Annotated in this window: 51 protein-coding genes (1 of these 51 cut by a window edge); 30 read left to right on the plus strand and 21 right to left on the minus strand. The window is 73.5% G+C overall.

Going from position 1 to position 57313, the window contains the following annotated elements:
* Positions 1 to 227 precede the first annotated feature (227 nt).
* A complete protein-coding gene (locus ACXJKF_RS16145) occupies positions 228 to 479 on the plus strand; it encodes a PspC domain-containing protein (protein WP_456788729.1) in 252 nt (83 codons plus the stop codon).
* Positions 480 to 512: 33 nt separating this feature from the next.
* Here ACXJKF_RS16145 and ACXJKF_RS16150 read toward each other — a convergent pair whose 3' ends face one another.
* On the minus strand, positions 513 to 1589 hold the full coding sequence (locus ACXJKF_RS16150) for a hypothetical protein (protein ID WP_456788730.1): 1077 nt from the start codon (positions 1587 to 1589) through the stop codon (positions 513 to 515).
* 186 nt (positions 1590 to 1775) lie between these two features.
* Between ACXJKF_RS16150 and ACXJKF_RS16155 the strand changes: the two genes are divergently transcribed.
* Complete coding sequence (locus ACXJKF_RS16155; protein ID WP_456788731.1) at positions 1776 to 3101, plus strand: pyridoxal phosphate-dependent decarboxylase family protein; 1326 nt, start codon at positions 1776 to 1778, stop codon at positions 3099 to 3101.
* 6 nt (positions 3102 to 3107) lie between these two features.
* On the opposite strand, the gene ACXJKF_RS16160 is transcribed toward ACXJKF_RS16155, so the two are convergent.
* Positions 3108 to 4178, minus strand: coding sequence for a DUF4349 domain-containing protein (locus ACXJKF_RS16160; protein WP_456788732.1), 1071 nt, complete (start codon positions 4176 to 4178; stop codon positions 3108 to 3110).
* A 119-nt stretch (positions 4179 to 4297) separates the two neighbouring features.
* Positions 4298 to 5125: a DNA-3-methyladenine glycosylase family protein gene (locus ACXJKF_RS16165; RefSeq protein WP_456788733.1), complete on the minus strand. Its 828-nt coding sequence runs from the start codon at positions 5123 to 5125 to the stop codon at positions 4298 to 4300.
* A 297-nt stretch (positions 5126 to 5422) separates the two neighbouring features.
* On the opposite strand from ACXJKF_RS16165, the gene ACXJKF_RS16170 reads away from it, so the two are divergent.
* Both ACXJKF_RS16170 and ACXJKF_RS16175 read left to right on the plus strand, forming a co-directional pair.
* A complete protein-coding gene (locus ACXJKF_RS16170) occupies positions 5423 to 6742 on the plus strand; it encodes a mechanosensitive ion channel family protein (RefSeq protein ID WP_456788734.1) in 1320 nt (439 codons plus the stop codon).
* An 8-nt stretch (positions 6743 to 6750) separates the two neighbouring features.
* A complete protein-coding gene (locus tag ACXJKF_RS16175; protein WP_456788735.1) occupies positions 6751 to 7356 on the plus strand; it encodes a uridine kinase in 606 nt (201 codons plus the stop codon).
* Between the two features lie 61 nt (positions 7357 to 7417).
* Here the strand turns inward: ACXJKF_RS16175 and ACXJKF_RS16180 are convergent, their stop codons facing one another.
* Positions 7418 to 8374, minus strand: coding sequence for a helix-turn-helix transcriptional regulator (locus ACXJKF_RS16180; RefSeq protein WP_456788737.1), 957 nt, complete (start codon positions 8372 to 8374; stop codon positions 7418 to 7420).
* Between the two features lie 99 nt (positions 8375 to 8473).
* Between ACXJKF_RS16180 and ACXJKF_RS16185 the strand changes: the two genes are divergently transcribed.
* The 4 genes from ACXJKF_RS16185 to ACXJKF_RS16200 all read left to right on the plus strand — a co-directional run bounded on the left by ACXJKF_RS16185 (position 8474) and on the right by ACXJKF_RS16200 (position 12178).
* Positions 8474 to 9460, plus strand: a complete 987-nt coding sequence (locus ACXJKF_RS16185; protein WP_456788738.1) for an ATP-binding cassette domain-containing protein — start codon at positions 8474 to 8476, stop codon at positions 9458 to 9460.
* On the plus strand, positions 9457 to 10275 hold the full coding sequence (locus tag ACXJKF_RS16190) for an ABC transporter permease (protein WP_456788739.1): 819 nt from the start codon (positions 9457 to 9459) through the stop codon (positions 10273 to 10275). Before ACXJKF_RS16185 ends, ACXJKF_RS16190 begins: the two co-directional genes overlap by 4 nt.
* 91 nt (positions 10276 to 10366) lie before the next feature.
* A complete protein-coding gene (locus ACXJKF_RS16195; RefSeq protein ID WP_456788740.1) occupies positions 10367 to 10918 on the plus strand; it encodes a methylated-DNA--[protein]-cysteine S-methyltransferase in 552 nt (183 codons plus the stop codon).
* Positions 10919 to 11020: 102 nt separating this feature from the next.
* The gene (locus ACXJKF_RS16200) at positions 11021 to 12178 is read left to right on the plus strand and encodes a serine hydrolase domain-containing protein (RefSeq protein ID WP_456788741.1); all 1158 of its coding nucleotides are present in this window, start codon (positions 11021 to 11023) and stop codon (positions 12176 to 12178) included.
* Here the strand turns inward: ACXJKF_RS16200 and ACXJKF_RS16205 are convergent, their stop codons facing one another.
* From ACXJKF_RS16205 to ACXJKF_RS16220, 4 genes are read right to left on the minus strand one after another with little or no spacing between them, the layout of a single operon-like run.
* Complete coding sequence (locus ACXJKF_RS16205) at positions 12179 to 12550, minus strand: PRC-barrel domain-containing protein (RefSeq protein WP_456788742.1); 372 nt, start codon at positions 12548 to 12550, stop codon at positions 12179 to 12181. It lies immediately after the preceding gene.
* Positions 12537 to 12920 carry a hypothetical protein gene (locus ACXJKF_RS16210; RefSeq protein WP_456788743.1) on the minus strand — a complete coding sequence of 128 codons (384 nt, stop codon included), beginning with the start codon at positions 12918 to 12920 and terminating at the stop codon, positions 12537 to 12539. The genes ACXJKF_RS16205 and ACXJKF_RS16210 overlap by 14 nt, the downstream gene beginning before the upstream one ends.
* Complete coding sequence (locus ACXJKF_RS16215) at positions 12917 to 14146, minus strand: NRAMP family divalent metal transporter (RefSeq protein ID WP_456788744.1); 1230 nt, start codon at positions 14144 to 14146, stop codon at positions 12917 to 12919. Before ACXJKF_RS16215 ends, ACXJKF_RS16210 begins: the two co-directional genes overlap by 4 nt.
* Positions 14143 to 14601, minus strand: a complete 459-nt coding sequence (locus ACXJKF_RS16220) for a hypothetical protein (protein WP_456788746.1) — start codon at positions 14599 to 14601, stop codon at positions 14143 to 14145. Before ACXJKF_RS16220 ends, ACXJKF_RS16215 begins: the two co-directional genes overlap by 4 nt.
* Positions 14602 to 14682: 81 nt before the next feature.
* Here ACXJKF_RS16220 and ACXJKF_RS16225 point away from each other — a divergent pair, with 81 nt between their 5' ends.
* From ACXJKF_RS16225 to ACXJKF_RS16245, 5 genes are read left to right on the plus strand one after another with little or no spacing between them, the layout of a single operon-like run.
* Complete coding sequence (locus ACXJKF_RS16225; RefSeq protein ID WP_456788747.1) at positions 14683 to 15708, plus strand: NAD-dependent epimerase/dehydratase family protein; 1026 nt, start codon at positions 14683 to 14685, stop codon at positions 15706 to 15708.
* A 29-nt stretch (positions 15709 to 15737) separates the two neighbouring features.
* Positions 15738 to 16235 (plus strand): DsbA family protein, encoded by a 498-nt coding sequence (locus tag ACXJKF_RS16230; RefSeq protein WP_456788748.1) that lies wholly within the window; start codon positions 15738 to 15740, stop codon positions 16233 to 16235.
* The gene (locus ACXJKF_RS16235) at positions 16232 to 17017 is read left to right on the plus strand and encodes an SDR family NAD(P)-dependent oxidoreductase (protein ID WP_456788749.1); all 786 of its coding nucleotides are present in this window, start codon (positions 16232 to 16234) and stop codon (positions 17015 to 17017) included. The genes ACXJKF_RS16230 and ACXJKF_RS16235 overlap by 4 nt, the downstream gene beginning before the upstream one ends.
* Entirely contained in the window at positions 17017 to 17442 is a 426-nt protein-coding gene (locus tag ACXJKF_RS16240; protein ID WP_456788750.1) for an SRPBCC domain-containing protein, read from the plus strand. Before ACXJKF_RS16235 ends, ACXJKF_RS16240 begins: the two co-directional genes overlap by 1 nt.
* Positions 17439 to 19166, plus strand: coding sequence for a threonine/serine ThrE exporter family protein (locus tag ACXJKF_RS16245; RefSeq protein WP_456788751.1), 1728 nt, complete (start codon positions 17439 to 17441; stop codon positions 19164 to 19166). The genes ACXJKF_RS16240 and ACXJKF_RS16245 overlap by 4 nt, the downstream gene beginning before the upstream one ends.
* 22 nt (positions 19167 to 19188) lie before the next feature.
* On the opposite strand, the gene ACXJKF_RS16250 is transcribed toward ACXJKF_RS16245, so the two are convergent.
* The 3 genes from ACXJKF_RS16250 to ACXJKF_RS16260 all read right to left on the minus strand — a co-directional run bounded on the left by ACXJKF_RS16250 (position 19189) and on the right by ACXJKF_RS16260 (position 22380).
* Positions 19189 to 19470, minus strand: coding sequence for an isoamylase early set domain-containing protein (locus tag ACXJKF_RS16250; RefSeq protein WP_456788752.1), 282 nt, complete (start codon positions 19468 to 19470; stop codon positions 19189 to 19191).
* A gap of 106 nt (positions 19471 to 19576) precedes the next feature.
* On the minus strand, positions 19577 to 20923 hold the full coding sequence (locus ACXJKF_RS16255) for a M20/M25/M40 family metallo-hydrolase (protein WP_456788753.1): 1347 nt from the start codon (positions 20921 to 20923) through the stop codon (positions 19577 to 19579).
* 50 nt (positions 20924 to 20973) lie between these two features.
* Complete coding sequence (locus ACXJKF_RS16260; RefSeq protein ID WP_456788754.1) at positions 20974 to 22380, minus strand: anaerobic C4-dicarboxylate transporter family protein; 1407 nt, start codon at positions 22378 to 22380, stop codon at positions 20974 to 20976.
* Positions 22381 to 22572: 192 nt separating this feature from the next.
* Between ACXJKF_RS16260 and ACXJKF_RS16265 the strand changes: the two genes are divergently transcribed.
* Genes ACXJKF_RS16265 through ACXJKF_RS16280 form a run of 4 tightly spaced genes read left to right on the plus strand, consistent with a single transcriptional unit; the run spans position 22573 to position 26999 of the window.
* A complete protein-coding gene (locus ACXJKF_RS16265) occupies positions 22573 to 25212 on the plus strand; it encodes a LuxR C-terminal-related transcriptional regulator (RefSeq protein WP_456788755.1) in 2640 nt (879 codons plus the stop codon).
* A 59-nt stretch (positions 25213 to 25271) separates the two neighbouring features.
* Positions 25272 to 25457, plus strand: coding sequence for a hypothetical protein (locus ACXJKF_RS16270; RefSeq protein WP_456788756.1), 186 nt, complete (start codon positions 25272 to 25274; stop codon positions 25455 to 25457).
* On the plus strand, positions 25450 to 25842 hold the full coding sequence (locus tag ACXJKF_RS16275; RefSeq protein ID WP_456788757.1) for a DUF7144 family membrane protein: 393 nt from the start codon (positions 25450 to 25452) through the stop codon (positions 25840 to 25842). Before ACXJKF_RS16270 ends, ACXJKF_RS16275 begins: the two co-directional genes overlap by 8 nt.
* Complete coding sequence (locus ACXJKF_RS16280; RefSeq protein ID WP_456788758.1) at positions 25839 to 26999, plus strand: peptidoglycan-binding protein; 1161 nt, start codon at positions 25839 to 25841, stop codon at positions 26997 to 26999. Before ACXJKF_RS16275 ends, ACXJKF_RS16280 begins: the two co-directional genes overlap by 4 nt.
* Before the next feature lie 58 nt (positions 27000 to 27057).
* On the opposite strand, the gene nhaA is transcribed toward ACXJKF_RS16280, so the two are convergent.
* Positions 27058 to 28440, minus strand: coding sequence for a Na+/H+ antiporter NhaA (gene nhaA, locus ACXJKF_RS16285; protein ID WP_456788759.1), 1383 nt, complete (start codon positions 28438 to 28440; stop codon positions 27058 to 27060).
* 55 nt (positions 28441 to 28495) lie between these two features.
* Positions 28496 to 29338 (minus strand): polyphosphate kinase 2, encoded by an 843-nt coding sequence (ppk2, locus tag ACXJKF_RS16290; RefSeq protein WP_456788760.1) that lies wholly within the window; start codon positions 29336 to 29338, stop codon positions 28496 to 28498.
* Between the two features lie 186 nt (positions 29339 to 29524).
* Between ppk2 and ACXJKF_RS16295 the strand changes: the two genes are divergently transcribed.
* Positions 29525 to 30886, plus strand: a complete 1362-nt coding sequence (locus ACXJKF_RS16295; RefSeq protein WP_456788761.1) for an MFS transporter — start codon at positions 29525 to 29527, stop codon at positions 30884 to 30886.
* Between the two features lie 2 nt (positions 30887 to 30888).
* On the plus strand, positions 30889 to 35040 hold the full coding sequence (locus tag ACXJKF_RS16300) for a molybdopterin-dependent oxidoreductase (protein ID WP_456788762.1): 4152 nt from the start codon (positions 30889 to 30891) through the stop codon (positions 35038 to 35040).
* A 7-nt stretch (positions 35041 to 35047) separates the two neighbouring features.
* Here ACXJKF_RS16300 and ACXJKF_RS16305 read toward each other — a convergent pair whose 3' ends face one another.
* The 3 genes from ACXJKF_RS16305 to ACXJKF_RS16315 all read right to left on the minus strand — a co-directional run bounded on the left by ACXJKF_RS16305 (position 35048) and on the right by ACXJKF_RS16315 (position 37918).
* Positions 35048 to 36574: a molybdopterin-dependent oxidoreductase gene (locus tag ACXJKF_RS16305; protein ID WP_456788763.1), complete on the minus strand. Its 1527-nt coding sequence runs from the start codon at positions 36572 to 36574 to the stop codon at positions 35048 to 35050.
* A 349-nt stretch (positions 36575 to 36923) separates the two neighbouring features.
* Entirely contained in the window at positions 36924 to 37370 is a 447-nt protein-coding gene (locus ACXJKF_RS16310; RefSeq protein WP_456788764.1) for an HIT family protein, read from the minus strand.
* 14 nt (positions 37371 to 37384) lie between these two features.
* On the minus strand, positions 37385 to 37918 hold the full coding sequence (locus tag ACXJKF_RS16315) for a DUF1697 domain-containing protein (RefSeq protein ID WP_456788765.1): 534 nt from the start codon (positions 37916 to 37918) through the stop codon (positions 37385 to 37387).
* A gap of 135 nt (positions 37919 to 38053) precedes the next feature.
* On the opposite strand from ACXJKF_RS16315, the gene nirB reads away from it, so the two are divergent.
* The 6 genes from nirB to ACXJKF_RS16345 all read left to right on the plus strand — a co-directional run bounded on the left by nirB (position 38054) and on the right by ACXJKF_RS16345 (position 44956).
* Entirely contained in the window at positions 38054 to 40645 is a 2592-nt protein-coding gene (gene nirB / locus ACXJKF_RS16320) for a nitrite reductase large subunit NirB (RefSeq protein WP_456788766.1), read from the plus strand.
* Positions 40642 to 41016: a nitrite reductase small subunit NirD gene (gene nirD / locus ACXJKF_RS16325; protein WP_456788767.1), complete on the plus strand. Its 375-nt coding sequence runs from the start codon at positions 40642 to 40644 to the stop codon at positions 41014 to 41016. Before nirB ends, nirD begins: the two co-directional genes overlap by 4 nt.
* 5 nt (positions 41017 to 41021) lie before the next feature.
* Positions 41022 to 42284, plus strand: coding sequence for a uroporphyrinogen-III C-methyltransferase (cobA, locus tag ACXJKF_RS16330; protein WP_456788791.1), 1263 nt, complete (start codon positions 41022 to 41024; stop codon positions 42282 to 42284).
* Complete coding sequence (locus ACXJKF_RS16335) at positions 42281 to 43396, plus strand: uroporphyrinogen-III synthase (protein WP_456788768.1); 1116 nt, start codon at positions 42281 to 42283, stop codon at positions 43394 to 43396. Before cobA ends, ACXJKF_RS16335 begins: the two co-directional genes overlap by 4 nt.
* Entirely contained in the window at positions 43396 to 44136 is a 741-nt protein-coding gene (locus ACXJKF_RS16340; protein ID WP_456788769.1) for a sirohydrochlorin chelatase, read from the plus strand. The genes ACXJKF_RS16335 and ACXJKF_RS16340 overlap by 1 nt, the downstream gene beginning before the upstream one ends.
* 64 nt (positions 44137 to 44200) lie before the next feature.
* Complete coding sequence (locus ACXJKF_RS16345) at positions 44201 to 44956, plus strand: alpha/beta hydrolase (protein ID WP_456788770.1); 756 nt, start codon at positions 44201 to 44203, stop codon at positions 44954 to 44956.
* Positions 44957 to 45006: 50 nt separating this feature from the next.
* On the opposite strand, the gene ACXJKF_RS16350 is transcribed toward ACXJKF_RS16345, so the two are convergent.
* From ACXJKF_RS16350 to ACXJKF_RS16365, 4 genes are all read right to left on the minus strand, one after another.
* Positions 45007 to 47778 (minus strand): hypothetical protein, encoded by a 2772-nt coding sequence (locus tag ACXJKF_RS16350; protein WP_456788771.1) that lies wholly within the window; start codon positions 47776 to 47778, stop codon positions 45007 to 45009.
* Between the two features lies 1 nt (position 47779).
* A complete protein-coding gene (locus ACXJKF_RS16355) occupies positions 47780 to 48469 on the minus strand; it encodes a hypothetical protein (RefSeq protein ID WP_456788772.1) in 690 nt (229 codons plus the stop codon).
* A 264-nt stretch (positions 48470 to 48733) separates the two neighbouring features.
* Positions 48734 to 49309, minus strand: a complete 576-nt coding sequence (locus tag ACXJKF_RS16360) for an NYN domain-containing protein (protein WP_307491115.1) — start codon at positions 49307 to 49309, stop codon at positions 48734 to 48736.
* A 67-nt stretch (positions 49310 to 49376) separates the two neighbouring features.
* Positions 49377 to 50873, minus strand: coding sequence for an endo-1,4-beta-xylanase (locus ACXJKF_RS16365; RefSeq protein WP_456788773.1), 1497 nt, complete (start codon positions 50871 to 50873; stop codon positions 49377 to 49379).
* A 191-nt stretch (positions 50874 to 51064) separates the two neighbouring features.
* Between ACXJKF_RS16365 and ACXJKF_RS16370 the strand changes: the two genes are divergently transcribed.
* Complete coding sequence (locus ACXJKF_RS16370; protein ID WP_456788774.1) at positions 51065 to 51550, plus strand: MarR family winged helix-turn-helix transcriptional regulator; 486 nt, start codon at positions 51065 to 51067, stop codon at positions 51548 to 51550.
* Here the strand turns inward: ACXJKF_RS16370 and ACXJKF_RS16375 are convergent.
* A complete protein-coding gene (locus ACXJKF_RS16375) occupies positions 51539 to 52402 on the minus strand; it encodes a serine/threonine-protein kinase (RefSeq protein ID WP_456788775.1) in 864 nt (287 codons plus the stop codon). The two genes, ACXJKF_RS16370 and ACXJKF_RS16375, sit on opposite strands and share 12 nt — an antisense overlap.
* A gap of 168 nt (positions 52403 to 52570) precedes the next feature.
* Here ACXJKF_RS16375 and ACXJKF_RS16380 point away from each other — a divergent pair, with 168 nt between their 5' ends.
* The 4 genes from ACXJKF_RS16380 to ACXJKF_RS16395 form a co-directional block, all read left to right on the plus strand.
* Positions 52571 to 53599 (plus strand): LacI family DNA-binding transcriptional regulator, encoded by a 1029-nt coding sequence (locus ACXJKF_RS16380; protein ID WP_456788776.1) that lies wholly within the window; start codon positions 52571 to 52573, stop codon positions 53597 to 53599.
* A 253-nt stretch (positions 53600 to 53852) separates the two neighbouring features.
* Positions 53853 to 55478, plus strand: a complete 1626-nt coding sequence (locus tag ACXJKF_RS16385; RefSeq protein ID WP_456788777.1) for a glycoside hydrolase family 13 protein — start codon at positions 53853 to 53855, stop codon at positions 55476 to 55478.
* Positions 55479 to 55553: 75 nt separating this feature from the next.
* Positions 55554 to 56930: an ABC transporter substrate-binding protein gene (locus tag ACXJKF_RS16390; RefSeq protein WP_456788778.1), complete on the plus strand. Its 1377-nt coding sequence runs from the start codon at positions 55554 to 55556 to the stop codon at positions 56928 to 56930.
* 80 nt (positions 56931 to 57010) lie between these two features.
* Positions 57011 to 57313 carry the 5' portion of a carbohydrate ABC transporter permease gene (locus ACXJKF_RS16395; protein ID WP_456788779.1) on the plus strand. 624 nt of this gene lie beyond the right edge of the window, so only the first 303 of its 927 coding nucleotides appear in the window; the start codon lies at positions 57011 to 57013; its stop codon lies beyond the right edge, outside the window.

The raw sequence follows: 57313 nt of genomic DNA on the forward strand, positions 1-57313 counted from the left end.
GAGCAGGCCGCCGCCGAGCAGGCGGCGGCGGAGCAGGCCGCCGCCGAGCAGAAGGGGCAGCCGGGTCCGGCCAAGGAACCACCGGCCACCAAGGGCGGCCCGGGCAAGAAGGACAAGTAGGGGCTCTCAGGGTCCGCGTCCGGGCGATCACCGATGCGGGCACGGCACGCGTCGCGGCATGCTGGGGACGTCCGGCCGCCCCTGGCCGGCACGAGAGGAGCAGCACCATGGGCACCATCCACGACGGCATGGCTCGACAGGGCCTGGTCCGGCCGGTCGACGGCCGAGTGCTGGGCGGGGTGTGCGCGGGCCTCGGTCAGCGGTTCGGCATCGCGCCGTTCCACGCGCGACTCCTGTTCGTGCTGATCCTGTTCGTGCTGCCCGGCAGCCAGCTGCTCATCTACCCGCTGCTGTGGATCCTCATGCCCACCGAGCGCGTCGTGCAGGCACCCGCGACCACGGTCCCCGGACAGCTCTGAGGTCCACGGTGCGCGGCGGGCCGTGCCGGGGGATCAGGAGCGGCGGCCACCGCGCACCGACACGGCCGCGGGCCCACGCTCCGCGACGCCCGGTGGTCGCAGGTCGCTCGACGAGGTGAGGTGACGGGGCCGGCGTGGCACCGGGACGTCGCTGAGCAGCGGCGCCGGGAGAGCCTTGGACAGCTCGCCGACGAGAGCCCGCCAGGACTGCTCGGCGACGCGCAGGTGCGTCGCCACGTCCTCGGGAGCGACGTGTCCCACCGCCCCGGCGCCGTCCGCCGCGTCGAGCGCGTCGAGGCCCCGCTCGATCGAGGCCCGTGACGTCCGGTAGTTCGCAGTGTCCCGCGCCGCCGGAGGGGTCAGCACCTCCAGGACGGCGGCGGCGTCGTCGAACATCGAGCGCAGGAGCGCCACKGCGTGCGGGCGGTCGCCCATCGAGAGCCGGTCCGCGGAGTCCGTGACGGCCGCGACGATCGTCGAGTGCGCGAGCCGGTCGACGGTCGCCGACAGGGCGCCCGGCGAGATCTGGATCTGCAGCAGGAGCGCGACGGTCCGGCCGAGGACCCGCTCGGAACGCTCGCGGCGCACCCGCCGCCGCTCGGCCGCGCGTCGTGCCTCGTCCTCCGCACGCAGCTCCAGCGCCAGGGCCTCGCGCTCGAGGCGCTCGGCCTCCTGCCGGGCGGCGTTCGCCCGCCGGGACACCTGTTCCGTCGCCGCCCGCACGTGGTGCTCGGACTCGGTCTGGGCCCGGTGCACGAGCTCGACCGCGCACGGGTTGGCCGGGCTGGCGTAGCCGGTGTCGGTGTAGCCGAACAGGGCGATGTGGTGCTCCTCGGCCCACAGGACGGCGGTCTTGGTGAACCCGGAGCGGGAGTAGAAGACGGCGACGAACGAGCCCGCCGCCACGCGGAGGTCCTCGAGGTCGGTACGACCGACAGGGCTGCGGCGGTGCTCGACCCGCGCCGCGAAGTCGATGCCGACGAGGTCCAGCTCGATCGCGGATCCCGGGCCGGTGACGCGGACGTCGGTGCGGGCGAGGACGGTGCGGGCATGCCTCTCAGCGAAGCGCTCGGCGTCCCGCCACTGCGGGTCCTTGCCCGTCGTGCTCACGTCCACCTCCTCCACCGCGGCCCGGACGGTCAGACACCCCTTGACGGTAATGACCACCCACGTGGCCGGAGTCGACCGTCCGGGTGACCGGCCTGACGCAAACCGCCGGTCGGCACGACACGCCGGACGAATCGACCGGGTGAAACCGGGGCGCCGCCCGGGCGTGCCGGTGGCAGGGTGGACGCCATGACGGCACGGTGGCCGGCATTCGCGCCGGCGCTCGACCGCGCGACGCACCACGCGCGCGCCTGGCTGACGTCCCTGGCCGAGCGGCCCGTGCACCCGCGGGCCCGCCCCGACGACCTCGCGGCGGTCCTCGGCGGGCCTCTTCCCGACGGGCCGACCGCGCCCGAGGCGGTCGTCGACGAGCTCGCCGCCGGCATCGAGCCCGGGCTGATGGGGATGCCGTCCGGTCGGTTCTTCGGGTGGGTCATCGGGGGCACGCACCCGGCCGCGCTCGCGGCGGACTGGCTGACGGGCGCGTGGGACCAGAACGCCGCCATGCGGCACTCCACGCCCGGCGTCGTCGCGGTGGAGGACGCGGCCGCGGCGTGGGCGCTCGAGCTGCTCGGGCTCCCGCCCGGCGCCGACGTCGGGTTCGTCACCGGCGCCACCATGGCCAACTTCACCGGGCTCGCCGCGGCGCGCCAGCAGGTGCTCGCCGACGCGGGCTGGGACGTCGGCCGCGACGGGCTCGCGGGCGGTCCGCAGGTCCGGGTGCTCGTCGGCGCGGAACGCCACGAGACCCTCGACCTCGCGCTGCGCTACCTCGGGCTCGGGACACCGTCGGCCGTCGCCGTGGACAGCCAGGGCCGGCTCGTCGTCGACGACCTCGCGCGCGCGCTGGCCGACGGCGGTGGGCCGACGATCGTGTGCCTCCAGGCGGGCAACCTGCACTCCGGCGCGTTCGACCCGCTGGCCGACGCGATCGACCTCGCGCACCGGCACGGCGCCTGGGTCCACGTCGACGGTGCCTTCGGGCTCTGGGCGGCGGCGTCGCCGCGGCTGCGCGGGCTGGTGGCCGGCTACGAGCGGGCCGACTCGTGGGCCACCGACGCGCACAAGACGCTGAACGTGCCCTACGACTGCGGCCTGGCGATCGTCGCGCGACCCGAGCCGCTGCGCCGGGCCCTCGGCATGCAGGCCGAGTACTTCGCGACGTTCAGCGGGTCCGGCGACCCCCTGGAGAAGGTCCCGGAGCTGTCCCGGCGCGCCCGCGGCGTGCCGGTCTGGGCGGTCCTGCGGTCGCTGGGCCGCAGCGGGGTCGAGGACCTGGTCGACGGGCTGGTCGCGAACGCCCGGTCGATCGCCCGGGGGATCGCCGCGATCGACGGTGCCGAGATCCTCAACGACGTCGTGTTCACCCAGGTGTGCGTCGGGTTCGGCTCCGACGAGCGCACCCGTGCGGTCACCGCCCGTGTGCTGGCCGACGGGGTGACCTGGATGTCCGGGTCCCGGTGGCAGGGCCGCGACGTGCTGCGCGTGTCGGTCAGCAACTGGTCGACCGACTGAGCGGGGTCAGCGCGGCTGGTGCGGGTCGACGGGCGGTGCGGTCGGCGGGCCGGCGGGGGGTGCCGGCGGGTCGAACACGGTGCCCACCCCGGCCGCGAGCGGCTGCCCGGTCGACGGCCCCCGCCAGCGCCGGCTCCAGCGCACCGCGGCCACGACGAGCGCGGCGATCGCTCCGCCGAAGGCCAGCCAGGGCAGGAGCACCCCGACCACGATGGCGATGCTCGTGACCATCGCGACCAGGGCGTCCCAGCCCGTCGCGAGCCCCTCGACGAACGACTGCGGTCCGGTCGGCGGCTCGACGGGTGCGGGCGGGACGACGGCGGGCGGCAGGTCCGGGCCGACGATCGCGACGTGGATCGTGGACAGCGACACCTGCTCGGCGATCGCGGCGCGCTGCGACCGCAGCTGCTCCAGACCGGCCTCGCGCTCGGTGAGGGCGTTCTCCGCGACGATGATCTCGTCGTGCGTCGTCGCGGTGGCCAGCAGGTTGGTCATGCGGCCGACCGAGAGCTCCATCGCGTGGATGCGGGCGTCCAGGTCCTGCGCGGCACCGGTCACGTCCTTCGCGGACAGCTCCACGGCCTCGACGTCGCCGAGCTCACGCAGCGCGATCAGCGTCGGGGTCACCTCGGCCGCGGGGAGCCGGATGGTCAGTGCCGCGGTACCGACCTCCGTCTCGGTGGCGGCGTTCTCGGACCGGTCGTCGACGCGGCCGCGGGCGTCCTCGGTGATCCGCACGATCGCGTCGACGGTGGACTGCAGGTTCTCCACCTTCATCGCGACGTCGCCGCTCTGGATGACCTGGCGGCTGGCGTCGGGCGTGCTGGCCGCCGGTGCCACGGAGCCGTCCGCCGCGCCCTCCTGGGTGCCCGCGTCGGTGCCGCCCTCGTCGGCACCGACGGCGCCCTGGTCGGTCCCGCTCTCGTACTGGGTGTCGGCGGCGGTGTCGCCGCTGTCGGAGCTCCCACCGGCGCTGCAGGCGCTGAGTGTCGCGGTGAGGGCGATGACGCCGGCGACCACCAGGCGGGTGGTCCGGGCGCGGACGGTCGGTGCGGGGTGGCTCGTCGTCGGCTTCATGGCCGTGACCGTAGGACCGTGCGTGATGCTGCGGGTTGCCTGTGACTCAACTGTGACGGCAAACGGTGGAGGCGGGACCGAATCGTGACCGCGCCGACACCGGACCGCGTTCGTGCTGCTCAGAGCACGTACGCGGTCGAGGTCCAGAGGTGCACGGCCGCGAAGGCGCGCAGCGGGCGCCACTGTTCGGCCAGTCGGGTGACGTCCGCGACGGTCCCGGCGCCGAGCGCCCGGCGCAGCACGAGGTCGCCCACGGGCATCGCGTCACGGTCGCCGAGCACCCGCAGCGCGAGGTAGTCCGCGGTCCAGGGACCGATCCCGGGAAGGGCGAGGAGGTCGTCCCGGACGTCCGGCGACCCGAGGCTGAGCCCGTCGGCGCAGGCCCGCGCGAGCGCGTGCACGGTGCGGGCGCGGGCGTGGGTGACCCGCACCACGGACTGCAGCTCCCCGACGTCGACCGAGGCGAGCCGTGCCGGTGTCGGGTAGGTGGTCAGCCCACCGGGTCCGGGGTCGCCGTACGCGGCGGCGAGCCGTCCGCCGAACGTCCGGGCCGCGGCCAGGGACACCTGCTGGCCGAGGACGGTGGTGACCGCCGCCTCGAAGCCGTCCGGGTGCCCGAGGATCCGCAGCCGGGGGCGGGCGCGGACGAGCGGGCCGAGGACGGCGTCGTCCTCGAAGGCGTCGCGGACGGTGTCGAGGTCGTCGGCGAGGCCGAACCACGAGGTGGCGAGCGCCTCGAGCTCGGCCTGCGACCCGGCGGTGGAGCGGACCGCGATCTCGTCGGGGCCGAGGGTCACCTCGACCAGCGCCGGCTCGTCACCCACCCGCACGACCCGCCGCACGACGTCGCCGTCCACCGTCTCCACTCCGGGCACCGCGTGCGCGACCAGGGAGGCCAGCGCCGGGACGGGGTCGAACGGCCGGTGCAGGACGAGGGAGGCGCTCACGGGGTCGACGGTAACCCGCTGGACGCTTTACCAACTCAATGGATTGACATGGAAAGGATGCGCCCCACGCGTGGCAGTGCTAGAACTGTTCTAGCTGATCGCCCCGGGGCCTCCGGAGCGACCAGCCGGTCGCAAGTCGGGCCGCGTTGCCGAGGGTCACGGCGAGAGCCGGGCCGCCCGTGAGGGTTCAGGGAGTGCGCCAAGCCTCGTGCCGGCGAGACGCCTCTCCGTGGCGCCCCGTCCCCGAGAACAGGGGACGGGGCGCACCTACGTCCGGCACTGCCTACGCTGAGGGACGTGCGCCCCCACCTCCTGCCCGGGGCTGTCGACGAGTCCGTGGCCGACGGTGTCGAGGGCTTCGTCGTCCCGACGATCTCGCTGCTCGCCGCGGTCGTCGTCGCCTACCTCACCGCCACCCTCCTCGCCGTCCTCGTCCGACGCCTCGCGCGCCGGTCGGCCGTCGCCGCCGACCTGACCCGCCGCTCGCGCAAACCGATGCGTGCGGTCCTGCTGGTGGTCGCGGTCTGGATCGCGCTGCGCCTGAGCACCGACCCGGCGGACTGGACCCGGACCGTCGAGCACGTCCTGCTGATCGCGTTCATCATCACCATGGCGTGGCTGATCGGCAGCCTCGCCTTCGTGCTCGAGGACGCCGCCCTGCAGCGGTACCGGATCGACGTGGCCGACAACCGGCACGCCCGTCGCGTCCGCACCCAGGTGCAGGTGCTCCGCCGCATCACGGTCGCCGTCCTCGTGCTCTGCGCGATCGCGGCGATCCTGCTGACGTTCCCGTCGGCCCGGGCCCTCGGCGCGAGCCTCCTGGCGTCCGCGGGCCTCATCTCGATCGTCGCGGGCCTGGCCGCGCAGAGCTCCCTGGCCAACGTCTTCGCCGGGCTGCAGCTCGCGTTCACCGATGCGATCCGGGTGGACGACGTGGTCGTCGTCGCCGACGAGTGGGGCCGCATCGAGGAGATCACGCTGACGTACGTCGTCGTGCACGTCTGGGACGACCGTCGCCTGATCCTGCCTTCGACGTACTTCACGACGACGCCGTTMGAGAACTGGACCCGCCGCGCGGCCGACCTGCTGGGTACCGTCGAGCTCGACGTCGACTGGGAGGTCCCCGTCGAGGCGATGCGCACCGAGCTGACGCGGCTGCTCCAGGAGACCGACCTGTGGGACCGCCGCGTCGGCATCCTGCAGGTCACGGACGCCGTCGGCGGGATGGTCCGCGTCCGTGCGCTGGCCAGCGCGGTCGACGCCCCCACCCTCTTCGACCTGCGCTGCTACGTCCGCGAGGGGCTGGTCGGCTGGCTGCAGCGCGAGGCGCCGCAGAGCCTGCCGAAGACCCGGTGGGAGGGCACGCCCCCCGCGCCGCCGACGGGCCGTCGCGCCGCCGCACGTCCGGACTCCGCGCCCACGCCCGTCCTGCCGGTCCCGGGCGCGTGGTCCCCGGACGACACCCAGACCATCACCACCGGCGGGCACGACGCGCGGCTCTTCACGGGCAGCATCGAGGCGCTGGAGCGGTCGCGGCAGTTCTCGGGGCCGGGGCAGGACGTCATCGACGAGCGTGAGCAGGCCGCCGACGAGCACGGGGAGGGGCGGCAGCCCTGATCGAGCCCGTGACGCCGGAGCTGCTGGTCGACCGGCTGGTGCAGCTCGCGACCGCACGCGAGGGTCGGGTCCGCGTCCTCGTCGACGGCGCACCGCCGACGCGGCCCGGCGACCTCGCCGACGCCCTCGTGGAGCCACTGCGGGCGCTCGGCCGACCCGTGTTCCGGGTGCACGCCGACGACTTCCTGCGGCCCGCGTCCGTGCGGTTCGAGCACGGGCGGCAGGACCCGGACGCCTACCTGGAGGACCGGGTCGACGCGGCAGCGCTCGGGCGGGAGGTCCTCGACCCGTTCGCCGCCCGAGGCCGCTTCCTGCCGACGCTCTGGGACGCCGTCGCCGACCGGTCGACCCGTGCCGGGTACGTCGACGTGCCCGAGCGGGCCGTCCTCGTGCTCGACGGCAGCCTCCTGCTCGGGCGCTGGATCGACGCCGACCTCACCGTCCACCTGACCGTCCGCCCGTCGACCCTCGCGCGCCGGACGCCGCCGGAGGACCGCTGGACGCTCCCGGCGTTCGCCCGCTACGACGAGGAGACGGTGCCGACGCAGCTCGCGGACGTCGTGGTCCACGTCGACGACCCCCGCCATCCCGCCGTGGAGGCCAGCGGGCGGTGAACCCGACATGGGTGCCTCGATTGCGCCGGTGACGGCCCCCGTGTCGGGTTCGACGGCCGGTTCACACCGGGACGGCTGCCGTCAGTCGCGCCGCGAGGCGGTGCATCGCGTCGGCCAGCTCCGGGGGGCCGACCACGCGCAGCGGCACGCCGAACATCGCGAACCGTGCGGCGACCCCGTCCCAGGACCAGGCGCTCAGGACGGCGCGGCAGCGGTCGTCGCCGAGGGGCTCGACGAGCGCGTCCCGGCCGGCCCACTGGGCGACCTCGGAGGCGGCCATGTCGACCTCGGCCTCGCCGCGGCACGGCCACGGGTCGACGCCGCTGAACTGCTCGGCCACGAACGCGGCGACGTCGGTGGCGGGCAGCGGATGGGGCGCGAAGCGGGGTCCTGACCCGGTCTTCGGGGTCATCCGGTCGACGCGGTACGTGCGCCAGTCGGCCCGGTCGAGGTCGTAGCCGACCAGGTACCAGCGGCCGCCCCAGGTGACCAGGTGGTGCGCCTCGGCGCGGCGGGGGAGCCGGGTGTCGCTGCCGCCGGCGTAGTCGAACCGGAGCACCTCGTGCGCCCGCACGGCAGCGCCGACCGTCAGCAGGACCTGCTGGTCGACCTGCGGGCGCGTGCCGCCGCCGCGCGTGACGGCGGTGACCTGGAGCGCGTCGGCCGCGGCGCGCAGGCGGGCCGGCATGACCTGGCGGAGCGTCGCGAGCGCCCGCACGGCGGCCTCGTCGACCCCCGCGACCCCCGTGGAGGCGGTCTGCAGGGCGACGACGAGGGCGACGGCCTGCTCGTCGTCGAGCAGGAGCGGTGGCATCTGGGTCCCGGCGTCGAGCCGGTACCCGCCGTCGGGCCCCTTGCTCGCGTGCACGGGGTAGCCGAGCTCGCGCAGACGGTCGACGTCGCGGCGCACGGTCCGTGGGCTGACGCCGAGCCGGTCCGCGAGCGCCTCGCCCGGCCAGTCGCGGCGCGCCTGCAGCAGGGACAGGAGAGCGAGGAGTCGCGAGGACGGCGTGGACATAGGCCCAGGATGCCACGCAGTAGCGGACAGGACCTGACCGCTATGCCCGACAGGCTGGTGCCGTACCCACTCGACCACCCGTCCGACCCAGGAGAACCCATGATCCAGACCCGAGGACTCACCAAGGACTTCGTGGTGAGCAGCACCGAGACCGTGCACGCCGTGCGGGGCATCGACCTCGACATCGCCCCCGGGGAGCTCGTCGCGGTGCTCGGGCCGAACGGCGCCGGCAAGTCGACGACGATGCGCATGCTCACCACGCTGATCCGGCCGACCTCCGGCACGGCGACGGTCGCGGGGGTCGACGTCGTCGCGGACCCTGCGACCGTCCGCCGGCACATCGGCTACGTCGGGCAGGGCAACGGCGCCGGTCACCAGCAGCGCGCGGCCGACGAGCTGACGATGCAGGGCCAGGTCTACGGGCTCGACCGAGCGGCCGCGCGACGCCGCACGGGAGAGCTGCTCGACGCGCTCGACCTGACCGCGCTGGCGAGGCGCAAGGTGTCGGACCTGTCCGGCGGGCAGCGGCGTCGGCTCGACGTCGCGCTCGGCCTGGTGCACGCACCGCGGCTGCTCTTCCTGGACGAGCCGACCACCGGCCTCGACCCGCACAACCGCGCCAACCTGTGGGAGCACATCTCCCGGCTGCGCGCCGAGCACGACATGACGATCGTGCTCACCACGCACTACCTCGACGAGGCCGACACGATGGCCGAGCGCGTCGTGGTGGTCGACCACGGGCAGGTCATCGCCGACGACACCGCGGACGGGCTCAAGCGCACGCTCGCCGGAGACCGCGTGGTGCTCACGGTCGCGGTCGGGGGGACGGCGGCACGCGTGGCGTCGATCGTCGAGGCGCTGCCCGGCGCGCGGGACGTGACCGTCGCGGGTGACCGGGTGGAGGCCCGTGTGGCCGACGCCGGGGCGGCCGTGCCCGAGCTCGTCCTCGCCGCGTCCGCCGCCGGCGCGCCCCTGCTGGAGGCGCTCGCGGTGCGGCCGACGCTCGACGACGTCTTCCTGGCCCTCACAGGCCGCAGCCTGCGTGACAGCGCCGGCACCACCGCCCCTGAGGAGGCCGCAGCATGAGCACCACCACCGTCGACGCCCCGACCCGCACCCTGACCCCCGTCCGCCGGTCCTGGTTCTCCGACGTGTGGCTCGTCATGACCCGCGAGCTGCGCCCGGTGGTCCGCGAGCCGTTCTCCGTGGTGTTCGGCCTCATCCAGCCGCTGGTGTTCCTCGGGCTGTTCGGGCCGCTGCTCGCCGGCTCCGTCGGGGCGACGGGGGCGTTCTCCGGAGCCGACGTCTGGCAGTGGTTCGTGCCGTCGATCCTGGTGATGACCACGCTGTTCGGCACGTCCACCACGGGGTCCAACCTGCAGTTCGAGATGCAGACCGGGGCCCACGAGCGGCTGCTGGTCACGCCGCTGTCGCGGTCGTCGCAGCTGGTCGGTCGGTCCCTCAAGGAGATGGTGCCGCTGGTCGCGCAGGCGGTCATCCTCGTCCTGGTGATGCTGCCGTTCGGCTTCCGCGCCGACCCCGTCGGGGCCCCGATCGGTCTGGCGATGCTCGCGGTGCTGGGCGTCGGGCTCGGCTCGCTGAGCTACGCGCTGGCGATCGCGGTGCGCAAGCAGGAGTGGATGTTCTGGGCCGTGCAGCAGACCGTGCTGTTCCCGCTCCTGATCCTGTCCGGGATGCTCCTGCCCCTGGAGACCGGGCCGCAGTGGATGAAGGTCGCGTCCGCGTTCGACCCGCTGCGGTGGGTGGTCGAGGCCGAGCGGGCGCTCTTCGCCGGTGACCTGACCAGCAGCGCCGTCGCCGCGGGATGGCTCGCGGCGGTCGTGACGGCGGTCGTCGGGCTGGCCGTCGGTGTGCGGACCCTGCTGCGCAGCACCGACTGAACCCGCACCTCACACCGCCCGCCCGTCGCGTCTTCCTTCGAGAGGCGCGCGACGGGCGGGCATGTCAGTGGGTGGGGGAATGATGGCGACCATGACGGTCCAGGAGCTCGACGTCCTCGAGGGTGCCGGAGCGGATGTCCGCGTGGTGCACACCGTGGTGGCGTCGCCGCTGGGTCCCATCACGCTCGTCGCGCACGACGGAGGTCTGTCCGCGCTCCTGCTGCAGAGCTCGAAGTACGAGGCCGTGCAGGGCCCGTTCGGGGAGCGCGCCGACGACGAGTTCGACGACGTGCAGACGCAGCTGGACGAGTACTTCGCGGGGACGCGCACCGCGTTCGACCTGCCGCTGCACTTCGTCGGGACCACGTTCCAGTGCCGCGTGTGGGAAGGGCTCCTACGCATCCCGTACGGGCAGACACGCTCCTACGGCGAGCTCGCCGCAGAGATCGGGCTGGACCCGCGGACCTCGTCGCGGGCCGTCGGGGCCGCCAACGGGCGCAACCGGATCGCGATCGTCGTGCCGTGCCACCGCGTCATCGGGGCGGACGGGTCGCTGACCGGGTTCGCCGCCGGGCTGGACCGCAAGCGGTTCCTGCTCGGGCACGAGGCCAAGGGCCGGCCGCGCGAGCACCTGCTGTTCTGAGCGCACCGTGGGGTCTGCCCCACCACGGCTCGGGGGAGTGCTCCATGGTGGGCCGGGTGCGCGCGTCGAGAGGCTGGGATCACCCGAACACGAGGAGATCTCATGACAAGGCAGCAGAGCAAGGTCCGCATCGCGGTCACGGTCGCCGCCGCCTGCAGCGTCGCGGTCGGCGCCGTGATCAGCGGGACGCCCGCGTACTCCGAGGGCCGCGGCCCCCGCGACGTCGTCCAGCGCGAGCTCGACGGGCTCGTCGGTGACGCCGGCTTCCCCGCCGCGCTGGCCACCTACCAGGACCCGCGCGGGCGCAGCCGCGACTACACCGCGGGCGTCGGCGACCTCAAGACCGGCGCCCGGGTGCCGCTCGACGGCCAGGTCCGCATCGGCAGCAACAGCAAGACGTTCGTCGCGGTCGCGCTGCTGCAGCTGGTCGACGAGGGAAAGGTCGACCTCGACGCGCCCGTCGAGACGTACCTGCCCGGGCTGGTCCACGGGGACGGCGTCGACGGCACCCTCATCACCGTCCGGCAGGTCCTCCAGCACACCAGCGGCGTGCCCAACTACACCGCGGTGATGGACCTGGACTTCTTCGCGACGCGGCACCACTACGTGGAGCCGCGCGAGCTTCTGGACCTCGCGCTGACGCAGCCCGGCACGCCGCCGGGGGTGGGCTGGTCCTACAGCAACACCAACTACGTGATCGCCGGGCTCATCGTGCAGAAGGTCGCCGGCCGGCCGCTGGCCGAGGTCGTCACGGACCGGGTCATCGAGCCGCTGCACCTGCGCGACACGTACGTGCCCGACCGGGGCGAGGAGGAGCTCCGCGAGCGGCACCCGCTCGGGTACCACGCGGCGGAGCCGGGCGGGGAGCTGCGGGACATCACCGTGCTCGACCCGTCGTGGGCCTGGGCCGCGGGCGACATCGTCTCGACCCCGAGCGACCTCGACGCGTTCTTCGTCGCCCTGCTCGGCGGGGAGCTGCTGCCGCCCGAGCTCCTCGCCGAGATGCAGACGACCGTCGAGACCGCGCCGGAGCTGCACGGCATGCGGTACGGGCTGGCGCTCTTCAGCACCCCGCTGAGCTGCGGTGGCGTCGCCTGGGGGCACGGCGGCAGCATCCCCGGGTACGAGACCGGGGGCGGCGTGGGACCCGACGGGCGGTCGGTGACGGTCGCGGTGACCGCGTTGCCCGCGGCCACGGCCGACCCCGAGGCCGCGTGGGAGCGGATCAACCAGGCGGTCGACGCCGTGCTCTGCGCGTAGTCACGTGGCCCGGTGCAGGTCCGGGCGCTGCGACGGGCGGCCCGGCAGCTCGGGGGAGAGCTGCCGGTAGCCGTCCCGCAGCCGGACCGCACCGGGTGCGACGGTCTCGACGTCCGACCAGCGCACGAGGAACGTCCCGCGGTGCCGCCACCGCAGCCAGCGGGCCACGAGAGCGGGGGACCGCACCCCGGTCCGCTCGTAGCCGAGGAACGAGGTGCCGGTCCGCGGGCTGACCAGCAGCCCGTGCAGGCGCGGTGCGGCGAGAGTCCCGTCCAGCGGGCCGTCGAGCACGAACCGGACGTCCACCACGTAGCCGAGCGGCTCGTCGGCTGGCCCCCGGACCGGGGCGTCGAGCAGGTCACCCAGGATCATGGCGACCTCCCGGCAGGCGTCCGATCACGCGGTCACGGACCCAGCGCTCGGTCCACGTCACGTCGAGCGTGTCGCCGCGCACGCCGAGCGCCACCGTGGTGCCGACGTCGGCGACGTGGGTCCACCGGATGCGGTGCCACCGCGACGACGGCGGCCGCCCGCCGAAGACCCGCGTGGCCAGCACGGCGCCGGAGAGCAGCGACGTGACGACGGCGGTCGTCGTCCCGTCGGGCAGGTCGCTGCCGTGCACCTCGAGGTCGTCGACGGTGCACACCGGCACGCCGTCGACGTCCAGCACCTGCCGGTCGAGCAGGTGCAGCCGGGCGTCGAGGACGAGCCCGGGCGGGTGCTCGTCGGGCGGAAGGCTCATGAGCCCGCTCCCGTCGCGATCATCAGGGGGATCGCGGCGACGGACGCCGTCACGATGATGACCAGGTACACCAGCGCGAGGGCGTTGGTGACCCGACCGTTGACGTGCTCGCCCATGTACTCCGGGTCGTTGGCCACGAGCAGGATGGGCAGGTACGTCAGGGGCAGCGCGATCGCGGAGAACACGACCGAGAACTCCGTGATCTTGATGGGGTCGACGCTGGTCATGAGCACCGCCCCGGCCACCAGGATGCAGATGATCATCGTCAGGTGGAACCGGGCTGCCTGCGCCGGGCGACGGAACTTGCCCCACGACCAGCCCATGAACTGCGCGAGCGTGTAGCCGCTGGACAGGGAGGTCTCCAGGGCGGCCCCGAACGTCGCGGCGACGATGCCGACGATGACCACCGCGAGCGCGAGCTTGCCGCCGGCGAGCGCGACGGGCAGCACGATCTGGGACAGCGACGAGACCTCGATGCCCGCGGGCAGGAACACGATCGCGGCGCACGCGGCGATGGCGACGGACAGGATCCCGCCGAACGGGAAGCCGACCAGGACGTTGAGCCGCGACTGTGCCAGGTCCTTGACGGTCCACCTCTCCTCGACCGCCCCGGAGGAGAAGAAGAAGACCTCGTACGGCGTCATCGCGGCGCCGAACAGGGCGATCGCGTAGTACCAGTAGACGGCGTGGCCCTCGGCGGCGGGCACGGTGGGGGAGAACGCCTGGTCGGCGAGCTCGGACCAGTCGGGCCCCAGCAGGAACACCGCGACCGCGAACCCGACGAGCGTGAGCCCGACCAGGCCGGTGACGTTCTCCATCGTCGAGAACTTCGTCCGCCACACCACCAGCCACAGCGCCAGGGCCGCGACGGGGATCCACAGGCGCGGCTCGACGCTGCTGGCCAGCTGCAGGGCGAGCGCGATGCCGCCGACCTCCGCCGTCAGGGTCAGCAGGTTGATCAGGAACGACGCCGCCAGGTTGGCGCCGGCCGCGCGGGGCCCGAGGCGCTCGCGGATGATCTCGAACGTCGCCCGCCCGCTGACCGCGGCGACCCGCCCGGACATGCTGGCGAACAGGCAGATKCCGACCACGCCGACGACGACCACCCACGCGAGCGAGAGCCCGAACCGGCTGCCGACCACCGCGTTGGTGACCAGGTCCCCGATGTCGAGGAACCCGCCGATCGCGGTGAGGATGCCGAGCGCGACACCGAGGAGCCTCTTCACTCGCCGGTCACCTCGTCGAGCGCGGCGGTGAGGTCCTCGAGCGTGGCGGCGCTCGCGTCGAGCGCGGCGACGACGGCGGCCTCGTCGGAACCGGCGCCGACCGCCCACCCCCGTGCACCGGCGACCGCCACCTGTGCGTCGCGGACGGCCGTCAGCGCGTCGCCCTGCCACGCGGCTCCGGCCGCGTCGGCCGGCACGAGGGTGGCGACCGCGTCGGCGGCCTCCGCCAGCACGTGCACCTGGTCGAGCAGGGCGGTGTCCGTGACGGCGGCGCTGGTCCGGTCGTCGCCCAGGAGCTCGGTGGCGAGAGTCGCGGTGCCGACCGCCGACGACGCCTGCTCGAGCGGGGCGGTGAGCGCCCGCGCATCGTCGACGGCCGTCGCGGACGAGCCGACGGCGCACCCGGCGGCGACGGCGACCGCGACGAGCCCCGGGAGCACCCGAACGACCCGCATGGACGCATCGTGGCTCTCCGCGCGGCTGTTCGCGCGTCGAGCAGGGATGCGGGCTCGGGCAACTGGTGCGAGCGTGGGCCCATGAGGGTCGTCGTGGTCGGTGCCAGCGGCAACGTCGGCACGGCGGTGCTGCGGCGGTTCGTCGACGACGGCACGGTGACGTCGGTCGTGGCGGTGGCCCGCCGGGTCCCGAGCGGCACCCCTCCGCTCCCGTACGCCGTCGCGTCGTGGGTGGCGTGCGACGTCGCTGAGGCGGGTGCCACCGACACCCTGGCGGCGGCGTTCGCCGGGGCCGACGCGGTGGTCCACCTCGCGTGGGCGATCCAGCCGAGCCACGACCGCCGCGGGCTGCACGACGTGAACGTGGCCGGGACGCGCCGGGTCCTGGACGCCGCCCGTCGGGCGGGGGTCCCGCACGTGGTGGTGGCCTCGAGCGTGGGTGCGTACTCGCCGGCCCCCGACGACGTCCCCCGCGCTGAGGGCTGGGCGACCGACGGGGTGCGGTCGTCGTCGTACAGCGTCGACAAGGCCTCCGTCGAGCGGGTGCTCGACGAGGTCGAGGCTGCGTCCTCCGACCTCGTGATCGCCCGGCTGCGGCCCGCGCTGGTGTTCCAGCGAGCCGCCGGGCACGAGATCGCGCGCTACTTCCTGGGGCCGTGGGTACCGAAGCGGGCGCTCGACGGGTACCTCTCCACGCTGCCCTGGCCGGAGGGTCTGCGCCTGCAGGTCGTCCACGCGGACGACGTCGCCGCGGCGTTCCGGGAGGCCGTCGTGCGTCGGGCGCGCGGCCCGTTCAACGTCGCCGCCCCGGACGTGCTTCGGGGGCAGGACCTGGCGGACGTCGTGTCTCGCGGGCGGCTGACCGAGGTGCCGGTGGCGCAGGCCCGCGCGGCGGTCGCGATCGGCTGGCACGCGCGCGCGGTGCCGGTCGGGCCGGGCTGGCTGGACATGGCCCTGGCCGCGCCGCTGCTCGACACCTCGCGCGCGGAGCGGGAGCTCGACTGGCGACCCACCCGGTCGGGCATCGAGACCGTGCGGGAGCTCGTCGCCGGGATCGCGTCCGGCGCCGGGACGGCGAGCCCGCCGTTGCGGGCCCGCCGACAGTGATCGTCTGATGAACCTGGCATCCTCGACACATGACCGACGACCTCGCCGAGCGGCACGTCTACGGCCGCCCCGACGCCCCGATCACCGTGCTGGAGTACGGGGACCTCGAGTGCCCGTACTGCCGCGCGGCAGCGCCCGCCCTGCGCGAGCTGGTGGACACCTCGGACGGGCAGGTCCGGCTGGTCTGGCGGCACTTCCCGCTGTTCGAGGTGCACCCGTACGCGCTGTCCGCGGCCCTCGCGGCCGAGGCGGCCGGCGTCGAGGGCAGGTTCTGGGAGATGCAGGCCGAGCTCCTGAGCCACCAGGACCGGTTGACCGAACCCGACCTGCGGGCCGCCGCCGAGGTGCTCGGGCTGGACCCGTCCGCCGTGGCGGGCGACGCCGCTCAGGTGCATGCCGCCGCCGTCTCCGCCGACTACGCGGCGGGCATCGAGGCGGGCGTGCGGGGTACCCCGACGATCTTCGTGGACGGCACGCGGTTCCACGGGAAGGTGACGCTGGAGCGGCTCCGGGAGGCGATCGCGTGAGGACCGCTCTGGTCACCGGGGCGGGGCGGGGGATCGGGCGCGGGATCGCGCTCGGCCTGGCGCAGGCGGGCTACACCGTCGGTCTGGTCGGTCGGACGCGGGCGCACCTGGACGCCGTGGCCGAGGAGATCGGCGGCGACGTGTGCGTGGCGGCCGCCGACCTGATCGACGCCACGGCGGTGCTCGACGCCGTCGCCMGCGTGGAGGAGGAGCTCGGTGGGATCGGCCTCCTGGTGAACAACGCGGGGGTCATCGAGCGCGCCGAGGTGCCGTTCGTGGAGGACGACGTCGAGGACGCGTGGCGGGTCATCGAGGCGAACGTCCGCGGGCCCCTGCTGGTCACGCACGCGGTGCTGCCGGGGATGCTCGCGCGCGGCGACGGCCGGGTGCTGAACCTGAACTCCGGGGCCGGGCACCGCGCGATGACCGCGTACACCGGCTACGCCATCAGCAAGGGCGCGCTCGCACGGTTCACCACCCAGCTGGACGCGCAGTACCGCGACCAGGGGATCCGCGTGCTGGACCTGGCCCCGGGGCACGTCGAGACCGCGATGACCACCTCGATGGCGATGCACGAGGGCCGGACCGAGTGGACGCCCGTCGAGGCTGTCGCCGAGCTGGTCCGGGCGTTCGGCGACGGGGAGCTCGACGCGCTCTCGGGCAGGTTCGTGCGCGCGGGGACGGACACCGTCGAGTCCCTCCTGGCGGCCCTCCCGCAGATCCTCGCCACGGACGCGCGCACCCTGCGCCTCGGCACGTACGACGGGGACCCGGTCGCCTGATGGAACCGATACGCCACCAGCTCGTCGTCGCGTGCACCCCCGTCGAGGCGTTCGACGCCTGGGTCGACCACATCGGGCAGTGGTGGCACCCCGACTACTCGCCCGACGCCGCCGGCTTCCGCGGCGCGGGGATCGAGGCCCGTGTGGGCGGCCGCGTCTACCTGGTCGACGCCACGCGCGGTGAGGTCGAGTGGGGGCGCGTGCTGGCGATCGCCCGTGGTGCCCTCGTCGTGCACACGTCGACGCTGGGACAGGATCCCGGCCACCCGAGCCAGGTCTCGGTGCAGTTCGTGCCGCTCGACGAGGGCGGGACAAGGGTCGACTTCGAGCACGGCGGGTGGAACGAGGGGAACGCCTCCTTCCGGGACAAGTTCACCGAGTGGCCGCTGATCCTCGACCGGTACGCGGCGTTCGTCGCGCGATGACCGGGATCACGGTGGCGGCGGTCCCGGACCCGGGAGTGACCGGGGTCGAGGTGACCCCCGACCCCACCGAGACGACACCCCTGGAGCCGACCCCGACGCCGACGGACGCACCGACCACGCCGGCGCCCGACCCGACCGTCGCCCCGACGGAGACGACGACCGCGGAGCCGGTGCCGACCGTGACGGTGACGCAGGAGCCGGCGTCGCCCACGCCGGTGCCGACGCAGACGGTCGTGGTGGAGGTGCCGTGGACGCGCGAGCCCGCCGCCGCCAGCTCCACGATCCCGCTCGGTGCGGTCGTCACCGCCCTGCTCGTGCTGGTCGTCGCCACCACCGCCCTGGTGCTGGCGTTCCGGCGGAACCGCGGAGAGCGGCCGACGGGGGTGATCGCGGCGGCGGCGCTCGAGCCCGCCGCGTCCACGACGGAGATCGGCATCCTGGACGACGCGCACGCCCTCGCGATCCCTGGGGATCATCCCGGCGACACCGCTGGGGCCATCGAGACCGTCCGGTTCCTCATGGTGCTCGGCGAGGCGATGATCGACTCCAGCGCCCCGGTGGTCCAGGTGATCCGGACGCTCGAACGGGTCGCGGCGATCAACGGTGCCCCGGACGTCGAGGTCATCGCGCTGCCCACCGCCCTGCTCGTGTCGGTGCCCGGCCGCACCACCACGCAGACGGCCGCGTCGTCGGCGGGCTGGCGGCAGCTGCGTCTGCACCAGGTGCAGGACGTGCTCGGCGTCGCCGACGAGGCCGAGTCCGGACGGGTCGGTCCGGTCGAGGGAGCCGAGCGGATCGAGGCGGCCGTCGCGGCGCCCCCGCTGTACGACGGTCCGACCCGCGTCCTGGGGTACGTCGGCGTCTCGGCGGGCCTGGCCATGATCCTCGGCGGCGGCCTGGTCGACGTCCTGGTCGCCGCCGTGCTCGGCGCCGCGATCGCCTGCCTGCAGGTCGCCACCGTGCGGCTGCCCGCGGCCTACCAGGCGCTGGTGGTGCTGAGCTGCGCGTTCGCCGTGTCGACCGCGGTGTTCCTGCTGTCGCGCACCGGGATCGACGTCGGGCTGCTCGCCCCGCTGGTCGCCCCGCTCGTCACGTTCCTGCCGGGTGCGCTGCTCACCACGGCGGCGATCGACCTGGCCACCCGGCAGATGATCGCGGGGTCGGCGCGCCTGGCGGCGGGCGTCATGCAGCTCGTGCTGCTGGCGCTCGGCATCACCGGAGCGGCCGCGCTCGTCGGGGTCCCGGCGTCCGAGGTCGGCTCCGCGGCGTTCCAGCCGCTCGGCTGGGCGGGGCCGTGGGTGGGCGTGCTCGTGTACGGCACGGGGGTCGTGTTCCACCACTGCGCCCGGCGTCCCGCGCTGCCGTGGATCCTGCTCGTGCTCGTCGTCGCGTACGCCGGGCAGGTGGTGGGCGGGCTGTTCTTCGGCGGGGTGTTCTCCGCGTTCATCGGTGCGCTGCTGATGACCCCGGTCGCGATGTTCGCGGCCACCCGCCCGACGGGCCCGCCCGCGCTGGTCGGGTTCCTGCCGGGGTTCTGGCTGCTGGTGCCGGGGGCGCTCGGTCTGGTCGGCGTGACCTCGATCCTCGGCGACGGGGCGCAGGCGCTCAGCACGGTCGTCACCGCCGGGACCACGATGGTCGCGATCTCGCTCGGGGTCCTCGCGGGCATCGCGCTCGGCACCGCCGTCGGACGGCGCGCGGGGCTGGCGGTCGAACGCTTCTAGCCGGCCCCGCGCGACGGTCCGGTCAGGCGTGCACGACGCACCCGTCCGCGGTGATCTCGTCCGCGTCGACGTCGTCGAACCAGCGGCCGTTCTCGCCGAGGTAGCGGAACCGGACGGTCTCGCCCGCCGGCACGGTCACGGACGTGCTCGCCGTCCCGTTGGAGCGCTTGCGCAGGGGGTGCAGCCCCGGGGTCCAGCTGTTGAACGTGCCGACCACGCTGACCGGCCCGTCGAGCGCGGTCGTCGGCAGGAAGAAGGTGAGCGTGCAGGTGGCGGAGGCGGCGGAACGGGACTTCTTGAGCACGGGCGGGGCCACACTTTCCCTCGAACGGGTGAGTCAGGCGCATCGTGGCGCACCCATGTTCCGGGCGGGCTACGGCCGGGTGATCACGACGTGACGAACAGGCTCGTCACGCCCGCCCGGCCAGCGTCTGGAGCAGCAGGGCCTGGGCGACGACGAGCTTCTCGATCTCGCCGGGGTCCACGCTCTCGTCCGACGAGTGGATCCGGGAGGCCGCCAGGTCCTCCGGTCCCCACAGGATGAACTCCGCGCGCGGTGCGACGGTCTCGAGCGTGCGCAGCAGCGGGATGGAGCCGCCGCTGCCCGCCTCGCTCACCGGTCCGCCGAACGCCGCGGTCAGCGCGGCCCGCGCGGCGACGTAGGCCGGTCCGTCGGTCGCGCAGGCGAACGGCGGCGCGGTCTTCGTGCGCTGCACCTCCACCCGGGCGCCCCAGGGCACGTGGCTCTCCAGGTGCGCGACGAGCGCGTCGAGCTCCCGCTCGGGGTCGGACCCCGGCACGATCCGCATCGAGACCTTCGCGCTCGCCCGCGGGATCAGGACGTTCGACGACCCGGCGATGCTGGTCATGTCGAGACCGATCGCGTTGATCGACGGCTTCGCCCACAGCCGCGAGCCGATGGTGCCGGTCCCTGTCAGGTCGACGCCGTCCAGCATGTCGGCGTTGGAGCGGAAGTCGTCCGGGTGCAGGCCCTCGCCCTCCCACGTGCCCGACGTGACGCCCTCCACGGCCACGTCGCCCGCGTCGTCGTGCAGGGACGCGAGCAGCCGTGCGAGCGCCATCATCGCGTCGGGCGCGGGCCCGCCGAAGACCCCGGAGTGCAGGGGRTGCTCCAGCGTGCTGACCGTCACGACGCACGCCACGTCGCCGCGCAGCGCCGTGGTCAGGGTCGGCTCGCCGACCCGCAGGTTGCCCATGTCGCCGATGAGGAACACGTCGCAGTCGAACAGCTCCGGGTGGGCCAGCACGAAGGCCTCGAGGTTGCTCTCGGTCTCCTCCATCCCCTCGAGGACCAGCCTGACCGTGCAGGGCGGCTGCCCGTCGAAGACCCGCAGGGTGCCGAGGTGGGCCACCAGCCCGCCCTTGTCGTCGGCGGACCCCCGGCCGTAGACGCGTCCGTCGTCCTTGCGGGTGGCCGTCCAGGGGTCGCTGGTCCAGCCCTGCTCGGGCGGAGCGGGCTGCACGTCGTAGTGCGCGTACAGCACGACCACCGGCGATCCCGGCGGGCCGGCGATCTCCCCGTAGACCGGCGGGTACCCGGTCGGGACGTCCATGAGCCGCGCGTCCGTGAAGCCGGCCTCCTGGAACAGCCGGAGCGTCTCCTGACCCATCCGCTCCACCGGCTCGGCGGGGTACCCCGGGAACGCGATCGACGGGATCGCGACGAGCGCGCCCAGGTCGTCGAGCAGCCCGGGCATGAGGGCGGACGCCCGGGTCGCGATCTCCTGCGGATCCATCGTGTGCTCCGTTCGGTCCCGGTCGAGAGGCAGAGGGTCGAGAGGCAGAGTCAGAAGAAGACGGCGCCGATGACCGCACCGACGACGATGGTCGTCACCGACAGCACGAGCATCGGGACGAAGAAGCTGTGGTCGAGGAGCTTGGTGCCCAGCTTCGTCGTGCCCGTGAGGTCGAAGTTCGCGGCGGCGATCTGGGTGCCGTTGGCCGGGAGCGTGTAGACGCCGCCGAGGGCGCCCGCCCACATCCCGGTCACGACCCCGGGAGCGAGCCCGGCCGCGAGCCCGATCGGCACGATCGTCCGCGTCGCGGTCGACTGGCTCGTGGTGAGCGCGGCGACCATGAAGACCGCGAGGGCGAACAGGAACGTCCAGCTGGTCACCCAGGACCCGATGGTCTCCACGATGTAGGCCTCGTGGGCGGCGATGAAGGTGGCCGTGAGCCACGCGATGCCGAAGAGGGCGATCGCGGAGATCATGCCCGCCTTGAACACCGACATCTCCGGGACCTGCGACACGTCGGGCTTGCCGACGAAGAGGATGAGCACGCCCACCACGAACATGACCAGCACGATCGTGTTCGTCATGTCGAGGGCGACGGTCTCGTCGCCGACGGTGAACGACGGGCGCAGGTCGGGGAACAGGCCGAACAGCACGATCGCGATGACGCCCCCGAAGAACGCGAGTGCGGAGCGGCGTCCTGCCGGCGTGTAGGTGAGTGCGGCGGAGGCCGGTGCGGGGTCCGCGCCGTCGGAGGTGCCGGTCCCCGCGGTGGTGCGCGGCGGCCCCGCGGTGGCCGTCACGGGTGCGGGCGCGAGCAGCTCGCCCGAGGCGATCTTGGCCTGCACCTCGGGGTCGTCGTCGAGCTCCTTCCACATCCGGTTCACCACGAGCGACGTGACGATGATCCCGATCACGCACGCCGGCAGGGTGATGGCGAGGATCTGGGTGAGGCCCAGGTCGTACGGTGCGACGTCGGTCAGCGTGAGCATCGCCGCCATCGCGGCCGAGACCGGTGAGGCCGCCAGCGCGATGCCCGACTGCACGACCGTCACGGTGAGCGGTCGGGACGGGCGGATGTGGTTGCGGTAGGCGACGTCGTAGATCACCGGCATCAGCGGGTAGATGATGTTGCCGGTCCCGGCGCCCACGCAGAACGCGAACGCGGTCAGCGGTGCGATCAGGGTGATCTGCTTCGGCCGGCTCTCGATGACCTTCGCCGCGACGTACACCATCCAGTCGATGCCGCCCGCGGCCTGCATCAGCGCCGCGGTGGTGACGACGGCCAGGATGATCGCCACCGCTGCGGCGGGCGGGTCGCCCGGCGCCTCGCCGAACACGAACACCAGGACGAACGTGCCGAGGCCGCCCCACAGGCCGACGCCCACGCCACCCGCACGCGTGCCCATCACGATGCAGCCGAGCACGACCAGCGCCTCGAGCACGAAGCTGACGCTCATCCCGACCCCCCGTTGCTCGCTCGACGGCGCCCGCGGCGTCGATGCCTCTCGGCACCATCGCACCGGGCCGGGTGGGTGGTCCCCATCCCCGGCGGGGTGGTGAAGGGGTGTGGCGGTGCTGGTCCTGGGCCTGGTTGATCCGCAATGATCCTGGTCAGGGTGCTGTGCTCCGGTCGATCCAGGAGGGGCCGCGTGACGCAGAACGGACCAGAGGGAAGGGCGTCCCACGGCGGGTCGTCGTCGTTCTTCGCGTCGCGGCTGCGCGCGCCCGCCAACCCGGTCCACTACCTGCGACGGCCGCGCCTCCTGTCGCTCCTCGCGCGGACCACCTCGGTGCCGATCACGGTGGTCGTGGCTCCCGCCGGGTCCGGCAAGACCTCGTTGCTCGTCGACTGGCTGTCCCTCGCGTCGGTGCCGACGGCCTGGGTGTCGGTGGACGAGTCCGACCGGGACGGGGGCCAGTTCTGGTCGGCCGTGACGGCGGCACTGGGGGAGCTGGCCGACCTCGGGAAGGTCCCCTCGTCCCGGCGGCCGGCGACGCGTCCCGACGTCGTGCCGGGGATCGTCGCGCGGCTCGACCGCAGCGACCACCCGGCGTCGGCGGTGCTGGTCCTCGACGACGTCCACCTCCTCGACGACGACCCCGCCCTGGTCGACTCGCTCGCGCACTTCCTCGCCGCGCTGCCGGACTGGCTGCACGTGGTCCTGCTGACGCGCCGCACGCCCAAGCTCCCGGTCGACCGGCTGCGCGCCCGCGGCCAGCTCGTCGAGGTGCACTTCGCCGAGCTCCGGTTCTCGCCGGAGGAGTCCGAGGAGATGCTGGCCTGCCTGCAGGCGTCGCTCGGGCACGACGAGGTCACCGCGGCGGTCGACCGGGCCGGCGGCTGGGCGGCGGGACTGCAGCTCACCGCCCTCGCGTCGCGCTCGGACAGCGCGCAGCCGGTCTCCCTGCCCCGGGTCGACGCCCGGGGGCTGCTGTTCGCCGACTACGTCTGGCGGGAGGTGCTCGCCGCGGAGCGCCAGGAGGTCGTCGACGTGCTCCTGGACACCTCCGTCGTCGTCCGGACCAACGGACCGCTCGCCGCCGCCCTGTCCGGACGTCCCGACGCGGGCGACCTGCTCGCCGACGCCGAGGCCCGCGGGCTGTTCATCACCCGGCTGGGGCCGTCCGGCTGGTTCGAGGTGCACGCGGTGGTCCGCCAGGAGCTCCTCGCCGAGGTCGTCCGACGGACGCCGGAGCGTGTCGCCACCCTGCACGCGCGTGCCGCGAGGTGGTTCGAGGACGTCGGCGAGGTGACCAGCGCGCTCGAGCAGTGGCTCCTCGCCGGCCGACCGCGCGAGGCGCTGCGGCTGCTCGCCGGGAAGGTCGGTGAGCTGTACGACTCCGGCCGGACGGCGACCATCGAGCGGACCATCGCGCAGATCCCCCTCAACGTGGCGTCCGGGGACCTCGACGCGATGATCGAGTTCGCGTGGTGCCACCTGCTGGTGGACAAGCGCCGGTTCCTCGAGGCGGTCGACGCGGCGACGGTGAGCCGGGCGCGGCAGGCCGACAGGGGCCGCCCGCAGGACGGGCGGCTGATGATGCTGCAGTCGATCGCGGCGACGCTCACGGGGGACTGGCACTCGAGCAGCACGCTCGCCACGCAGGCCATCGCGCTGCTGGCCGACGACACCCAGGTCGACCTCGTGGGCCGGTTCGGCTGGAACATGATCGCGCGGGAGGTGGCGCTGTCCGAGCGGTGGGACGACGGGTCCGCCCAGCTCCAGGACGTCCGTCAGGAGCTCGGCTGGGACCCGGAGCGACGCCTCGGCTTCGAGGGGACGCGTGCCGTCGGCGAGGCGCTCGCCGGCCACCCGGTGGACGCGCTGCGGGTCGCCGCCGGCATCCGCGACGTCGACGTCGTGGCCTCCATGGCGATCCTGTGCGCCGAGCTGACCCTGGCGGAGGCCGTCGCCCACAGAGAGCTCGGGGACCGGGCGCGAGCGGTCACCGAGCTGGTCTCCGTGGCACCTCGCTGGCTCGAGCCGGTCGCGCACGCGGAGGCGCTGGCGCTGCTGCAGCTCACCGAGCTCCGCCTCGACGAGGGCGACCTGGACGCGGCGGACGCCTGCTTCGAGCGTGCCCACGCGTTCGTCCGCACCGAGTTCGCCGGCCCCGGGGGACTCATGTGGCTCGCGCGCACCGGGACGCTGGTCGCGCTCGCGGCCGGCCGCCCGGCGGAGGCCCGCCGGTGGGCCGAGCAGGTCGACGACCCGTTCTGGGGCGGTGTGTGCGTCGCGCGGGTCGACCTGCACGAGGGTCGTCGCACCGAGGCAGCCGTCCTCCTCGACGAGGTCGTGCCCCGGTGCCCGCGGCACGACGTGGTCCGCGACCTGCTCCGTGCACGGGCCGCGGCGACCCACCCGGACGCGCTGGCCCACGTGGCGCGCGCCGTCGCGACGGCGACCGGCGTCGGGCTCGTCCAGACGGTCGCCTCCGAGGGTGCGCAGGTGCTGGAGCTGGTCGAGGTGCAGGCCTTCCTCGCACCCGCCGCGTGGCTCGACCGGGTCCGGCGCGCAGCGTCACCGCTCGCCGCGGCGAGGACCACGGACCCGAGCGTGCCCGGCGAGCGCCTGACCGAGCGTGAGCTGGACGTGCTGCGGATGCTGCCCAGCCGGCTCACCCTGCGCGAGATCGCCGACGAGCTCTCCATCTCGGTGAACACGCTCAAGTTCCACCTCAAGGTCGTCTACCGCAAGCTGGCCGTCGGCTCCCGGGCCGAGGCGGCCGACCTCGCGCGCGACGTCGCCGAGCGGGCCCGCTCGGGCGGGGCCGCCGCGCGGAGCTGAGCCGGCTCACCCTGCGCAGGGTGGTGTGCGACCACCCGGTGCGTCGCGACGATGCCCCCATGCCCCCCGCGAGCCAGGGCCCCGACGAGGACCCGTTGATCGACTCGGCCGCCCAGCTGGCCGAGCTGACGGACCTGGTCGCGCGTGGGCTCGTGTCGCCGGAGGAGTTCGAGCTCCAGCGCAGGAAGGTCATCGGCGACGCCGAGGCCTCATCACCGTTCCGGAAGGAATCCCATCGTGACTGAACAACGCAGCAGCCTTGCCGTCGGCATGACCGTCTTCGCGGCGACGATGTTGATCGTCATCGGCGTCCTGCACGCCCTGCAGGGACTCGTGGCCGTCTTCAACGACACGTTCTACGTGGTCGGCGCCGAGTGGGTCTTCGAGCTCGACGTGACGACCTGGGGCTGGGTCCACATCCTCATCGGCCTGCTCGTCGCCGTCGCCGGGTTCTTCGTGCTCAGCGGCGCCGTGTGGGCACGGATCGTCGGTGTGCTCGTGGCCAGCCTGAGCCTCGTCCTGAACTTCGTCTGGCTGCCGTACTACCCGTTCTGGGCCATCGTCATCATCGCCCTCGACGTCTTCGTGATCTGGGCGCTGACCCTGCACGGTCGGGACATCGTCGAGTGATCGTCCGGCGGATCGGCGGTCCGCTCGTCGCCGGGACCGTGCTGCTGGCTCTGACCGCCTGCACCGCCGGCGGCCAGGGCGACGACGACGCCACGCCGGAGTCGGCGGTCAGCGTGGCGCAGGCCGACGTGGCCGCCAAGGAGGCTGCGCTGGCCGAGGCCGACGACGCCGCTGCGGCCGCCGCGACGGCGTTCTGCGACGCGAGCTCGACGTACATCACCGCGCTCGACCGCTACGGGGACGTGCTGAGCCAGACGGCCGTCACCGTCGGCGACGTCCAGACGGCCGGCGAGGACCTCACCTCGCCGGCGGCGGAGGCGACGGACGCGGGACAGGCTGCGGTCGACGCGCGGGATGCCRTGGTGGTCGCGCAGGAGGAGCTCGCCGAGGCCCAGCAGACGCTGGCCGAGGCCGAGGCGGCCGAGCAGGGTCTGGAACCGCCGGAGCCCACGGCCACCGAGCCGAGCCCCGTCGCGACCGTCCCGGCGGCATCGGTGACCCGCGTGCAGCAGGCCGAGGAGGACTTCGCGTCGACGCGGTCGGGGATCACGGACGAGACACCGCTGGTCCAGGCCTCCGAGCAGTTCAACTCGGCGGCGGTGGCGCTCGAGATGTCCTGGCTCCGCCTGTTCGCCGACGCGGGGTGCCTCTCCGACGAGCGCCGGGCGGAGGCGAGCACGACCGTGAGCACGTACACGGCCGCGCTGCAGCAGTCGTTGACCGACGCCGGGTACGCACCGGGACCGGTCGACGGGATCTACGGCCCGCAGACGGTCGCGGCGGTGCAGGCGCTGCAGAAGGACAGCGGGCTGCCCGAGACGGGGACGGTGGACAAGGCGACGGCCGCTGCCCTCCAGGCGGCCCTCGACGCGATCGGTGCCGAGGCGGCCCGGGCGTCCACGGCGGCGACCGCGGCGCTGCAGCAGACGCTCACGCTGGCCGGGTACTGGGACGGTCCGGTCGACGGGACGTGGACGGACGAGCTCACGGCAGCCGTCGGCGCCCTGCAGACCGACCTCGGGGTGCCGGTCACCGGCACGGTGGACGCCGCGACGGTGGCCGCGTTCCAGGCGGCGCTGGTCGCTGCCCTGGAGCCTGCCGATCCTCCGGAGCCCTCGCCCGAGCCGACGCCCACCGAGGAGGAGGGCGAGGACTGACCGAGCGTGACCGGGTCCGGCAGTGCCTGCCTGCCTACCGGACCCGGTCACGCGACCGTCATCCCGCGCCGGTGGGCGCCCGCCACGGCAGCGGGGGCAGCGGGGGAGGTGCGTCGCTGAGCGGGGAGCACAGCGGCAGCTTCTCGCCCAGCCACCGCAGMAGCACGGACCCGAGCACCGCGGCGGTGAGCGACCCGGCGAGGATGCCGATCTTGGCGTTCTCCAGGTGCTGCGGGTCGTCGAAGGCGAGCTCGGCGATGAACAGGGAGATGGTGAAGCCGATCCCGGCGAGCACGGCGCCGCCGAGCAGGTGCCCCCAGCGGACGCGCCCGGGCAGCTCTCCCAGCCCGAGCCGCAGCGCCAGGGTGGCGGCCCCGGTGATGCCGATCGCGTTGCCGAGCACGAGCGCGACCGCGACCCCGATGGCGAGGCGGGACTGCGCGGCGGCCTGCAGGGACTCGGCGTCGAGGGTGATCCCCGCGTTCGCCAGACCGAACAGGGGGACCACGACGAACGCGCTCCACGGGTGCAGGAGGCGCTGCAACCGGTCGTTCGTCGGGACCGCGGCGCGTGCGGCGAGCTCGGCGAGGTGCTCGCGCTCGGCGGTCGCGTCGGCGATGAGCTTGCGGCCGTAGCCCGCGACCTCCTCGATCGTCTCGCGTGACGCAGGCCGTGCCGGGACGAGGAGGCCGACGATCACGCCGGCGAGGGTCGCGTGCACCCCGGAGGCCTGCACCGCGAACCACAGCGCGATCCCCGCGACGACGTACGGCGCCAGCTGCCAGACGTTCAGCCACCGGAGCACGAGGATCCCGACGACGATCGCCGCCGCCAGACCGAGCGCGGCCATGTCGACCTCGTCCGTGTAGAAGATCGACATCACGGTGATCGCACCGATGTCGTCCACGATCGCGAGCGTGAGCAGGAACAGCCGGAGCCGGTCGGGGCACTTCGGTCCGAACAGGGCGAGGATCCCGACGAGGAACGCGGTGTCGGTCGACATCACGACCCCCCAGCCGTGCGCGGCGTCGGTGCCGCCGTTGAACGCCAGGAAGATCAGCACGGGCACCAGCAGGCCCCCGAGGGCACCGAGGGCGGGGACCGCGACCGTCCGCTTGTCCCGCAGGTCTCCCGTGGTGGCCTCGCGGCTGATCTCCAGGCCGACCACGGCGAAGAAGATCGCCATCGCGGCGTCGTTGACCCAGTGGTGCAGGTCGAGGTCGATGCCCCACGTCCCGACGTGGAACCCCGCGGTGGTGTGCCAGAGCGCCTCGTAGGAGTCGGCGAAGGGGGAGTTGACCCAGACCAGGGCCACGACCGTCGCGGCCAGCAGGTAGACGGCGCTGCCGGCCTCGTTGGTGAGGAAGTCCTTGACCGACGGTTGCAGTCCGGGCAGTGACACGCGCAGGTTCGGCCCCGGGCTGGTGGAGGTCGCCGACATGCGGATCAACGTCGCAGGTGGGCGGCCTGGACGCAACGGGCGTTCGCCGCGAGCGTCAGAGGTACTTCTCCGGGTCACCGCGCAGCCGCGCGACGTGGTCGGGGACGTAGGTGGACAGCTCGCGGGGCGGGCGCTCGTACCCGGTCTTCGACGGCGGGCGGTCCGGGAGCTTCACCTTCTCGCGAGGGAGGTCCTCGTACGGCAGGGTCGAGAGCAGGTGGCTGATCATGTTGAGCCGCGCGTGCTTCTTGACGTCCGACTCGACGACGAACCACGGGCTGTCGGTGGTGTCGGTGTGCACCATCATCTCGTCCTTGGCCCGGGAGTAGTCCTCCCACCGGCTGATCGACTCCAGGTCCATCGGGCTCAGCTTCCACTGCCGGACCGGATCGTTCAGCCGGGACCGGAACCGCTTGAGCTGCTCCTTGTCGGACACGGAGAACCAGTACTTGCGCAGGAGGATGCCGTCCTCGATGAGCATCTGCTCGAAGATCGGGGTCTGGCGCATGAAGCGGTGGTACTCCTCCGGCGTGCAGAAGCCCATGACCTTCTCGACCCCCGCCCGGTTGTACCAGGAGCGGTCGAACAGGACGACCTCGCCCGCCGTGGGCAGCTGGGCGACGTAGCGCTGGTAGTACCACTGGCCCTTCTCCCGCTCGGTCGRCGACGGCAGGGCCTCGATGCGCACGATGCGGGGGCTGAGGTACTCGGCGATCCGCTTGATGGTGCCGCCCTTGCCGGCGGCGTCGCGGCCCTCGAAGATCACGACCACCCGCGCGCCCGTCTCCTTGGCCCAGAGCTGCACCTTCACCAGCTCGGCCTGGAGGCGGAAGAGCTCTGCCTCGTAGACGTCGTTCGGGATCTTGTCCTTGTGCTTCTTGCCGGACTTCTTCGTCATGCCCGGACGCTACCGCCACGACCAGGGCCGTGCGCGACGTCCGGTCGTCCGCGTGTTCTCACAGGGTCTGGACGGGGCCGGTGCGCGAAACGAACCGTGCGCGCAACCGTTCGGACAGGTCGGCCGAAACATCCGCTGCCTAGCGTCGGCGTCGACCGAGCCCCCCTTGTCCACCCGGAGGTCCCCATGGCGCCACAGGTCATCACCGACGCCAGCACTGCCCCCGTACTCGACGCCGCGCCGCTCACCCACCGCCMCGGCCGCTGGATCGACGGCTGGAACCCGGAGGACGAGGGCCAGTGGGCCTCCGTCGKCCGGGTCATCGCCCGCCGGAACCTGGGGCTGTCGATCTTCGCCGAGTTCCTCGGCTTCGCCGTCTGGGCGCTCTGGAGCATCGTCGTCCCGCGCCTGCCCGACGCCGGCTTCGTCCTGACCGTCGACCAGATGTTCTGGCTGATCGCGCTGCCGACGCTCGTCGGCGCCACCCTGCGCATCCCCTACACGTTCGCGGTGCCGATCTTCGGCGGCCGCAACTGGACCATCGTGTCCGCGCTGCTGCTCCTGGTCCCGACCGTCGCGCTGGGCGTGGCCGTGCAGAACCCGGAGCTGGGCTTCCCGGTCCTGCTCGTGGTCGCCGCGCTCGCCGGCGTCGGCGGCGGCAACTTCGCCTCGTCGATGGCGAACATCTCGTTCTTCTACCCCGAGAAGGAGAAGGGCCGCGCGCTCGGCCTCAACGCGGCGGGCGGCAACCTCGGCACGGCCGCGGTGCAGTGGGCGGTGCCGATCGTCGTCGTCATCGGCGCCGGCATGCAGCTCCAGTGGGCCGGCTTCATGTTCGTGCCGCTCGTCCTCATCGCGGCGGTACTGGCGTTCCGCTACATGGACAACCTGTCGAACGCCAAGGCGGACCCGCGGGCCTACGGCGTCGCCGCCCGGTCCCGGAACACCTGGATCATCTCGTTCATCTACATCGGTACCTTCGGCTCGTTCATCGGCTTCTCCGGGGCGTTCCCGCTGCTGCTGGCGAACACGTTCCCCGAGGTCACCATCACGATCGCGTTCGCCGGTGCGCTCGTCGGCTCCATCGCCCGACCGTTCGGCGGGACGCTCGCGGACAAGCTGGGTGGCGCCCGCGTCACCATCGGGGCGTTCGCGGTCATGGCGATCGGCGTCGTCTGCGCGATCTTCTCCCTGCGCGCCCACGCGTTCGGGCCGTTCCTCGCCTCGTTCCTGGTGCTCTTCATCGCCACGGGGGCCGGCAACGGCTCGGTCTACCGGATGATCCCCGCGGTCTTCCGGTTCGGGGCGACGGACGCCGACGACCGAGCCCGGCGCGCGAAGGCGGCGGCCGGCTGCCTCGGCATCGCCGGCGCGATCGGAGCGTTCGGCGGCTTCCTCATCCCGCGCGGGTTCGCCATCTCCACGACGGCGACCGGCAACATCCAGGCGGCCCTGTGGGTGATCGTGGGCCTGTACCTGGTCATGAGCCTGACCACGTGGGCCGTGTACCAGCGCCGCAGCGGCACCTACGGCTCGACGGTCATCTGACCTTGACCACCACCACGCCCGCCCCGCAGGGGAGCACCACGTCCGTCGAGCAGGTGGCGACGGTGTGCTCCTACTGCGGGGTGGGCTGCGGGATCGTCCTCGACATCGCCTCCGACGCCGAGGGCCGGCGCGTCGCGCGCGGTGCCCGGGGCGACAAGTCGCACCCGGCGAACGCGGGGCGGCTGTGCACCAAGGGTGCGACGAGCGCGGACATGCTCGCGGCGGGCGGTCGGGCGACGCGCGCGCTCGTACGCGCCGAGCGCGGTGCCGAGCCGGTGCCGTCGGACCTCGACGACACGATCGCGCTCGTCGCCCGGCGCCTGCGCGAGGTGGTCGACACGCACGGACCCGACGCGTTCGCCCTCTACGTGTCCGGCCAGATGAGCCTGGAGGCCCAGTACCTGGCCAACAAGCTGGCCAAGGGCTACGTGCGCACGCAGTGGATCGAGTCGAACTCGCGGCTGTGCATGGCCAGCGCGGGGACCGGCTACAAGCTCTCGCTCGGTGCGGACGGGCCGCCGGGGTCCTACGACGACCTCGACCACGCGGACGTGTTCCTCGTCATCGGCGCGAACATGGCCGACTGCCACCCGATCCTTTTCCTGCGGCTGCTCGACCGGGTCAAGGCGGGTGCCAAGCTCATCGTCGTCGACCCGCGCCGGACGGCCACCGCCGACAAGGCCGACCTGTTCCTCCAGGTCGCACCGGGCACGGACATCGCGCTCCTCAACGGCCTGCTGCGGCTCGTGGTCGAGGCGGGCGGGCTGGACGACGAGTTCGTCGCCGAGCACACGGAGGGGTGGGACGAGCTCGAGGCCATGCTCGAGGACTACCCCGCCGACGAGGTCGCCCGCATCACGGGCATCAGCGAGACCGACCTGCGTACCGCGGCCGCGATGCTGGCGGGGGCCCGGAACTGGGTGTCCTGCTGGACGATGGGGCTCAACCAGTCGACGCACGGCACCTGGAACACGAACGCCCTGGTCAACCTCCACCTGGCGACCGGCGCGATCTGCCGGACCGGCTCCGGCCCGTTCTCCCTGACCGGCCAGCCCAACGCGATGGGCGGGCGGGAGATGGGCTACATGGGTCCGGGTCTGCCGGGCCAGCGCACCGTGCTCGACGCCGCCGACCGCGCCTTCGTCGAAGAGGTGTGGGACCTGCCCCCCGGGACGGTGCGCGCCGACTTCACGGGCCGCGGCACCGTCGACATGTTCGAGCGCATGGCCGCCGGCGAGATCAAGGCGTGCTGGGTCGTCTGCACCAACCCGGTGGCGTCGGTCGGCAACCGGCGGACCGTGATCGAAGGGCTCGAGCAGGCGGAGCTCGTCGTCACGCAGGACGCGTTCGCGGACACCGAGACCAACGCCTACGCGGACGTCGTGCTCCCGGGTGCGCTCTGGTCGGAGTCCGACGGCGTGATGATCAACTCCGAGCGCAACCTCACGCTCGCGCGCGCCGCCCTGCGCCCGCCCGGCGACGCGCTGCCGGACTGGCTGCTCATCGCGCGGGTCGCGACCGCGATGGGCTACGACGGCTTCGACTTCGCCTCGTCCGAGGAGGTGTTCGAGGAGCTCCGCGCCTTCGCGAACCCCCGCACCGGCTACGACCTGCGCGGGGTGACCTACGACCGCCTGCGCAGGGGTTCGGTGCAGTGGCCGGCCGCGCCCGACGGGCCCCGTCGCAACCCCCTGCGCTACCTCAACGACGGCGTGAGCCAGGACCTCCTCGAGCGCCCGGACGGCACGCGCCCGCGGCTGGCGTTCCCGACGCCGTCGGGCCGGGCCAGGTTCCACGCGCGCCCCCACCTGCCCGCCGCCGAGGTCCCCGACGACGACTTCCCGTTCGTGCTCAACACGGGGCGGGTGCAGCACCAGTGGCACACGATGACCAAGACGGGCAAGGTCGCCAAGCTCAACAAGCTCTCGCCCGGGCCGTTCGTCGAGATGCACCCGTCGGACGCGGCGGCGCTCGGCCTGGTCGACGGCGCGTCCGTCGAGGTGGCGTCGCGTCGCGGTCGTGCCGTGCTGCCCGTCACGGTGACCGACCGGGTGCTGCCCGGCGCACTCTTCGCGCCCTTCCACTGGAACGACCTGTTCGGGGAGTACCTCGCCGTGAACGCGGTGACCAACGACGCGGTCGACCCGATCTCGTTCCAGCCGGAGCTCAAGGTGTGCGCGGTGGCGCTCACGCCGATCGCCTCGCCGGTCGACCCCGTGCTGCCCGACGTCCGGTCCGCCGACCCCGTCGCGCCCGACGGACTCGCGCCGGGGGCGCTGGCGATCCGGGCCCTGGGMGCGACGCTCGGTCTCGACGCGCATCAGCCCCCGCGCCTAGGCGACCGCGAACGCCGCTACCTCGCCGGGTTCCTCGCGGGGCTCGGCGGTGGCGCGCCGGGCACGCCGGTGCTGCCGCCGGACGCGCCGCTCGACGCCGACGACGCGCTCTGGGTCGACGGTCTCCTCGCGGGCCTGTTCTCGCGCACGCCGGAGCCCGACCGCGGCCGACGGGACGCCTCCGAGCGGAGCACGGGGGTGCGCCAGGTGGTCGTGCTGTGGGCGTCCCAGACGGGCTCGGCCGAGGACCTGGCGACTGCGGCTGCCCAGCGGCTGGTGGGTGCCGGGCTCGTGCCGCGCACCGTCGCGATGGACGACTGCCTCCCGGCGGACCTGCCGACCGGCGCCGACCTCGTCGTCGTGACCAGCACGTTCTCCGACGGCGACGCACCGGACAACGGCACCGCGTTCTGGGAGTCGGTGGCCGCGACCGACGCGCGCCGGCTCGACGGCTCCCGGTTCGCGGTGCTCGCCCTCGGCGACTCGAGCTACGACCGGTTCTGCGGGCACGGGCGCCGGCTCGACCACCGTCTCGAGGAGCTCGGCGCGACGCGGCTGGTGGAGCGGGTCGACTGCGAGCCCGGTGAGGACGACCGGGCGCTCGCGTGGATCGAGGCGGTGGCGTCGGCCCTCACGACGGCGACCCCGCAGCCGCCGGCCGCCGCTCCCGTCACCGACACCCCGGACGAGCCCGCCCACGCCACGCGGCAGCACCCCGGCGTCGCGAAGATCATCGGGAACCGCCTGCTGTCCCTGCCGGGCTCCAGCAAGGAGGTGCGGGAGATCCTGCTGGACGTCACCGACAGCCCGCGGGAGGTGGCCTACCGCGCGGGCGACGCGATCGCCGTGCGTCCGTCGAACTCACCGGAGCTGGTCGCCGAGTGGTTCGCCGTCACCGGGTGGGACCCCGACCAGGAGGTCCACGTCGACGGCCGTCCGCGACCCCTGCGCGACGCACTCACCACCGACCTGGAGATCAGCCGCATCTCGACCGACCTGCTCACGCTCGTCGCCGAACGCTCCCGCAGCACCGAGCTGCGCCAGCTCCTGCGACCCGGCAACGGCAGCGACCTCGCGCGCTGGACGTGGTGCCGGCAGGCGGTCGACGTGGTGGCCGAGCTGGCGCCCGACGTGCCGGCCGCGGACCTCGTCGGCGTGCTGCGTCGCCTCGCCCCTCGGCAGTACTCGATCTCGTCGAGCTCGCGGGTCTCACCGGACACCGTCGCGCTGACCATGTCGGTCGTCCGGTACGCGTCGCCGTCGGGCGGGAGCCGGGGCGGGGTCTGCTCGACGTTCCTCGCCGACGCGCCGCTCGGCACCCTGGTGCCCGTGTTCGTGCAGCCCACGTCGCACTTCCGCCCGCCGGCCCCCGACGTGCCCGCGATCATGGTCGGACCAGGGACGGGCGTGGCACCGTTCGTCGGCTTCCTCGCGGACCGCGCTGCGGCGGGGCACACCGGGCGCAACTGGCTGTTCTTCGGCGAGCAGCACCAGGCGACCGACTTCTACTACCGCGACGAGCTGTCCCAGCTGCTCTCCGAGGGCACGCTCGACCGCCTGGCCACGGCCTTCTCGCGCGACCAGCGGTCCAAGATCTACGTGCAGGACCGGATGCGCGAGCACGGCGCCCGGCTGTGGGAGTGGCTGGAGCAGGGCGCGTCGTTCTTCGTGTGCGGCGACGCGTCGCGCATGGCGAAGGACGTCGACGCCGCGCTGCGCGAGGTCGTCGCGACGCACGGCGGGCTCGGTCCGGATGCGGCCGACGCCTACGTGAAGGACCTGGTCACCCGGCGTCGGTACGTGCGCGACGTCTACTGACGGGTGGTCACGTGACGGTGACGCGGACCGTGTCGTAGCCTGTCGCGCCGTCCGGGATCACGTCCGCCTTCGCGCCCGTCTGCGGTCCCTGCGGGTCGGAGGCGCGGACGTACAGCTGGTACTCGCCCGGCTCGGCGTCCCACGTCCACGACCACTGCCGCCACGAGTCGATGCCGCCGTCGTCGGCCAGCGTGGCGTCGTGCCAGCTGCCGTCCTCGACGCGCACCTGGACACCCGTGATGCCGCGGTGCTGCGCCCAGGCGGTCCCGGCCACGACGACGGGCCCCGCCGGTACGGAGGTGCCGGGCGTCGGCACCTCGATGCGCGACTGCGTCTTGATCGGACCCTCCGGCGACCAGCCCCGGTCGGTCCAGTACGCCGTCACGTCCGCGAACCGGGTGACGCGCAGCTCGGTGACCCACTTCGTCGCGGAGACGTACCCGTACAGCCCGGGGACCACCATGCGCACCGGGAACCCGTGCTCCACGGGCAGCGGCTCGCCGTCCATCGCGACGGCCAGCAGCGCGTCGCGGCCGTCCGTCAGGGCCGCGAGCGGGGTCGACGCCGTGAACCCGTCGACGCTGCGGGACAGGACCATGTCCGCGTCGGCGGTCGGTCGTGCCCGGGCGAGCAGGTCCGCGATGGGCATCCCGAGCCACTTCTGGTTGCCGATGAGGTCGCCGCCGACGGGGTTGGAGACGCACGCGAGCGTCACCCAGGCCTCCACCAGGTCGCTGTCCAGCAGCTCGTCCCAGGTGAGCGTGACCTCCTCCTCGACCATGCCGTGCACGCGCAGCGTCCAGGTGCTCGGGTCCACCTGCGGGACGGTGAGCGCGGTGTCGATCCGGTAGAAGTCGGCCGCGGGCGTCTGCCAGGGACCCACCCCGTCCACGCCGATGTCGACACCGGCGGGCACGGGCTCGGCCGCGACGGCGGGGCTGGGGATCCGGAGCGCCGCCCGCGCCGTCTGCGCACCGCGCGCGGTGGCACCGACGGCCCTGCCGACGAGCACCCCGACCACGCCGAGCGCACCGGCCGCGGCCGTGGCCTGCAGGAACGCCCGCCGCTGGACGCCCACGGGACGGGGACGGCCGGGTGCCCCCGGGAGGCGACGGATGAGCTCCCGCAGCGTCAGCAGACCCGCGACCGCACCGAGCACGGCGGGAGCCGCGGCGAGCGCCCCCGCGTCCGGMCGGCCCATCGCGGCGAGCCCCGCGACCGCGCCGAGCACGACGACGAGCGTGGCGCCCCACGCCCACCGGCGGGCGGCGAGCACCCCGGCCAGCGCCGCCAGCGCCAGGAGCACGACGACCTCGCCGATCCCGAGGACCACCTTGTCCGCGGTGCCGAACGTCGAGGCGGCGAAGTCCTTGAGCCACGCGGGGGTCGCGTCGACGAACGCCGAGCCGACGGCCACGAGCGGGTCGGACGTCGGCCCGGTGAGCAGCGCGACGAGTGCCCCGACACCGAGCGTCACGGCGCCCGCGGCGAGCCCCGCCAGCGCAGCGAGCCCGGTCTCCTGACGTCCAGCCATCTGGTGCATGCCTCCTCGACGAACGTGTACCCCGACTCTGCCCTGCCACACGCACGATGTCGCCACCCACACCGCCGCTGGGCAGGTGCAACGTCCGAGCATCTGGTCGCCCCAACGCTCACTTCCTCGGACGCCCCCCGGTCAGATGCGGGACGTCCGAGCATCTGGTCGCCCCAGCGCTCACTTCCTCGGACGTCCCGTAACACCAAGGGTTCGGTGCCGGACGCCGGACGGACTGGTCGACACCACCCGTGGTGCTTCACAGCGTCCGCACCCGGTCGCCGGGACGCTCGGATGCGCGGACGTCAGGGGCCTGCGGGCGGGACGTCCACGGGTGCGGGCGTTCGCGTCAGAGGGCGGGGCTGGTCAGCGTAGCCGGGACGTTCGCGGCGTGGCCCTGGGCGACCAGCTCCGCGCGGATCCGTTCCGCCGCCGCGTCGAGCTCCGCCGCCGGGACGTCCGTGCGGGCGTTGCGGAACGACAGCTCCGCCTCGCCCCAGGCGGGCAGGACGTGCAGGTGCAGGTGATCGACCTCGAAGCCGGCGACGAGCAGCGCGGCGCGCGGTGCGGACCAGGCCTGCTGCTGCGCCCGGCCGATCACCTTCGCGACGAGCACCAGGTGCGCGAGCACGTCGTCGGGCGCCTCGGTGAGCTGCACGATCTCGGCGCGCGGGACCACGAGCATGTGGCCCTCGGTGATCGGGGCGATGGTGCCGAGGGCGACGGCGACGTCGTCGGCCCACACGAACCGGCCGGGGATGTTCCCGGCGATGATCTGGGTGAACAGGGTGCTCATGGCGCCCACGCTAGTCAGGCGCGCTCGCGGGCGAGCCGCTGGAGCGCGAGCACCGTGTTCCAGTTCCGGGCGGTCCCGGACCGACCGGTCGCCTTCTCCAGCACGGGGAGCGTGAGCTTGGAGCGGCCGATCCCGTCCGGGAAGTACGCGTAGGTCTCGTGGCCGGCGAACGCGACGGACTCGCGACCGTACGGCGCGGGGTCGACGTCGGTGCGCGCCGGCGCGCCGTCCCAGCAGTACAGGACGAGGTGCGACGGGTCGGAGGCGGCCTCGTCGGGGAAGGGCAGGCGTTCCACGATCGTGTCCCACTGCGCCAGGGACCGCGTCACCACGGGCACGTCGAACCCGAGCTCCGCGACGAGCGCCTCGGCCAGCCCCGGTCCCACGGCGGAGACCGCCCCGGCGGGGACCAGCACGATGTTCCCGCTGTTCACGTAGGTGGTGACCTGGGTGTGCCCGAGGCTCTCGGCGACCGCACGGAGCTGCGCCGACCGCACGGTGCGGCCGCCGACGTTGACGGCGCGCAGGAGGGCGATCACGGGGCTCATGCCCTCACTCTCACACCAGGCACCCACGCCGTGTGCGGGAAAGGTTCCCCCCAGGTAACGAGCGGGCGCCCTCGGCCGAAACAACCGGTTCCTACCGTGGGACGTGCCCCACCCCCCAGCCCGACGGAGCACCCAATGAACCAGCACCTCGTCGTCGTCGGCGGCGGCATGGTCGCCCAGCGGCTGGTCGAGGCGTTGCGTGACCGCGACACCGCCGGCACCTGGCGCATCACCGTGCTGGCCGAGGAGCCGCGCCGCCCGTACGACCGCGTCGCCCTCACCAGCTACTTCTCGGGTCGCGACGCCGACGACCTGGCCCTGGGGGACCCGGAGCTGTGGTCCGACCCGCTGGTCACCCTGGTCCGCGACGACGCGGTGACGCACCTCGACCGCGACGCCAAGACGGTGACCACCGCGCACGGCCGCACGGAGCACTACGACCACCTCGTCCTGGCGACCGGCTCGTCGGCCTGGGTCCCGCCGATCGAGGGCACGGACCTGCCGGGCGTGTTCGTCTACCGCACGGTCGACGACGTCGCGGAGCTGCGGGGCTACGTCGAGAAGCTCTCCGAGGACCGGGTGGTCAAGGGGGCGGTGCTCGGTGGCGGCCTGCTCGGGCTCGAGGCGGCCGGCGCGCTCCAGGCGCTCGGTGCCCGCACCACCGTCCTGCAGGTGGGCACGCACCTCATGTCGACGCAGGTCGACCTCGGCGGCGGCGAGGCGCTGCGACGGCTCATCAACAACCTCGGCGTCGGGGTCCGCCTGAACGCGATGACCACGAAGATCCGCGCGCACCGGCGCGGTGGCGTGGGTCGCCTCGACCTGGCCGACGGCGGCCGCGTCGACGCGGACGTCGTCGTGATCGCCGCGGGGGTGCGGCCGCGCGACGAGCTGGGCCGCGCGTCGGGCCTCGAGATCGGCGAGCGCGGCGGGATCGTCGTCGACGACACCTGCCTGACCAGCGACCTCGACATCTCGGCCGTCGGCGAGGTCGCCTGCATCCAGGGCGCCACGATCGGCCTCGTCGCCCCCGGGTACGCGATGGCGGAGATCACCGCGGACCGCCTGCTGGGCGGCACCTCGGAGTTCCCCGGCGCGGACACCGCGACCAAGCTCAAGCTCTCCGGCGTCGACGTCGCCAGCTTCGGCGACGCGTTCGGCGAGACGCCCGGCGCCCTCGAGATCGTCTGGGCGGACCCGGTGGGGGGCGTCTACAAGAAGCTCGTCATGTCCGACGACGCCCGCACCCTGCTCGGCGGCGTCCTCGTCGGCGACGCGAGCGCGTACGCCAGCCTGCGCCCGATGCTCGGCCGCGAGCTGCCGGGCGACCCGGCCGCGTTCCTGCTGCCCGAGGGCGGCGGGGGAGCGCCGGAGCTGGAGCTGCCCGACGACGCCGCCGTCTGCTCGTGCAACAACGTCTCGGCCGGCACCATCCGCGGGGCCGTCACCGACCACGCGTGCACCGACCTCGGTGCCGTCAAGGCGTGCACCAAGGCGGGCACCAGCTGCGGCTCGTGCCTCCCGCTGGTCAAGAAGCTGGTGACCACGGAGCTGGCGGCGCAGGGCATCGAGGTCAGCACCGCGCTCTGCGAGCACTTCGCCCTGTCGCGCGCGCAGCTCTACGACGCGGTCCGGGTCAGTGGCGTCTCGTCGTTCACGCAGGTCATCGAGCGGTTCGGCACCCGGGCCGAGGGGCGCGGCTGCGACATCTGCCGTCCCACGGTCGCGTCGATCCTGGCGACGACGTCCCCGGCGCACGTGCTGGAGGGCGAGCGGGCCACGCTGCAGGACACCAACGACCACGTCATGGCCAACCTGCAGAAGGACGGCTCGTACTCCGTGGTCCCGCGGATCGCCGGCGGCGAGGTGACGCCCGAGGGKCTCATCGCGATCGGTGAGGTGGCCAAGGACTTCGGGCTGTACACCAAGATCACGGGCGGCCAGCGGATCGACATGTTCGGCGCCCGCATCGACCAGCTGCCCCTCATCTGGCAGCGCCTGGTCGACGCCGGGTTCGAGTCCGGGCATGCGTACGGCAAGTCGCTGCGCACCGTGAAGTCCTGCGTCGGCTCGACGTGGTGCCGGTTCGGCGTGCAGGACTCCGTGGCGCTCGCGGTCATGCTCGAGCTGCGGTACCGCGGCCTGCGCTCGCCGCACAAGATCAAGCTGGGCGTCTCGGGCTGCGCGCGGGAGTGTGCGGAGGCCCGCGGCAAGGACGTCGGCGTCATCGCGACCGACAAGGGCTGGAACGTGTACGTCGGCGGCAACGGCGGCTTCACGCCACGGCACGCGCAGCTGCTGGCGGAGGACCTGGACACCGAGACCCTGGTCCGCACCATCGACCGGTTCCTCCTCTACTACGTCCGCACGGCCGACCGGCTGCAGCGCACGGCACCGTGGATCGAGGACGTCGAGGGCGGTCTCGACGGCGTCCGCGCGGTCGTCATGGAGGACTCGCTGGGCATCGCCGCGGACCTCGACGAGCAGATGGCGCAGCACGTCGTGGAGTACGAGGACGAGTGGCGCGCGACGTTGGAGGACCCGGAGAAGCTCCGCCGGTTCGCGTCCTTCGTCAACGCGCCCGACACTCCCGACCCCTCGCTCGCGTACGTGCCAGAGCGCGGCCAGTCGCGCCCCGCCACGGCCGACGAGCGCGACGGCGCAAGCCCGACGCCCCACCACGAACCCGTTCTCGTCGCCGGAGCCCGGCTGGAGGTGCGCTCATGACCGCAGTGGAGACGCTGGTGTGGACGACCGTGTGCCGGCTCGACGACCTGGCGCCGGAGCGCGGCGCCGCGGCGCTGCTCGGCACCGACCAGGTCGCGCTGTTCCGGCTGGTCGACGGTCGCGTGCTGGCCGTCCAGCAGCACGACCCGTTCAGCGACGCGTACGTCATCTCGCGGGGCATCGTCGGCTCCCGTTCGGTCGAGGACGCCGAGGTACCGACGGTCGCCTCTCCGATGTACAAGCAGGTGTTCGACCTGACGACGGGCCGGTGCCTGGACGTCGCCRGGAAGTCGCCGGCCGGGGACCTGGCCCCTGACCTGCGCACCTGGCCGGTCCGCCTGCGCGACGGCCTCGTGGAGGTGGGCTCGTGACCACCATGCTCGGTCTCCAGCTGACCGGCCGCCGGGTCCTCGTCGTCGGTGGCGGACCGGTGGCCGCGCGCCGCGTGCAGTCGCTGCTCGCCGACGCCGCTCGCGTGGTGGTCGTCGCGCCGCAGCTGTGCGAGGTGCTCCTGGACCTGCACCGCTGGGGCCTGATCGAGTGGCGCGCCCGCGAGGTGGAGGAGCCCGACGTCGACGGCGTGTGGCTGGTGCACACCGCCACGGGGGACCGCTCGACGGACGCCGCGGTGCTGGCGTGGGCCACCGAGCGGCAGACGTTCTGCGTCGACGCCGGCTCCGGCGCCGACGGCTCGGCCCGGACGCCCGCCACCACCCAGCAGGGCGACGTCCTGGTCGGTGTGGTCTCGACGGGCACGGCGGACCCGCGACGCACGATCGCCGTGCGCGACGCGGTCGCCGCCCAGCTGCGTGAGGGGAACATCGACCTGCGGCACCGTCGCGCGCACGCGGGCCGCGTCGTGCTCGTCGGCGGGGGACCGGGCGATGTCGGGCTGCTCACGCTCGCCGGTCGTCGCGCGCTCGCCGAGGCGGACGTCGTGGTCACCGACCGCCTCGGACCGGTCGCCGTGCTCGACGAGCTGGCCCCGGGGGTCGAGGTCATCGACGTCGGCAAGACGCCGGGGCACCACCCCGTGCCGCAGCACGAGATCGGCCGGATCCTGGTCGAGCAGGCCCAGCGGGGCCGCGTCGTCGTCCGGCTCAAGGGCGGGGACCCGTTCGTGTACGGACGCGGCGGCGAGGAGGTGCTCGCCTGCCGGGAGGCCGACGTGCCCGTGGAGGTCATCCCAGGCGTGAGCAGCGCGTTCGCCGCGCCGGCGGCCGCCGGCATCCCGCTCACGCACCGCGGCACCGTCGGTGCCGTGCACGTGATGAACGGGCACGACGGGTGGTCCTCGGCCGCCCTCACGGGTCTGCGGGACGGGTCGTGCACGGTCGTCGTCCTCATGGGCGTGAGCGCGCTGGCCACCCTGGCCACCGAGGCGCTCGACGCAGGCGCGGACCCGGCCACGCCGGTCGCCCTGGTCGAGGAGGGGACTCTTCCGGGTCAGCGCGTGACGCGAGCCCGCCTGGACGACGTGGTCGACGTCGCGGCCGCTGCGGGTGTGAAGGCACCCGCTGTCATCGTCCTGGGTGCCGTGGCCGCGGCCGGRCTGCTCGAGCCGGGCCATGGTGACGCCGCTCACACGACCGGGTCGCCCCACGCAGCGGCCTCCGGGGCCGTCACAATGGCCACGTGAGCGAACCTATCGACCAGACCCTCGCGGGACTCGTCGTGCTCATCACCGCCGACCGCCGGTCGGCCGAGCTCGCCGCCGCGCTGGGTCGCCGAGGTGCCGCCGTCCGGCACGCCCCGGCCCTGAGCATGGTTCCGCACATCGACGACGCCCGGCTGCTCGAGGGCACCCGGTCGCTGCTGGCCCACCCGCCGGACACCGTGGTGGTGACCACGGGCATCGGGTTCCGCGGCTGGATCGAGGCCGCGGACGCCGCCGGGCTCGACGAGCCGCTGGTGCAGATGCTCAAGGGCACCCGGATCGTCGCGCGCGGACCCAAGGCGCGCGGGGCGATCCAGGCCGCAGGACTCACCGCCGACTGGGTCGCGGAGTCCGAGACCAGCGCCGAGATCGCGGAGGTGCTCCTGGACGAAGGGGTCGCCGGGATCGACATCGCCGTCCAGCACCACGGCGCGGGTGCCGACGGCCTGGACGAGGCGTTCGCCGCGGCCGGCGCCCGGGTGCGCAGCCTGGTCGTGTACCGCTGGGGTCCACCCCCGGACCCCGCCGTGGTGACCGCCTCGGTCCGCGGCGTCGCCGCCGGGGAGATCGACGCGGTCGTCTTCACGTCCGCGCCCGGGGCCCACGCCTGGCTCGAGGCGGCCGACGAGGCGGGCGTGGTCGACGAGATCGTGGCGCTCGCCCGCCGCGGCAGCGTCGTGATGGCGGCCGTCGGACCGATCACCGCCAAGCCGCTGCTGGACCGTGGCATCGAGCCGCTGGTGCCCGAACGGGGTCGGCTGGGTGCCCTGGTCCGGACGCTCGTCGGCCACTACGGCGGGCTCCAGGCCCTGCAGACCGTCGCGGGCCCGCTCCAGGTGCACCGCGGGGCCGCGGTGCTCGACGGCCACGTGCTGGCTCTCACCCCGACCGGCCTGGAGGTCCTGCGGCTGCTGGCCGCCGCGGGCGGTGCCGTCGTGGCCCGTGACCAGGTGCTGGCCGCGCTGCCGGGCGACTCGCAGGACCCGCACGCCGCCGAGGTGGCCATCGCGCGCCTGCGGGACGCGACCGGCAGCCGCCAGCTGATCCGCACCGTGGTCAAGAGGGGCTACCGTCTCCAGCTGGAGGAGGTCTGATGACGAACGCACTGCACGCCCGTGGCCCGGCCCCTGACGGCCCGCGCGGCGACGTCGACGGCCCCGTGCTCGTCGGCTGCTCGCACGGCACCGACGACGCCGACGGTCGCGCCGCCGTCCGCTCGATCCTCACCGGCGTCGCGGCCTACCGGCCGGACCTCGACGTGCGCGAGGCGTTCGTGGACGTGCAGGAGCCGGAGGTCGCCGACGTCGTCTCGCACRCCCTCGACAGCGACGCGTCCGGTGCCGTCGTCGTGCCGCTGCTGCTGTCCGTCGGCTTCCACGTGAAGGTCGACATCGCCGCCGCGGTCGACCAGCCCGGTGCGACCGCCGCCGCCCCCCTCGGCCCGGACCCGCGGCTCGTCGACATCCTCGTGGACCGTCTGGAGACCGCGGGCCTCGCTCCCGACGACTCCGTGGTCCTCGCGGCGGCCGGGTCCACGGACCCCGCAGCGGCGCTCGCGGTGGAGTCGGTGGCGGCCGGGCTGGCCGACCGGCTCGAGCAGCCGGTGACCATCGGCTACGGGGCCGGCGCCGAGCCGCGCGTCCCCGTGGCCGTCGCGAGCGCTCGCGCGGACGCACCCCCCGGTGGCCGGGTCGTCGTGGCCTCCTACCTGCTCGCCCCGGGGTACTTCTACGACCGCGTGCTGGAGGCGGGAGCCGACGTGGTCGCCGCTCCGCTGGCACCGGACGAGCGCCTGGTGCACATCGTGCTGGACAGGTACGACGCCGCCACCTGAGGCGTCGGGACGTGGCGTGAGACGCGGGTTGCCGCGAACCGTTCCGAACCTCTAGGAACGGGGGATGCCCACCCTCCGGTCCTCCGCTGCCGCTGCCCTCGCCGCGGCCGCCACGCTCGCCCTCGTGGCGTGCACCGCACCCGCCGACGACACCGCTGCGCCGACGGCGGCCCCCTCCGCGCCGACCGGCATCGTCTCGTCGATGCGCCCCGCCGACCGGCCGATGTGCCTGCCCGAGGGCGCTGCGGCCGTCACGACCGGCCCGGAGGACGACCCGACGCTGGTGGCGTTCGCGGGTTCCGGCACCCGTGGCGTGGTGCTCGCCCCGCAGAGCGACGGCCAGGTGTGCCAGTGGGCGCAGCAGCTGGTCCGGCTGGTCGAGGAGGGGTACCTCGTCGCGACGTTCAGCTGGTCCGGGGTCGGCGAGCGGTCGTTCACCGACGCGGTCGACGTGCTGCGCGGGGTCGGCGCCACGGAGGTGGCGTTCGTGGGGGCGTCGAAGGGCGGCATGTACTCCGCGGCCCTCGCCGACGAGCTCGACCCGGTCACCGTCGTCGCCCTCGGACCGCCAGTGGAGTACGACGGCCACGACGCGCACTCGACGTCCAGCAGCTACACCGGGCCGCTCCTCGTGATCGCCTCCACCGAGGACCGCAGCGTGCCTGCGCTGTCGTCGAAGCTGGTCGCACGCGCGGACGACCCCGCCACGTTCGTCGAGCTCAGCGGCAGCGCGCACGGTGTCCAGCTGTTCAACGGGGAGCACAGGGAGCAGGTCGAGCAGCTGATCGACGACGCGCTGGCCTCGGGCTTCGGAGGCTAGACGCGCCGACGGCGGGCCACCCCGAGGGATGGCCCGCCGTCGGTGGTCGGTCAGACGAACCGGCGCCGCCCCAGCGTCGCCAGCCCGATGCCCGCGGCGAACAGGACGATCGCCAGGATGAGGCGTCCGACCGAGCTGGCCCCGGTGCCGTCGACGCCGGCGATCTCGATCGAGTACGCCGTGGACCCCGCCGCACCCTCGGGTGCGCCGTACGCCATGCCCTCGGTCGCGGCCCGCTCGGCACCGGCGCTCAGCACCGCGTACTTCACGCCGAAGTCCTCGGCGGTGCTCTGACCGCTGACGACCACCTGCGACGTGCCCTCGTCGGACAGCTGCTGCGTGCCGTCGACGATCTGCGGCGCACCCTCGGCCGCCTTGGCCGCACCCTCCGAGAGCGCCGTGGACCCGTCGGCGGCGGTGCCGAGGCCGTCGGACAGCCGCTGGGAGCCGGCGGCGGCCCTGGCCAGACCCGCGGCCAGGTCCTGCGAGCCCGAGGCCGCGGGTGCGAGGCCGTCGGAGAGCTTCCGGGACCCGGCTGCCGCGTCGTTGAGCCCGGCGGACAGATCCTTCGAGCCTGCGGCGGCGGGTGCGAGCCCGTCGGAGAGCTTCCGGGACCCGGCTGCCGCGGTGTTCAGCCCGGCGGACAGGTCCTTCGAGCCTGCGGCGGCGGGTGCGAGGCCGTCGGAGAGCTTCCGGGACCCGGCCGCCGCCTGGGCGAGACCCCCGGACAGCGTGTTGGCGCCGGTGTTCAGCTTCGACGCGCCTGCGCCGAGCGCGGTGAGCCCGGACGCGAGCGTCGCGCCACCCGCGTTGAGCTGGCTCGTGCCCGCCTGCAGGGAGTGCACGCCGCCGCGCAGGGTGCCGTCCGTGCTGGTGTCGTCGGCGTCACCGACGCCCGCCTGCACCTTGGCCACCACGCCGTTGACCAGCTGGGTGATGCCGGCGTCGACGTCGGCGAGGCCCTCGAGCACCCCCTTCTTCGCGGGGTCGCACACACCGGGCAGGGACGCGGAGCTGAGCCCGCACTCGATCTTGGTGAGGCTCCCGGCCGCGCCGGTCAGGCCCTGCGACAGCGCCGCAGCACCGCCCGCGATCGTGGCCGGGTTCGTCGTGTCGGTGAGGACGGGGACGCCGCCCGACAGCTGGGCGACGACGGCGTCGTACTGCGCCAGGTAGGCCGGGTCCATCCCGGCGCGCAGCGACGTCAGCGCACCGACCCCCGCCGAGAGCTGGTTGCCCAGCTGCACCGATCCGGCCGACAGGGTGGAGGCCGACGCCGCGGCGCCGGAGACCCCGGTCCGCACCTGGTCGACGCCCGCGGCGAGCGTCGACGTCGCGGTGCGCAGCTGCGTGATGCCGTCGTGCAGGCCCTGCGCCTGGGCGGGGAGCGTGCCGATGTCGCCGTAGAGCTTGGCCAGGCCGGCGTCGACGAGGTCGAGGCCGGAGCTGACCTGCACCAGCCCGGCGAGCAGTGCCGGCGCCTTGGCGCTGGCCTCGGCGAGACCCGCGTTCAGCGCTCCCGCGCCCGCCGCGAGGTCCGCCGCACCGGGTGCGAGCTGCGTGGTGAGTCCGGTCGCGAGCCCGGCGGCGCCGGGTGCTGCCTCGCCCAGACCCGCGGCGAGCTTGGCGGCTCCGGGGGCGAGCTGGTCGTTCAGGCCGGCGGCCAGCTGCGACGCACCGGGGGCGGCCTCGCCGCTGAGCCCGGCAGCGAGCTTGGCGGCTCCGGGGGCGAGCTGGTCGTTCAGGCCCGCGGCCAGCCGCGACATGCCGGGGGCGGCGTCACGGCTGAGCCCGGCGGCGAGCTTGGCGGCTCCCGGGGCGAGCTGGTCGTTCAGGCCGTCGGAGAGCTCCTCCGCACCCGGGGCGGCCGTGTCGTTGAGCCCCGTCGAGAGCTGTGCGGCACCGTCGCGGAGCTGCAGCAGGCCGGCGAGCAGCTGGGCGGAGCCGTCGTGCAGGCGCAGGACGCTGTCGTCGAGCAGGAGACCGGCACCGGTCAGGTCGACACCCTTCTGGGCGCCGGCCTGGTAGCTGGCGGCGCCGCCCTTGAACGAGGGGTAGTCCAGCGGGGAGACGGGCATCGACGTGAGCGTGGCCTTGGGGATCACGGCACGGCTGACCTCGGCGGTGTAGCCGAACTCGGCGGACGCGGAGCCGATGGGCGGGAACAGCGTCATCTGGAACTGCATGCGCGTGCCGCCGCGGCCGTCCCCGGCCATGCCCGCCTCGTCGGACCGCACGTCGGTGAACGTGGACGGCAGCACGGTGACCAGCTGGCCGATCATCGGGATGACGGTCTCGGCCGACGTGGTGGCCATCGTGCCCGTGCCGTCGTCGTAGGTGACGTCCTGGGTCGTCCCGGTCACGTTGGTGACCTTGTAGTGCACCCCGAGCGTGCCGGCCTTGCCGACGACCGCGCCCGGCTGCACCGGCTTGCCGTCGAACGTATAGGTGACCTCGACGGTGAGCGGGAGGTCCTTGTCGTAGGTGCTCAGGGTGCGTTCGCGCCGCTCGCCGTCGACGGCCAGCGTGCTGACCTGCTTGCCGTCGACGACGCGGGCGCCGCCGAAGCCGTCGAGGTTGCGCAGACCCTCGGTGGAGACCGGGTTCTCGACGGTCGCCGTGCCGTGGCCGGTCAGGGCGAGCTGCTCGTACACACGGGCGCCCTGGTACGCGCCGGTCGCGGACAGCCGCGCCTGGACGGTCTCGGTGTTGGTCACGGTGACGTCGCCGGAGTCGGCGGCGAGCGCGGGGGACGCCGCGGAGCCGACGACGAGCGGCAGGAGGATGAGGGCGGCGGTCGCGGTGGTGGTCGTGCGTCGCACGTCAGGCCTCCGGCTGGGGGTCGAGGGGGCGGGTGGCGGGCAAGCCACGTCGAGGTGGTCGCGGGGCGCGGGGTGCCTCGACGGCGGGTGCGGCGTAGGGGCGTGCCGGGGCGTGGTTGCCCGCGCCCTCGTACTCGCCGACGGGCGGCTCGGTCGGGGCGAACACGGCAGGCTCGGCGGCGGCCTCGGCGGCGCGCTCCTCCTCGCGGTCCTGCATGACGACGACGCCGAGCAGCGACGTCGCGAGGAACCCGGCTCCGGCGGCGAGCAGGATGGACGTCGCGGTGGTGGCCGACGACGTCACGAACGCGGCCGGGTCGGCGGCGTAGGTCGCCTCGTACGCGCCCGCCATCGCGGCGGCACCGAGCAGGGCCGACCACAGGGGGAGCCTGCCTCGCGTGAGCCCGGCGACCGCCAGGCAGACCAGCACGACGACGAGCACCGCGATCGCGCGGCCCGCGGCGGCATCGGGCAGGACCGCGGCGCGCAGGGCGTAGCCGAGCCAGGCGGCGAGGAAGCCGACCGCGAAGCCTGCGGCGCGCTGCGCGGGGGAACGGTCGGGCACCAGGCCCAGGGCGCCGCCGAGCGCGGCGCCGAGCAGGGCCACGCCCTGCAGCTCGGGTCCGGAGAACAGGACGATCGCCGTCGTCAGGAGCGCGAGGACGAGCCCCGCCAAGATGTGACGCTTCATGACCACCTCGTCGTGGTGACTGGTCCGGGCGGGGAGACCGTCCGGGCAGTGCGGCTGGTGAGTGGCACACCCGAGAGGCCACTGACCTGCACCGTCGCCGTTGACGGGGCAGGTCAGCAGCCTTCTCGGGCGGGACCAGCGCACTGTCTACCAGCGCACAAAGCATCTGAGCCACGGGGTACTAGGTAAATCGGCACCGGTAGCAGATACATCGTTATCGCGCCGTGACCTGCGTCACGCGAGAGCCTTCTCGGAAGCGGATGCTCAGAGGTAGCGCAGCGGGTCGAACTCGTCGAGCGGGATGATCCGCAGGCGGGGCAGCTGCACGTTGAACGCGGCGACGTCGCTCTCGAGGTCGAACGTCTCCAGGCCCTTCGCGACGAGCGCCGACAGCTGGGTGCTCGTGAACTCGCGGAACGCCAGGAGGCCGACGCGCCGGTCCTCGTCGTCGACGAGCGTCTCCAGCTCCGGCGCGAAGTCGCCGTCGTGGCTGGCCAGGAGCACGTCGCCCCCGCGACCCGCGATGGCGTCGAGGGTGCGCTTGATGCCGATGTCGACGACCTTCTCGTACGACTCGCCCGACAGCGGGATCGGCTGGAAGCCGATGGCCAGCAGCGCCTGCACGAACGACATGGGCAGCGAGCCGCTGGAGGCGTTGAGGAAGAACAGGGCCTTCACGGGCTGGTCGAACGCCTGCTGCGCGAACGTCAGGACGCGTTCCCAGCGGGGCCGCTGCTCCGGGGTGGGCCGGCCGCCGAGGATGGACGAGCCGAGGGTCGCGTCGATGTTCTCGCCGTCGACCAGGAGGTACGTCGTGCGCGGTGCGGCCTCGGTCGTCATCGCGTCAGCGTATCCGCAGGTGGCGCGCAGCGGCCCGGGACCCTGAGCGGGTCCCGGGCCGGGTGCGTCACGCGATCGAGCAGGAGGCGCCGTTCAGGCTGAACGCGCTCGGGGCCGCGTTGGTGCCGTTGTGCGAGCCGTTGAACCCGAACTGCTGGCTGCCGCCCGCCGGGATCGAGCCGTTCCAGGCCGCGTTCTTCACCGTGACTGCCGAGCCGGACTGGGTGGTGACCGAGCTCCACGCCTGCGTGACGGTCTGGCCCGACGGGAAGCTGAAGGTGAGCGTCCAGCCGTTGATCGCGCTCGACGACGTGTTCTTCACGGTGACGTTCGCCGTGAAGCCGGTGTTCCACTGGTTGACGCCGTACGACACCTGGCAGGCGCCGGCCGGGGTGGTCGGGGTGACCGTCGGCGTCGGCGTGACCGTCGGGGTGACGGTGGGTGTCGGCGTGACCGTGGGTGTGGGCGTGACGGTCGGGGTGGCGGTGGGCGTCGGGAGGTCACCGAAGGCCGAGACGATCCCGTTGTAGGCGGGCTTCTTGGAGTAGTTGTCGTCCCAGACCAGGGCGGCGCCCTGCCCGGAGAACACGCCGGGGACCCACGAGTACTTGTCGGTGATGCCCCAGATGGTCACGCCCTGGCAGCGGCTGACCGCGAGGCAGATCTGGAAGATCTTCTTGAAGTCGGCCGCCTGGGTGGCCAGCTTCGAGGAGTCCGACGGCGTCGTCATGCGGATGTCGAGCTCGGTGATCCGCACGTCCACGCCGAGGTCCGCGAACCGCTGCAGGTTCTGCTGCATGGTCGAGGGGACCTGCCCGATGATCAGGTGCGACTGGAACCCGACGCAGTCGATCGGCACGCCGCGCGACTTGAAGTCCTTGACCAGGTTGTAGATCGCGGTGCTCTTGGAGTTGATCGCGTCCGTGTTGTAGTCGTTGATGCAGAGCTTGGCGTTCGGGTCAGCGGCCCGCGCCGTGCGGAACGCGGTCTCGATGTACCCGTCGCCGATCTTCTGCTGGAGGGGCGAGTCGGAGCGGCGCTCGCCGTTCTCGCCGAACGCCTCGTTGACCACGTCCCACGACGAGACCTTGCCCTTGAAGTGCGTCGCGACGTTGGTGACGTGGTTCTTCATCGCCGACTCGAGCGCCGTCCCGGACAGGTTGTTGGTCCAGCTCGGCATCTGCGAGTGCCAGACGAGCGTGTGGCCGTACAGCTCCTTGCCGGTGCTGGCGGCGTAGCTGGCCACCTGGTCGCCCGAGCCGTAGCTGAACGAGTTCTGCGACGGCTCGGTGGCGTCCCACTTCATCGCGTTCTCCGCGACGACGAGGTTGAACTCCGTGTCCGCGATGGACTTGTAGGCCGACTCCGAGAGCCGGTTGGGGTCGAGCGCGAAGCCGATGTCCTTGCCGGCTGCGGTCGCCAGGTCCTTCAGGGTGGTCGCTGCCTGCGCGGCGGGGATCGCGACGGCGGCGGCGCCGACGGCGATCGTCGCGGCGAGCGCGACGGCGATGGTGCGGGTCGCGGCTCGACGCCGGTTCGGTGCAGGGGGGCGTGTGACGGCCATGGGGGTTCCTCCTCGTTGAAGCCAGGTGCCGGATCGCACAGTGGTCGTCGGAGAGGGGCGCCGCGAGGTACCGAAACATTTCAGTTCCTGGCGCACGACACTTTCGATAGCGCAGGCGCGGAACACGCTGGGCGGTGACGCGGTTGAGGCAGTGATCGATACGTTTGCATGAAGCTGGGGAGGGTGGGTCGATGGCCGACGGCGCGCGGGAGCTGCCCGGGACGCGGGAGGCGGCGGAGGCCTGGGAGTCGCTGTTCCGCGCGCAGGTGGCGCTCATGCGGCGGTTCCAGCGCGACGACGTCTGGGGTGACCTGAGCATCCGCGAGTACGACGTCCTGTTCACCCTGTCCGGCTGCCCCGACGGCACCGCGCGGCTGCGAGACCTGGGCGAGAACAGCCTCCTGACCCAGCCGAGCCTGTCGAGGATGGTCGAGCGGCTCGAGCTGGCGGGCCTGGTGCGGCGGGGGCCTGTCGAGGGCGACGCGCGCGGTGTCGCGGTCGCGCTGACCGAGGACGGCTGGCGGGTGCAGCGGGAGATCGGCCGACGGCACGTGCGCACGATCCGGCGCCTCGTCGGCGGCGCGCTGGACACGGACGAGCTGGCGACCCTGCGGGCGCTCACCGACAAGCTGCGCGCGGCCCAGGCGGGGATCCCCGACCCGGGCTCAGAGGCGTAGCGCCCGCAGCTCCGCAGCCACGACGGCCGGCGCCGGACGCGCGGCCGGATCCTCGGCGGTCATCGCCAGCAGCAGCCTGCTCCAGTCCCGCCCGAACCGCGCCGGGACCTCGACGGGGTCGAGCAGGCGCGCGAGCGAGCTGGCCAGCGGGTCGCCCGGGTACGCGCGCACCCCCGTCAGGCACTCGAGCAGCACCAGACCGAGCGAGTAGATGTCGCTCGCCGGGCCGGCGGGGTGCCCCAGCGCCTGCTCCGGGCTCTGGTACCCGGCCGTGCCCGACGTGCCGCGCGGCGCTTCCGGTGCGCTGGCCGTCGTCACCGCGATACCGAAGTCAGCGAGCACGACGGGCATCCACGGCGCGTCGAGGCGTCCGCCGGTGGACCGGTCGGCGGCCACCAGGACGTTCGAGGGCTTGACGTCGCGGTGCACCACGCCGGCCTCGTGCGCGTGGCCGAGCGCCAGCGCGAGCTGACGGCCGACGTCGGCCGTGACCGACGGGGTCAAGGGGCCGTCGGCGATCGTGTCGCGCAGGGTCCGTCCGTCGACCAGCTCCATGACGAGGAACGCCACGGGACCGCCACCGTCCGGGAGGACGTCGGCGCCGACGTCGAGCAGCGCGACCAGGCTCGGGTGCGTGAGCGAGGACAGGACGCGCGCCTCGTGCGCGTAGCGCCGGATGTCCTCGGGTGTGGCGGTGCCGATCGAGAACAGCTTGAGGGCGACCGCCCGGTGCAGACGGACGTCCGTCGCCCGGAAGACCTCGCCCGACCCGCCGCGCCCGAGCTGCTGTCCCAGCTGGTACCGGCGGCCCAGCGCTGCGCGCTCCGGGGTGCCGGACTCGGTCGGGGGCACGGGAGTCCTGTCTGTGCGGGGGCAGCGGGGCGGTACGACGGTAGAAGCCTGCGGGCACGGCCGCACCTCGGGGCTGCCCGGGTGCGGCGAACGGGTGACGACGACGAGGTGAAACTGCTTGCATCGATCTGCAAGCCACTTGCAGCACTGAGCAGTACGCTGACACCTATGTCCCGACGACTCGCAGAGGTAGCACGCAAGGTCGGCGTCTCGGAGGCGACCGTGAGCCGCGTGCTCAACGGCAAGCCCGGCGTCGCGGAGTCGACGCGAGAGGCGGTGCTCACCGCGCTCGACGTGCTCGGCTACGAGCGACCGACCAAGCTGCGGGGCGAGCGCGCCCGGCTGGTCGGCCTCGTCCTGCCCGAGCTCCAGAACCCGATCTTCCCGGCCTTCGCCGAGGTGGTGGGCGGGGCGCTGGCCCAGCAGGGCTTCACCCCCGTCCTGTGCACGCAGACCGCCGGTGGTGTCTCGGAGGCGGACTACGTCGAGCTCCTGCTCGGCCAGCAGGTGTCGGGGATCGTCTTCGCCGGCGGTCACTACGCGCAGCGGGACGCGTCGCACGGGCACTACGAGCGCCTCGCCGGGCGGAACCTGCCGGTCGTGCTCATCAACGCCTCGATCGAGGAGCTGCCGTTCCCGGCGGTGTCGTGTGACGACGAGGTGGCCATCGAGCAGGCGATCGGGCACCTGGCGTCGCTCGGTCACACGACGATCGGCCTGGTGCTGGGTCCGATCGACCACGTGCCGTCCGAGCGCAAGCTGCGGGCGGCGCAGGCGATGATGCAGCGCCTGGGTCTGGAGCTGGGGGAGCAGCAGGTGGTCCGCAGCGCCTACTCGCTCGAGAGCGGTCAGGCCGCGGGGAACCGGCTCCTGCGGGAGGGCGTCACCGGCATCGTGTGCGCCAGCGACCCGCTGGCGCTCGGCGTGATCCGGGCCGCCCGACGTGCGGGCCTGCGCGTCCCGGACGACGTCTCCGTCGTCGGCTACGACGACTCCGCGTTCATGAGCTGCACCGAGCCGCCCCTGACGACCGTCCGCCAGCCGATCGAGCCGATGGGCCGCGCGGCGATCGACCTGCTGGTCAGCCAGATCCACGGCGGCGTCGTCCCCCAGGACGAGCTGCTGTTCGAGCCGGAGCTCGTCGTGCGTGGCTCCACCGGCCCGGCGCCGGCCCAGCCGGTGGTGCCCGTCGTCTGATCCCTGCCTTCCCAGGCCCCGTCCCGCCGTTCTCGGTGGGGCGGGGCCTGTGTCGTTCCCGGGCAGTTATCGAGATTCGACTCCGCTACGGTCACGCTTCGATAACTACTCTGTCGGGTTCTTGCGTTGATCCAGTCGTTTCCTTTAGCGTCTGGATCGCGACAACGGCGTTCGTCAGACCGCCGCTGCCGCGCGACACAGGACAAACCGGCCCCGGCGACGTCGACGGCGGCCCACGAGAGACGAGACGCGAGTGGCGCAGCCCGAGACCGACCCGCAGTGGTGGCGCGGCGCAGTGATCTACCAGGTCTACCCGCGCAGCTTCGCGGACGGGAACGGCGACGGGACCGGTGACCTGGCCGGCCTGCGCTCCCGGCTCCCGTACCTGCGCGACCTCGGCGTCGACGCGATCTGGGTCACGCCCTGGTACGTCTCCCCGCTCGCGGACGGCGGCTACGACGTCGCCGACTACCGCGCCATCGACCCCGCGTTCGGCACGCTCGAGGAGGCGGAGCTGCTCATCGCGGAGGCGCTGACCCTCGGCATCCGGACCATCATCGACGTCGTCCCCAACCACGTCTCCGACCAGCACGAGTGGTTCCAGGCGGCGCTCGCCGCCGGGCCCGGCTCGCCGGAGCGCGAGCGGTTCTGGTTCCACCCCGGCAAGGGCGAGCACGGCGAGCAGATCCCGACCGGTTGGGTGTCCGACTTCCAGGGCAGCACGTGGACGCGCACGACGAACCCGGACGGCACCCCCGGCGACTGGTACCTGCACCTGTTCGCCCCGCAGCAGCCCGACGTGAACTGGTCGCACCCCGACGTCGTCGCGGAGTTCGAGTCCGTGCTGCGGTTCTGGTTCGACCGCGGCGTCGCGGGCATCCGGATCGACTCGGCCGCGCTGCTGGTCAAGGACGCGACGCTGCCGGAGGTCCCGGACCAGCCGGGGCCGGGGGAGCACCCGCACGTCGACCGCGACGAGCTGCACGACGTCTACCGCGGCTGGCGCGCCGTCGCCGACTCCTACGAGGGCACCCGCGTCCTCGTCGGCGAGGTCTGGCTCCAGGACAAGGCCCGGTTCGCGCAGTACCTGCGCCCCGACGAGATGCACACCGCGTTCAACTTCGACTTCATGGCACGGCCGTGGGACGCCAAGCAGCTGCGGGAGTCGATCGACATCACGCTCGCCGCCCACGGACCCGTCGGCGCGCCGGCCACGTGGGTGCTGTCCAACCACGACGTCACGCGCCCGGTCACGCGGTACGGCCGCGAGGACTCGTCGTTCGCGTTCACGGCCAAGCGCTTCGGCACCCCGACCGACCTGCACGTGGGCCTGCGTCGGGCGCGGGCCGCCGCCCTGCTCACCGCGGCGCTGCCCGGTTCGCTGTACATCTACCAGGGCGACGAGCTGGGCCTGCCGGAGGTCGAGGACCTGCCGCTGGGCCTCCTGCAGGACCCGATGCACTTCCGCTCCGAGGGTGTCGACCCCGGGCGCGACGGCTGCCGGGTCCCGCTGCCCTGGAGCGGCACCTCCGGTCCCTACGGGTTCGGCTCCGGCGGCTCGTGGCTCCCGCAGCCCGCGCTCTGGGCGGGGCTGACCGTCACCGCCCAGGAGGACGACCCGACCTCCACCCTGCACCTCTACCGCAACCTCCTGGCGATCCGCCGGGCCGAGCCCGCACTGGGCGACGGGCCGATGACGTGGATCGACAGCTCCGACGACGTGCTCGCGTTCGCCCGCGGCGACCTCGTGTGCGTCGTCAACCTGGGCGACCAGCCCGCCGCCCTGCCCGCCCACACCGACGTCCTGCTCTCGAGCGCCCCGCTCGAGGCAGGCCTGCTGCCGCGCGACACCGCCGCGTGGCTGCGCAGCCCCGCCTGACCCGCACCACCCGACCGCAGCACCTGATCGCGACCTGGCACCCCGTCCGGCGCGTTCCCTCACGAAGGAGTGACGATGAGGTCCTCACGCACCACCGCGCTCGCCATGGCCGGTGTGCTCTCGCTCGGCCTGCTGGCCGCGTGCAGCACGGACGACGAGCCGTCGGGCGGCGAGTCCGCCGACGGCAAGGTCACCATCACGGTCGCCGGCCTCYAGCCCGGCGCCGAGACCGAGGCCGTCGACGCGCTGAACTCGCGCGTCGAGGAGTTCGAGGCAGCCAACCCGGACATCAACGTCGAGCCGGAGGAGTACAACTGGCTCGCGTCGACGTTCTCCGCGCAGCTGGCCGGTGGCACGCTGCCGAACGTGTTCGAGATCCCGCTGACCGACGCCAAGACGCTCATCGAGAACGGGCAGCTGGCCGACATCTCCGAGCAGTTCGACTCCCTGTCCTTCGCGGGCGACTTCAACGAGAACCTGCTCGAGTCCGGCACGGGCTCGGACGGCAAGGTCTACGCGATCCCCGCCAAGTCCATCTACGGCGTCGCGCTGCACTACAACCGCAACCTGTTCGAGCAGGCCGGCCTCGACCCCGACCAGCCGCCGACGACGTGGGACGAGGTCCGCGAGTACGCCAAGACCATCCACGACGCCACCGGCGTCGCGGGCTACGCGACGATGGCGCTCGACAACGCCGGCGGGTGGCAGCTGGCCGCCGCGGCGAACTCGCGCGGCGGGGTCATCCAGGAGCAGGACGGCGACGCGTACACCGCCACGCTCGACGACCCGGCGGTCAAGGACCACCTGCAGTGGCTGCACGACCTGCGCTTCGTGGACAACTCGATCCTGCCCCGCACCGACCTGGGCTGGGGTGAGATCAACGAGGCGTTCGCCGGTGGCCAGCTGGCCATGTACACGTCCGGCTCGGACGTCTACAACGCGCTCGTCGAGAACAACGGGCTCACCGAGGACTGGGGCTACGGCCTCACGGCGATCCCGACGTCGAACGGTGGCGGCGCCCTCACGGGCGGCACGCTCGCCGCGGTGACCAAGGAGTCCACCGACGAGCAGAAGGACGCCGCGGTCAAGTGGATCGACTTCTGGTACCTGTCCAAGATGCTGGACCAGGACCAGGCCGTGGCCGACGCCAAGCTCCGCAACGAGAACGACCAGGCCGTGGGCACCCCGGTGCTCCCGATCTTCAGCGAGGAGCAGTACGCGAAGTCCCTCGAGTGGGTCAAGGACTACATCAACGTCCCGCTCGAGAACATGAAGGGCTACACGGACGTCATGTTCACGCAGCCCAGCATCGGTGAGATCAGCGCGTCCACCCAGGACACCTACGCGCTGCTCTTCCCGATCGTGCAGGCGGTGCTGACCGACGAGAACGCCGACATCGACGCCCTGCTCGAGACGGCGAACACCCAGGGTCAGGCTCTGCTCGACCAGTAGGACCGCACGGTGCCCGGCCGGGGAGCGTCCCGGCCGGGCACCGTCGCTCGACCGACCGCACCCCTGGAGGAAGGCCCTCGATGACCACGGACGACGTCGTCCTGCGCAGACGCCGCGGCACCCCGCTCACCTGGGTGCGCGGCGGCGGTCTGAGCGCCCTGGTGTTCGCCCTGCCCCTGCTCGTGATCTTCGGTGTGTTCTCGTGGCTGCCGATCGTCCGCGCAGTCGTGATGAGCTTCCAGAAGACGAACCTCATCACGACGTCCTGGGTGGGGCTGCAGAACTTCCAGAACGTGTTCGCGGACCCGCTGCTGCCCGTCGCGACGCGCAACACCCTCTGGTTCGCGCTGCTCGCGCTCGTGTTCGGCTACCCGATCCCGCTG

The sequence above is a fragment of the Cellulomonas sp. P5_C5 genome (assembly GCF_054049655.1).

Bases quoted from the DNA above. Each gene is read 5' to 3' on its own strand.
- ACXJKF_RS16145 (WP_456788729.1), top strand. From the start codon at position 228: ATGGGCACCATCCACGACGGCATGGCTCGACAGGGCCTGGTCCGGCCG.
- ACXJKF_RS16155 (WP_456788731.1), top strand. From the start codon at position 1,776: ATGACGGCACGGTGGCCGGCATTCGCGCCGGCGCTCGACCGCGCGACG.
- ACXJKF_RS16160 (WP_456788732.1), bottom strand. From the start codon at position 4,178: ATGAAGCCGACGACGAGCCACCCCGCACCGACCGTCCGCGCCCGGACC.
- ACXJKF_RS16180 (WP_456788737.1), bottom strand. From the start codon at position 8,374: ATGTCCACGCCGTCCTCGCGACTCCTCGCTCTCCTGTCCCTGCTGCAG.
- ACXJKF_RS16185 (WP_456788738.1), top strand. From the start codon at position 8,474: ATGATCCAGACCCGAGGACTCACCAAGGACTTCGTGGTGAGCAGCACC.
- ACXJKF_RS16190 (WP_456788739.1), top strand. From the start codon at position 9,457: ATGAGCACCACCACCGTCGACGCCCCGACCCGCACCCTGACCCCCGTC.
- ACXJKF_RS16195 (WP_456788740.1), top strand. From the start codon at position 10,367: ATGACGGTCCAGGAGCTCGACGTCCTCGAGGGTGCCGGAGCGGATGTC.
- ACXJKF_RS16200 (WP_456788741.1), top strand. From the start codon at position 11,021: ATGACAAGGCAGCAGAGCAAGGTCCGCATCGCGGTCACGGTCGCCGCC.
- ACXJKF_RS16205 (WP_456788742.1), bottom strand. From the start codon at position 12,550: ATGATCCTGGGTGACCTGCTCGACGCCCCGGTCCGGGGGCCAGCCGAC.
- ACXJKF_RS16210 (WP_456788743.1), bottom strand. From the start codon at position 12,920: ATGAGCCTTCCGCCCGACGAGCACCCGCCCGGGCTCGTCCTCGACGCC.
- ACXJKF_RS16220 (WP_456788746.1), bottom strand. From the start codon at position 14,601: ATGCGGGTCGTTCGGGTGCTCCCGGGGCTCGTCGCGGTCGCCGTCGCC.
- ACXJKF_RS16225 (WP_456788747.1), top strand. From the start codon at position 14,683: ATGAGGGTCGTCGTGGTCGGTGCCAGCGGCAACGTCGGCACGGCGGTG.
- ACXJKF_RS16230 (WP_456788748.1), top strand. From the start codon at position 15,738: ATGACCGACGACCTCGCCGAGCGGCACGTCTACGGCCGCCCCGACGCC.
- ACXJKF_RS16240 (WP_456788750.1), top strand. From the start codon at position 17,017: ATGGAACCGATACGCCACCAGCTCGTCGTCGCGTGCACCCCCGTCGAG.
- ACXJKF_RS16245 (WP_456788751.1), top strand. From the start codon at position 17,439: ATGACCGGGATCACGGTGGCGGCGGTCCCGGACCCGGGAGTGACCGGG.
- ACXJKF_RS16260 (WP_456788754.1), bottom strand. From the start codon at position 22,380: ATGAGCGTCAGCTTCGTGCTCGAGGCGCTGGTCGTGCTCGGCTGCATC.
- ACXJKF_RS16270 (WP_456788756.1), top strand. From the start codon at position 25,272: ATGCCCCCCGCGAGCCAGGGCCCCGACGAGGACCCGTTGATCGACTCG.
- ACXJKF_RS16310 (WP_456788764.1), bottom strand. From the start codon at position 37,370: ATGAGCACCCTGTTCACCCAGATCATCGCCGGGAACATCCCCGGCCGG.
- ACXJKF_RS16315 (WP_456788765.1), bottom strand. From the start codon at position 37,918: ATGAGCCCCGTGATCGCCCTCCTGCGCGCCGTCAACGTCGGCGGCCGC.
- ACXJKF_RS16345 (WP_456788770.1), top strand. From the start codon at position 44,201: ATGCCCACCCTCCGGTCCTCCGCTGCCGCTGCCCTCGCCGCGGCCGCC.
- ACXJKF_RS16355 (WP_456788772.1), bottom strand. From the start codon at position 48,469: ATGAAGCGTCACATCTTGGCGGGGCTCGTCCTCGCGCTCCTGACGACG.
- ACXJKF_RS16360 (WP_307491115.1), bottom strand. From the start codon at position 49,309: ATGACGACCGAGGCCGCACCGCGCACGACGTACCTCCTGGTCGACGGC.
- ACXJKF_RS16365 (WP_456788773.1), bottom strand. From the start codon at position 50,873: ATGGCCGTCACACGCCCCCCTGCACCGAACCGGCGTCGAGCCGCGACC.
- ACXJKF_RS16370 (WP_456788774.1), top strand. From the start codon at position 51,065: ATGGCCGACGGCGCGCGGGAGCTGCCCGGGACGCGGGAGGCGGCGGAG.
- ACXJKF_RS16380 (WP_456788776.1), top strand. From the start codon at position 52,571: ATGTCCCGACGACTCGCAGAGGTAGCACGCAAGGTCGGCGTCTCGGAG.